The 57,671-nt window shown below is 59.5% G+C and carries 43 protein-coding genes (1 of these 43 running past the window's edge); 24 read left to right on the forward strand and 19 right to left on the reverse strand.

Annotated features, from left to right (window positions below; translation table 11 throughout):
• Positions 1-82: 82 nt before the first annotated feature.
• From VLA07_RS18240 to VLA07_RS18255, 4 genes are read right to left on the reverse strand one after another with little or no spacing between them, the layout of a single operon-like run.
• Positions 83-1,168, reverse strand: a complete 1,086-nt coding sequence (locus VLA07_RS18240) for a polyamine ABC transporter substrate-binding protein (protein WP_027612779.1) — start codon at positions 1,166-1,168, stop codon at positions 83-85.
• Positions 1,169-1,223: 55 nt separating this feature from the next.
• The gene (locus VLA07_RS18245; protein WP_097087442.1) at positions 1,224-1,568 is read right to left on the reverse strand and encodes a cupin domain-containing protein; all 345 of its coding nucleotides are present in this window, start codon (positions 1,566-1,568) and stop codon (positions 1,224-1,226) included.
• 31 nt (positions 1,569-1,599) lie between these two features.
• Positions 1,600-3,006: an NAD(P)/FAD-dependent oxidoreductase gene (locus tag VLA07_RS18250; RefSeq protein WP_333990235.1), complete on the reverse strand. Its 1,407-nt coding sequence runs from the start codon at positions 3,004-3,006 to the stop codon at positions 1,600-1,602.
• A 52-nt stretch (positions 3,007-3,058) separates the two neighbouring features.
• The gene (locus VLA07_RS18255) at positions 3,059-3,874 is read right to left on the reverse strand and encodes a helix-turn-helix domain-containing protein (RefSeq protein WP_027612776.1); all 816 of its coding nucleotides are present in this window, start codon (positions 3,872-3,874) and stop codon (positions 3,059-3,061) included.
• Positions 3,875-4,137: 263 nt separating this feature from the next.
• On the opposite strand from VLA07_RS18255, the gene VLA07_RS18260 reads away from it, so the two are divergent.
• A complete protein-coding gene (locus tag VLA07_RS18260) occupies positions 4,138-4,410 on the forward strand; it encodes a DUF1652 domain-containing protein (RefSeq protein ID WP_025109621.1) in 273 nt (90 codons plus the stop codon).
• 59 nt (positions 4,411-4,469) lie between these two features.
• Here VLA07_RS18260 and VLA07_RS18265 read toward each other — a convergent pair whose 3' ends face one another.
• Entirely contained in the window at positions 4,470-6,944 is a 2,475-nt protein-coding gene (locus tag VLA07_RS18265; protein ID WP_333990242.1) for a UvrD-helicase domain-containing protein, read from the reverse strand.
• 278 nt (positions 6,945-7,222) lie between these two features.
• On the opposite strand from VLA07_RS18265, the gene VLA07_RS18270 reads away from it, so the two are divergent.
• A complete protein-coding gene (locus VLA07_RS18270; protein WP_333990244.1) occupies positions 7,223-7,918 on the forward strand; it encodes a pirin family protein in 696 nt (231 codons plus the stop codon).
• 179 nt (positions 7,919-8,097) lie between these two features.
• On the opposite strand, the gene pgm is transcribed toward VLA07_RS18270, so the two are convergent.
• The 4 genes from pgm to VLA07_RS18290 form a co-directional block, all read right to left on the reverse strand.
• A complete protein-coding gene (gene pgm / locus VLA07_RS18275) occupies positions 8,098-9,744 on the reverse strand; it encodes a phosphoglucomutase (alpha-D-glucose-1,6-bisphosphate-dependent) (RefSeq protein ID WP_333990246.1) in 1,647 nt (548 codons plus the stop codon).
• 96 nt (positions 9,745-9,840) lie between these two features.
• On the reverse strand, positions 9,841-11,241 hold the full coding sequence (locus VLA07_RS18280; protein ID WP_247267429.1) for an aminotransferase-like domain-containing protein: 1,401 nt from the start codon (positions 11,239-11,241) through the stop codon (positions 9,841-9,843).
• Positions 11,242-11,289: 48 nt separating this feature from the next.
• On the reverse strand, positions 11,290-12,759 hold the full coding sequence (locus tag VLA07_RS18285) for a hypothetical protein (RefSeq protein WP_333990248.1): 1,470 nt from the start codon (positions 12,757-12,759) through the stop codon (positions 11,290-11,292).
• A gap of 549 nt (positions 12,760-13,308) precedes the next feature.
• A complete protein-coding gene (locus VLA07_RS18290; protein WP_333990251.1) occupies positions 13,309-14,331 on the reverse strand; it encodes a zinc-dependent alcohol dehydrogenase family protein in 1,023 nt (340 codons plus the stop codon).
• Positions 14,332-14,600: 269 nt separating this feature from the next.
• Here VLA07_RS18290 and VLA07_RS18295 point away from each other — a divergent pair, with 269 nt between their 5' ends.
• Positions 14,601-15,530 (forward strand): LysR family transcriptional regulator, encoded by a 930-nt coding sequence (locus VLA07_RS18295; protein ID WP_007963542.1) that lies wholly within the window; start codon positions 14,601-14,603, stop codon positions 15,528-15,530.
• Positions 15,531-15,546: 16 nt separating this feature from the next.
• Here the strand turns inward: VLA07_RS18295 and VLA07_RS18300 are convergent, their stop codons facing one another.
• Positions 15,547-16,725 carry a sugar transporter gene (locus tag VLA07_RS18300; RefSeq protein WP_333990254.1) on the reverse strand — a complete coding sequence of 393 codons (1,179 nt, stop codon included), beginning with the start codon at positions 16,723-16,725 and terminating at the stop codon, positions 15,547-15,549.
• 399 nt (positions 16,726-17,124) lie between these two features.
• On the opposite strand from VLA07_RS18300, the gene mexE reads away from it, so the two are divergent.
• From mexE to VLA07_RS18315, 3 genes are read left to right on the forward strand one after another with little or no spacing between them, the layout of a single operon-like run.
• A complete protein-coding gene (gene mexE, locus VLA07_RS18305) occupies positions 17,125-18,378 on the forward strand; it encodes a multidrug efflux RND transporter periplasmic adaptor subunit MexE (RefSeq protein ID WP_210557212.1) in 1,254 nt (417 codons plus the stop codon).
• 15 nt (positions 18,379-18,393) lie between these two features.
• The gene (locus tag VLA07_RS18310) at positions 18,394-21,582 is read left to right on the forward strand and encodes an efflux RND transporter permease subunit (RefSeq protein ID WP_333990257.1); all 3,189 of its coding nucleotides are present in this window, start codon (positions 18,394-18,396) and stop codon (positions 21,580-21,582) included.
• Positions 21,582-23,003 carry a TolC family protein gene (locus VLA07_RS18315; RefSeq protein ID WP_333990260.1) on the forward strand — a complete coding sequence of 474 codons (1,422 nt, stop codon included), beginning with the start codon at positions 21,582-21,584 and terminating at the stop codon, positions 23,001-23,003. Before VLA07_RS18310 ends, VLA07_RS18315 begins: the two co-directional genes overlap by 1 nt.
• Before the next feature lie 58 nt (positions 23,004-23,061).
• On the opposite strand, the gene VLA07_RS18320 is transcribed toward VLA07_RS18315, so the two are convergent.
• The 3 genes from VLA07_RS18320 to VLA07_RS18330 are packed head-to-tail and all read right to left on the reverse strand — an operon-like array spanning position 23,062 to position 26,372.
• Positions 23,062-24,042, reverse strand: a complete 981-nt coding sequence (locus tag VLA07_RS18320; protein WP_333990262.1) for an HlyD family secretion protein — start codon at positions 24,040-24,042, stop codon at positions 23,062-23,064.
• A 4-nt stretch (positions 24,043-24,046) separates the two neighbouring features.
• A complete protein-coding gene (locus VLA07_RS18325; RefSeq protein ID WP_027612752.1) occupies positions 24,047-24,247 on the reverse strand; it encodes a DUF1656 domain-containing protein in 201 nt (66 codons plus the stop codon).
• Complete coding sequence (locus VLA07_RS18330) at positions 24,237-26,372, reverse strand: FUSC family protein (RefSeq protein WP_442969553.1); 2,136 nt, start codon at positions 26,370-26,372, stop codon at positions 24,237-24,239. The genes VLA07_RS18325 and VLA07_RS18330 overlap by 11 nt, the downstream gene beginning before the upstream one ends.
• 172 nt (positions 26,373-26,544) lie before the next feature.
• Between VLA07_RS18330 and VLA07_RS18335 the strand changes: the two genes are divergently transcribed.
• The 3 genes from VLA07_RS18335 (at position 26,545) to VLA07_RS18345 (ending at position 30,910) form a co-directional block, all read left to right on the forward strand.
• Positions 26,545-27,600 carry a tetratricopeptide repeat protein gene (locus VLA07_RS18335; protein ID WP_027612750.1) on the forward strand — a complete coding sequence of 352 codons (1,056 nt, stop codon included), beginning with the start codon at positions 26,545-26,547 and terminating at the stop codon, positions 27,598-27,600.
• Between the two features lie 140 nt (positions 27,601-27,740).
• Positions 27,741-29,243 carry an ATPase domain-containing protein gene (locus VLA07_RS18340; RefSeq protein ID WP_247267422.1) on the forward strand — a complete coding sequence of 501 codons (1,503 nt, stop codon included), beginning with the start codon at positions 27,741-27,743 and terminating at the stop codon, positions 29,241-29,243.
• Positions 29,240-30,910, forward strand: coding sequence for an ATP-binding protein (locus VLA07_RS18345; protein ID WP_330206010.1), 1,671 nt, complete (start codon positions 29,240-29,242; stop codon positions 30,908-30,910). The genes VLA07_RS18340 and VLA07_RS18345 overlap by 4 nt, the downstream gene beginning before the upstream one ends.
• A 66-nt stretch (positions 30,911-30,976) precedes the next feature.
• On the opposite strand, the gene VLA07_RS18350 is transcribed toward VLA07_RS18345, so the two are convergent.
• From VLA07_RS18350 to VLA07_RS18370, 5 genes are read right to left on the reverse strand one after another with little or no spacing between them, the layout of a single operon-like run.
• Positions 30,977-31,354: a response regulator gene (locus VLA07_RS18350; RefSeq protein ID WP_003225116.1), complete on the reverse strand. Its 378-nt coding sequence runs from the start codon at positions 31,352-31,354 to the stop codon at positions 30,977-30,979.
• 44 nt (positions 31,355-31,398) lie between these two features.
• A complete protein-coding gene (locus VLA07_RS18355; protein ID WP_095136014.1) occupies positions 31,399-32,613 on the reverse strand; it encodes a hybrid sensor histidine kinase/response regulator in 1,215 nt (404 codons plus the stop codon).
• Entirely contained in the window at positions 32,607-33,200 is a 594-nt protein-coding gene (locus VLA07_RS18360) for a chemotaxis protein CheB (protein ID WP_115984758.1), read from the reverse strand. The genes VLA07_RS18355 and VLA07_RS18360 overlap by 7 nt, the downstream gene beginning before the upstream one ends.
• Entirely contained in the window at positions 33,197-34,030 is an 834-nt protein-coding gene (locus tag VLA07_RS18365) for a CheR family methyltransferase (protein WP_247267420.1), read from the reverse strand. Before VLA07_RS18365 ends, VLA07_RS18360 begins: the two co-directional genes overlap by 4 nt.
• Positions 34,030-37,530: a response regulator gene (locus VLA07_RS18370; protein WP_333990290.1), complete on the reverse strand. Its 3,501-nt coding sequence runs from the start codon at positions 37,528-37,530 to the stop codon at positions 34,030-34,032. The genes VLA07_RS18365 and VLA07_RS18370 overlap by 1 nt, the downstream gene beginning before the upstream one ends.
• A gap of 262 nt (positions 37,531-37,792) precedes the next feature.
• Between VLA07_RS18370 and VLA07_RS18375 the strand changes: the two genes are divergently transcribed.
• From VLA07_RS18375 to VLA07_RS18430, 12 genes are all read left to right on the forward strand, one after another.
• Entirely contained in the window at positions 37,793-38,155 is a 363-nt protein-coding gene (locus VLA07_RS18375) for a response regulator (RefSeq protein ID WP_330206013.1), read from the forward strand.
• A gap of 82 nt (positions 38,156-38,237) precedes the next feature.
• Positions 38,238-39,530 carry a glycosyltransferase gene (locus tag VLA07_RS18380; RefSeq protein ID WP_333990292.1) on the forward strand — a complete coding sequence of 431 codons (1,293 nt, stop codon included), beginning with the start codon at positions 38,238-38,240 and terminating at the stop codon, positions 39,528-39,530.
• 144 nt (positions 39,531-39,674) lie between these two features.
• The gene (locus VLA07_RS18385; RefSeq protein ID WP_330206015.1) at positions 39,675-40,544 is read left to right on the forward strand and encodes a phosphatidylinositol-specific phospholipase C domain-containing protein; all 870 of its coding nucleotides are present in this window, start codon (positions 39,675-39,677) and stop codon (positions 40,542-40,544) included.
• Between the two features lie 68 nt (positions 40,545-40,612).
• Entirely contained in the window at positions 40,613-41,518 is a 906-nt protein-coding gene (locus tag VLA07_RS18390) for an AraC family transcriptional regulator (protein WP_247267415.1), read from the forward strand.
• 341 nt (positions 41,519-41,859) lie between these two features.
• Entirely contained in the window at positions 41,860-43,170 is a 1,311-nt protein-coding gene (locus VLA07_RS18395) for an ABC transporter substrate-binding protein (RefSeq protein ID WP_103367022.1), read from the forward strand.
• Between the two features lie 153 nt (positions 43,171-43,323).
• Positions 43,324-44,250 carry a carbohydrate ABC transporter permease gene (locus VLA07_RS18400; protein WP_003225141.1) on the forward strand — a complete coding sequence of 309 codons (927 nt, stop codon included), beginning with the start codon at positions 43,324-43,326 and terminating at the stop codon, positions 44,248-44,250.
• Positions 44,251-44,258: 8 nt separating this feature from the next.
• The gene (locus VLA07_RS18405) at positions 44,259-45,089 is read left to right on the forward strand and encodes a carbohydrate ABC transporter permease (RefSeq protein WP_003225143.1); all 831 of its coding nucleotides are present in this window, start codon (positions 44,259-44,261) and stop codon (positions 45,087-45,089) included.
• A 164-nt stretch (positions 45,090-45,253) separates the two neighbouring features.
• On the forward strand, positions 45,254-46,357 hold the full coding sequence (locus VLA07_RS18410) for an ABC transporter ATP-binding protein (RefSeq protein WP_247267413.1): 1,104 nt from the start codon (positions 45,254-45,256) through the stop codon (positions 46,355-46,357).
• 17 nt (positions 46,358-46,374) lie between these two features.
• Entirely contained in the window at positions 46,375-47,850 is a 1,476-nt protein-coding gene (locus tag VLA07_RS18415; protein WP_333990299.1) for a mannitol dehydrogenase family protein, read from the forward strand.
• Between the two features lie 131 nt (positions 47,851-47,981).
• Positions 47,982-49,478, forward strand: a complete 1,497-nt coding sequence (gene xylB, locus VLA07_RS18420) for a xylulokinase (protein ID WP_333990302.1) — start codon at positions 47,982-47,984, stop codon at positions 49,476-49,478.
• 13 nt (positions 49,479-49,491) lie between these two features.
• Positions 49,492-50,430, forward strand: a complete 939-nt coding sequence (locus VLA07_RS18425) for a carbohydrate kinase family protein (protein WP_333990305.1) — start codon at positions 49,492-49,494, stop codon at positions 50,428-50,430.
• 46 nt (positions 50,431-50,476) lie between these two features.
• Complete coding sequence (locus tag VLA07_RS18430) at positions 50,477-51,094, forward strand: transglycosylase SLT domain-containing protein (protein ID WP_442969552.1); 618 nt, start codon at positions 50,477-50,479, stop codon at positions 51,092-51,094.
• Positions 51,095-51,236: 142 nt separating this feature from the next.
• Here VLA07_RS18430 and VLA07_RS18435 read toward each other — a convergent pair whose 3' ends face one another.
• On the reverse strand, positions 51,237-52,538 hold the full coding sequence (locus VLA07_RS18435; RefSeq protein ID WP_247267408.1) for an OprD family porin: 1,302 nt from the start codon (positions 52,536-52,538) through the stop codon (positions 51,237-51,239).
• Positions 52,539-52,912: 374 nt separating this feature from the next.
• On the opposite strand from VLA07_RS18435, the gene VLA07_RS18440 reads away from it, so the two are divergent.
• The 3 genes in view from VLA07_RS18440 to VLA07_RS18450 are tightly spaced (at most 33 nt apart) and all read left to right on the forward strand, a layout consistent with a single transcriptional unit that may run on beyond the window.
• On the forward strand, positions 52,913-54,967 hold the full coding sequence (locus tag VLA07_RS18440) for a type VI secretion system Vgr family protein (RefSeq protein ID WP_333990309.1): 2,055 nt from the start codon (positions 52,913-52,915) through the stop codon (positions 54,965-54,967).
• On the forward strand, positions 54,958-55,821 hold the full coding sequence (locus VLA07_RS18445) for a DUF4123 domain-containing protein (RefSeq protein ID WP_333990311.1): 864 nt from the start codon (positions 54,958-54,960) through the stop codon (positions 55,819-55,821). Before VLA07_RS18440 ends, VLA07_RS18445 begins: the two co-directional genes overlap by 10 nt.
• A 33-nt stretch (positions 55,822-55,854) precedes the next feature.
• Positions 55,855-57,671, forward strand: the 5' portion of a protein-coding gene (locus VLA07_RS18450; protein ID WP_333990313.1) for a hypothetical protein. Its footprint extends 1,480 nt past the window's final position; only the first 1,817 of its 3,297 coding nucleotides appear in the window; its start codon is at positions 55,855-55,857; its stop codon lies beyond the right edge, outside the window.

Below are 57,671 nucleotides of genomic sequence, written 5' to 3' on the forward strand. Positions count from 1 at the left end.
GAATGCGGCTTATCAATCAACATAATTGCTGACTGAACGGACGCATTCGCGAGCAAGCCCGCTCCCACAGGAATGAAGTGAATCAACTACCCGTTCGAATCTTGTTCCACACCCGTGTGCGGATCCGGTCAATGTTCAGCGGCATTGCCTCCAGCGCAAACAGCTTGCCCATCATCTCCGGGCTCGGATACACCTTGGTGTCACCCTTGATTGCCGGATCGATCAGGCTGTCGGCCTGCTGGTTGCCATTGGCGTAGTGCACGTAATTGCTGATGCCGGCCATCACATCCGGACGCAGCAAATAGTTCATGAACGCGTAACCGGCCTTCTCGTCCGGCGCATCGGCGGGCATGGCGACCATGTCGAACCAGATGGCGGCGCCTTCCTTGGGAATCGCGTAACCGATGTCGATGCCGTTCTTCGCTTCCTTGGCGCGGTTTTCCGCCTGCAGGATGTCACCGGAGAAACCGACCGCCACGCAGATATCGCCATTGGCCAGGTCGCTGGTGTACTTCGAGGAATGGAAGTAGCTGACATACGGCCGCACTTTCATCAGCAGTGCTTCGGCTTTCTTGTAGTCCTCGGGGTTCTTGCTGTGGGGCGGCAGGCCCAGGTAATTGAGCGCTGCCGGCAGCAGTTCCGGGCCGTTATCGAGGATCGCCACGCCGCACTTCTGCAGTTTTTCCATGTATTCGGGCTTGAAGATCAGATCCCAGGAATCCACTGGCGCGTTATCACCCAGCACCGCCTTGACTTTGGCGACGTTGTAGCCGATGCCGGTGCTGCCCCACAGATACGGAAAGCCGTGCTCGTTGTTCGGGTCGTTGACCTGCAAGGCCTTGAGCAACACCGGGTTGAGGTTCTTCCAGTTCGGCAACTGGCTCTTGTCGAGCTTCTTCAGCGCCCCGCCCTGGATCTGCCGCGCCATGAAGTGGTTGGACGGGAACACCACGTCATAACCGGATTTGCCGGTCATCAACTTGCCGTCGAGGGTTTCGTTGCTGTCGTAGACGTCATAGGTGACGCCGATGCCGGTGTCTTTCTGGAAATTTTTCGTGGTGTCCGGCGCGATGTAGTCCGACCAGTTGTAAATCTTCACCGTTTCGGCGGCATGGCTAATGGAGGCGGCCAGCAGCAGCGGCGCCAGAGCGAGGGTTTTCTGGATCATGAGGTGATTCCTGTAGTGGCTATTTTTGTTGGCAGGCAATCAAAGGATCAAACAATCAGAAAATAAGAACGTAGCTCTTGCGCACGGTCTCCTGGATATCCCAGATGCCGAGCGTGTTGGCCGGCAACATCAGTGCGTCGCCACCTTGTATGTGCAGGGTTTCGCCGCCGTCGTCCGGGGTGAACGTGCAACGGCCGGAGATGAAGTGGCAGAACTCCTGCGCGGTGATCTGCCGGCGCCAACGCCCCGGAGTACATTCCCAGACGCCGGTTTCAACGCCGTCGTCGCGCTCGACGCTGGTGGTCGAGGCAATGGCGACCGGCTCGCCGAGTGGCACGGCGACCGGGTTGGATTCATCCAGTTGCAGGCTGGCGGTGTTCTTGAACTGCGTAATGCTCATGGTGAGACCTGTCTTGTGAAGAAAACGGCGGTTAGTGCATGAAACCTTCCATGAACCCCGCGACCTGACTGGCCAGCTTGCGCCGCCAAGGTGCGCTGGCCGGGTTGGCCAGGGTCTGATCTTCGTGGACGAAACTTTTGATGATCGCGTTGTAGCCAAGCCAGCGGCACGGCTCCGGCTCCCAGGCGCGTAGCGCATGAATTCTGCCGTCCGGCAGCACCCACGGCTGATGCACCAGTTCGGTATCGCGCTCAAGAATCAGATCGGCCAGGGTGCGGCCGCCGAGATTGCTGGCACCCACACCCTCCCCGCCATAACCGCCGGACAGCGCAATGCCATTGGCGCGATCGCAGAGCATGTGCGGCTTGAAGTGCCGGGACATGCCGAGGTTGCCGCCCCAGGCGTGGGTGATCTGCACGTTTTTCAGCTGTGGGAACAGTTCGCCGAACAGATAGCGGCGCAGTTCGACTTCATCACGGGTCAGATCGAAGTTATGGCGCAGTTTGCCGGCGAACTGATAACCGCCGCGGGCGCCAAAGACCAGACGATTGTCGGCACTGCGCTGGCCATAGGTGACCTGACGGCTGAACTCACTGAAAGCCTGGCCACGGTTGAGGCCGATTTCATCCCAGGTCGCTGCCGACAACGGTTCAGTGGCGACAATCAAGCTTTGCACCGGCAACTGATAGCGGCCCAACGGTGGGAGCGTGACCGAATAACCTTCGACCGCCGGCACAATCCAGCGACTGCGCACACTGGCCCTGGCCGTGCGCAAACTGCCGGACTGCCAATGGGTGACTGGGCTGTTTTCATAGATCTTCACGCCCATGCTCTGCACGGTGCGCGCCAGACCGCGCACCAGTTTCGCCGGGTGAATGGTCGCCACGTGCGGCGCATAAATGCCGCCATAGGGTTTCGCCACACGAATCTGTTGCGCCAGTTGCTCGGGGTTCAGCCAGCGGTAATCGTTGTCGGTCAGGCCTTGGGCGTGCAGTTTGTCGAGGTATTCGCGCAGGCTGGCTTCCTGCTCCGGGTAACGGGCGGCGCAGTACAGCACCCCGCCTTTACGATAATCGCAGTGGATGCCCTCACGTTCGAGGACAATTTCCACTTCATCCGGAATGCTGTGCAGCAGATCAAACGATGCGCGACGTTGTTCTGGAGAGAGACCGGCGAGCAGTCGATCCTCGCCCAGCAGGTTACCCATCAGCCAGCCGCCATTGCGCCCGGACGCGCCGAAACCGGCGGTTTGCGCCTCGACGATGGCGATATCGAGACCGGGGGCGAGCTTTTTCAGGTAGTACGCGGTCCACAACCCGGTATAACCGGCGCCGATGATCGCCACGTCGACATCCAGATTCTGTTCCAACGCCGGCCGCGCAATCAACGGCTCGTCGAGTTGATCCATCCACAAACTGATAGTGCGCCACGCCGGCATGCAAGACTCCGCCACTGAAAACCTTCGATGGCGTCGATCCTAGTGCGTGACTTCAATCACTGTCTTGCGCGCGTGCCCGCAAAGAAATTTGTTTGGCGTAGGCCTTCGGCGACTGGCCGGTGTGCTGGCGAAAACAACTGTAAAACGCTGACAGCGAGTTGAAACCGGCAGCAAACGCCAACTCATCGATACGCAGCGGCGGCGTGGCCTGATCCAGCGTCTTGAGCAAGTGCTGCAGGCGGGCCTGGTTGACGTAGCGGTAGAAGCTTTGGCCGAGCACCTGATTGAGCAGGTAGGAAATCTGATTGCGGCTGTAGCCGCACTCCTTCGCCACCCGTTGCAGATCCAGTTCCGGATCGAGATACGGTTGCTGGCGTTCGAAATATTGCTGCAGATCCTCGGCCATGAAACTGATCTGGCGCGGTGACAGCCCCAAGCGACTGACCGCCGGGCGCTGACTGGGTGCGACAGCGCCGTTGGTTTGCGTGCGGACCAGCGAGGCGTATTCGTTGACCCGCCAGATCAGGCCGTCCTTGACCGTGATCGCTTCGCTGGATCGGAACGACACCAGCCCGTCGCCACCGCGCAAAGTCACTTCGTATTGAATGAACGCGGTGTTGCCATCCACGCGAATCCGGTCGCAATGCTCGAGCGCTTCGTCGGATTCTCGCGGCATGCTCACGCGCACGTACTCGCGCAATTCGTCGAGGCCGAGGACCCGGTTCTGAAAGAAATCGTTGTATTGGACGTCCGGGTGATACAGCGCCATGACGCTGTCCAGATCGCGGTGCTTCCAGCTCAGGTGGTAACGCATGACCGTGGCGGCCGTGGCCGGGGTCTGTTCGGGGCCGTCATCGTCGGCGTGCATAAAGGGCTCGGCGCAAAAGAACCGAGCTTGCCCAAGTTCGACAAAACGATCAACGAGCAAACGGTAGTGGCCATTTGGCGATGACTGATCCCGACGTGACTTACATCAAAAAACGCGCAGCAATCGCAAAATGAACTGAAAAATCTCACGGAAAATTCACATGCGGGTGCTACTTTTAACGTCACTGACCGGTTGAGCCAATGAAGGCTCTTCCCACCTAACATGAGCAAAAGGAAGCGCTCGATGAAGAAGGCGGGCAACACATGAATAAAGGCTCCAGTAAAGTCACGTTTCCCAATGCGTGCCAACTGATGCGTTGGCACTTTCATCCCATGGGTTTTGAGGCAACGATGGATGCGCCGGGCAGCATGATTGCCCGTCTGTTTGATCGTGCCAGCGGTGAAACCATGATCGCCATCGCCGGTATTCCTTGTGCGACGGTGATGAACGCGGCCGATGTCGAGCGCATCATTGAGGCTGTGGAAGACGAACTGGAGGCTTTCATTCCTCCGGAATCTCTCAAGAGTTACGCATAACCTATTGTTTTACATAAAAAAGCCCGCCAATTCAGGCGGGCTTTTTTTGTGCTTGCGTGCTACGCGTTTTGCGGCTGTTTTCGGTGATCGACGAAGAATGCCTTGCCTTGGGCAACCCGATCGGACGCCCTTGGCATGTTCACCGCCTGGGTATCCTGCGGCTCGACGTACCAGTAGCAATGGCTGACCGCCCGGGTGATACCAACGTAGGCCAGCCGCAGGATCTCGTCCTTCTGCGCCGTGTCATAAGGTTCACTGTCGCCAGCCTTGCCCAAGCCGGCCATGCGATACACCTGGTTCTTGTAGGGCGAACTGGTCAGGTGCTGGCAGTCACCCAGCAAAAACACCGCATCGGCTTGCAGGCCCTTGGCGCTGTGGTAGGTGAGCTGCTTAAGGCGCCGGGCCTCGTACGGCAAGCTCGAATCCACATTAACTACAGGATGAATATGCTGCTCAATCAATGACTTATCACTGCTTTTTCGATAAAGCATCAAGATTGAATCGCCGCGATTGTAATGTTCAGCCAGGCGCTGACCCAAAGCCTGATCATCGCGCTCCAGCACACTGACTGGCTGCAAGGCCTTGGGCGCACCGCTGGCCTTGGCCTTCTTGCCGGGGATTGCCGGCGCGGCACGAACGATGTGTTCGGCAGCATCGATGATGTGCTGATGGCTGCGATAGTTGTCGCTGAGCATCACCCGAGTAGTGCTCGGCGACGGGAATTCCTTGTTGAACTCCATGAAGTAACTCGGCGAACTGCCGCGCCAGCCGTAGATCGACTGCCAGTCGTCACCCACACAGAGCAACGACGAACGCTGCGCACCTCGCCCGACGTGCATGGCCGGGCCGCGACTGCGGATTTCCGCCAGGCTGGCGCGGATCCATGAAACGATTTGCGGCGATACGTCCTGAAACTCGTCGATCATCAGGTGCGACATCGGTCGCAGCAGCTCATCACTGAGCAGCTTCAGGTTCTCTGGGGAATGCTCGCTGAACAGCGCAAACATTCGGTTGTAGGTCATCACCGGAGGCTTCTGATCGAGCAGATGATCTTCCAGGGCGCGCCAGAACAGGCTCAGCGCCTCGAAGAAGAATCGATCCGGGTCGTCCTTGGCAAAGCTCATGCGGCCGACGGCATCCGGCACATCCAGCCCAAGGTTTTCGATAAAGCCGGCCGCCGCAACAAAACAGTCCAGTAACGGCGCCGAAACCAGTTCACCTTTGACCTTGTAATCGAACCCCGGACCCGCGCTCGCATCGCCAGCCAACGTCGACAGAACCCGCTTTGACATTTCATAGCTATCCAGCCAAATCAATGGCTTATGACAGAAAGCTTGAAACAGGGTGCGCTTCACAGCCCATTCAGCACGCACGCTAAGCTTGGCGTTGGGGCGGCAGATTTGCGGGTTTTCCCGGTGATCGAAGCCGAGCACTACCCAGGCATCGAGGCTGGGAATGTAGCCGTGGCAGTGAAAGGACGAACCGTTGATCTCGAACGTCTGCCGGCTGGGCTCAATGCCCTTGATCGGCCAGGCACCGGCGCGAAACCACAGGTCTTCGATGGCATCGCACAGTTCTTCGTCGCGTTTGGCTGCCAGTTCGGTCACCGCCATGCGCTTTTGCACGTCCGGGTGATCGCGCTCAAGCTCCTTGAGCTGCAAGGCAGCCTTGGCCAGTGGTTGAATCAACTGGCGGAAACGTTGGTCCTGATTGAATAACCGGTGGTAGCAGGCGTTGAGCTGCTGGCGCTGGGCATCATTGATTCGCAGATCGAACGGGTTGCTGTCGACCTCCTCGTCAGCGCCTTGTGGCCGATTGCTTAGATTTTCAAAAGCCTGCAAGCGTTCGAACCCCGGCAGGCTGCGTACCATCGGCAAAATGCGTGAGTGAAAGGTGCGCACCAGTTCCCGCGCCTGTTGCAGGCTCAATGGCTGGCCCCAGAGCGCGAACATCTCGATAAGCTTATTGATGAAGTCCTTGCGCGACTCACGGGTGAAGGTCACCACGGTCATTGAATCCAGCTCAAAGCCCAGATAATGCGTGAGCAGCAGAATACGCAGCACCAACGTGGTCGACTTGCCTGCCCCGGCTCCGGCGATCACCGAGGTCGAAGGAGTGTCACTGAAAATCATCTTCCATTGAGCGAGGCTTGGCTGGGCATGCGCGGGCAGCAGGCGCGCCACATCGGCTTTCATGCGCTTCTTCAGCTCGGCGCTGAGCGGCAGACGCCAGTCGTCGAACAGATGATTATCGACGCTCGGCGGACGATGCTCGGTGCTGCGACTGTCACGAATCAACAGCACCTGCCGGCCTTCTTCCAGGCCTTCGAGTTTCCCCTCCTTGAAGCCGTACTCCACGCCAGCGGTGTGTCCGCTGCGAAAACCGTCCGCCTGGCCGTGCAGCCACGACGCACGGTGTTGAGCGCGCAAGCGTGTCAGGCCATGGCCGAAGAAACGTGCGGCCAGACGCTTGAACCATGGCATCTCGGCCAGTGGGCGAAGTTCGGGAGGAAGATCGGGAGTGTGTTGCGCCACGCTGAGGGGCTCCAGTGTGTGAGGCTGTTGGGGGCTATGGTGGCTTTATTTGCTCATGAGTTCTAGCGAAATGCTTACAGCTCATTGGTTTAGGCGATGAACTGAAAGTTGCGTGAGATTATTTTGAGCCGGTTTCCCATCAACGGATTCGATGAGAATGCCGCACTTTTTACGCTTTTTCTCGATGGTTGACTGATGGATGATGCCCGTCATAACCGACGGTCTCGCTTCATGGCTCTGGCGTTACGCCCCATGACGAACCTTTTGAGGAGACGATCATGCTTGAACTCAGACCTTTCAACACGCTGGGCGGCGCTCACCACGGCTGGTTGGATGCCCATCACCATTTTTCGTTCGCCGAATACTACGACCCGCAACGCATGAACTGGGGCAATCTGCGGGTGTGGAACGATGACGTGATCGCCGCCGGCACCGGATTCCCGCTGCACCCGCACCGCGACATGGAAATCATCACTTACGTGCGTGAAGGTGCGATTACCCACCAGGACAACCTTGGCAACAAGGGCCGTACTGAAGCAGGCGACGTGCAGGTCATGAGCGCCGGTACCGGCATCGCACACAGCGAGTACAACCTGGAAGACAAGGAGACCCGAATCTTTCAGATCTGGATTCTGCCGACGGAAACTGGCGCGCCGCCATCGTGGGGTGCCAAACCGTTCCCCAAAGGCCAGCGCGAAGGCTTCGTGACCCTCGCCAGCGGCAAGGACGGCGACGATCAGAGCCTGCGCATTCGCGGTGATGCGCGGTTGGTCGCGGCCAACCTCAAGGCTGGCGAAACTGCTGAATATCAGCTGGATGCCGGACGTCGAGCGTATCTGGTACCCGCCACCGGTCTGATTGAAGTCAACGACTTGCGCGCACAAGCTCGAGACGGTGTTGCCGTCGAGCATGAGTCGGTGCTCACGGTAACGGCGCTGGAAGACAGCGAAATCGTGTTGGTGGATCTGGCTTAGATTGCGGGTATGAAAAAGGGTGACCAATTGGGTCACCCTTTTTACACAGGATTTAACGGCTGCCAACCTTGTGGCGAGGGAGCTTGCTCCCGCCGGGGCGCGAAGCGGCCCTGTTTTGCGACTGCTTTGCAGCCGAGCGGGAGCAAGCTCCCTCGCCACAGTTTTTTTGGTATTTACTACTATTTCGTAGAAATAGCACCATCCACCAGGGTTTGCGCTTCGGCCACCAGTTGCTTGAGGTGGTCGTCGCCAATGAAGCTTTCGGCGTAGATCTTGTAGATGTCTTCGGTGCCCGAAGGACGCGCGGCGAACCAGCCGTTCTCGGTCATCACCTTCAGACCACCAATGGCCTGATCATTGCCCGGCGCATGGCTGAGAATGCTCTGAATCTTCTCGCCTGCCAGCTCGGTCGACGTTACTTGCTCCGGCGACAGTTTGCTCAACAACGCTTTCTGCTCAGGGTTGGCCTTGGCGTCTACGCGCACCGAGAACGGCTCGCCCAGCTCATCGGTCAGTGCGCGATAAGCCTGGCTTGGATCACGCCCGGTACGAGCAGTCATTTCCGCCGCCAACAACGCCGGAATCAGACCGTCCTTGTCGGTGCTCCAGACGCCGCCATCCTTGCGCAGGAACGAAGCGCCAGCACTCTCCTCGCCACCAAAACCCAGCGAACCATCGAACAGGCCATCGGCAAACCATTTGAAACCGACCGGCACTTCGTACAGACGACGTCCCAGACGCTTGGCCACACGATCGATCAGGCCACTGCTGACCACGGTTTTACCTACGGCGGCGTCGGCGCGCCATTGCGGACGGTTCTGAAACAGGTAATCGATGGACACCGCCAGATAGTTGTTCGGTGCCAGCAGACCACCCGACGGGGTGACAATGCCATGGCGATCGTGATCCGGGTCGCAGGCGAAGGCCACGTCGTAACGCTCCTTGAGACCGATCAAACCTTGCATGGCATGGCTGGACGACGGGTCCATACGGATCTGTCCATCCCAGTCGACCGTCATGAAGCGGAAAGTCGGATCGACCTGCTTGTTCACCACATCCAGATCAAGACGGTAATGCTCGGCAATCGCCGACCAGTAGCGCACCCCTGCTCCGCCCAATGGGTCTACACCCAGACGCAGCTTGGCGTCACGGATGGCATCGAAGTCGATCACATTGATCAGGTCTGCGACGTAAGTGTTCAGAAAGTCATGACGGTGGGTGGTGCTGGCCTTGAGCGCCTGCTCGTAGCTGATGCGTTTGACGCCTGCCAGCTTGTTGGCCAGCAGTTCGTTGGCCTTGGCTTCGATCCACTTGGTGATGTGGGTGTCGGCCGGGCCGCCGTTGGTAGGGTTGTATTTGTAGCCCCCGCTTTGTGGCGGATTGTGCGACGGCGTAATCACGATGCCATCGGCCAAGCCCGAAGTGCGGCCACGGTTGTAGCAGAGGATTGCATGCGAAATCGCCGGTGTCGGCGTGTATTCGTCACCTTCGGCGATCATCACGGTCACGCCGTTGGCCGCCAGCACTTCCAGCGCACTGGCCCCGGCCGGGGTCGACAGCGCGTGAGTGTCGATACCGACGAACAACGGGCCGTCGATGCCCTGGGCTTCGCGGTACAGGCAGATCGCCTGGCTGATCGCCAGAACGTGCCACTCATTGAAACTCAGGTCGAAGGAGCTGCCGCGGTGCCCGGAAGTACCGAATGCAACACGCTGGGTGGCAATCGAAGCGTCCGGTTGGCCGGTGTAATAAGCCGTTACCAGTCGCGGGATGTCGACCAACAATTCTGCTGGTGCCGGTTTGCCCGCAAAAGGACTGATAGTCATGCAAAACCTCTGAAATAGAGTGGTTCAGGAAATACAGCGCAGTTTACTGACAGTTCGACCGCAGCGCGACGGGATCTATCCGACAGATTTCAACGTTCATTCCAGCGGCGCCAAGCGCAGCGCCTCTCCCAACCTCTCGAGTGCTCCGCCCAAGCCGCTCTCGCCGTGATCCAGCAGGTTCAGGCGCAGATGCCGACGGTGCAATCCCTGCAAGCTGAACAGTTCGCCCGGCGCAATCAACACCTGTTGCCTGAGCAGGCGCTGAAACACATCGCGCATGTCCACCGGCCGCCGTGCCCGCACCCAGACCGTCGCCCCACCTTGTGGCTCGACAACCTGCAGCGCTTCGCCCAGACGTTCGCGCAACAAGTCGATCATTGGCGTACGGCGTTCCTTTAGGCGCCGGCGAAGTACGTGCAGATGCTGATCGACCCGACCGTTTCCATACAGCCGGGCAATGGCTTTCTGGCGAACGGGCGACAACCGGAACGAGCGCATCAGAAAATGCCGCTGCATTTCGTGCTTCCATTGGCGCGTCAACACGTACCCATAAGGCGCTTCGATACCGATGAATTTCTCGAACGTGGAGAAGACCAGCAGTCGGTCAGGGTCCAGTTGATCACGCAGACGCTCGACGCCCATTGCCTCGCCCAGTTCACCGTAGCAGTCGTTTTCCAGCACCCAGGTGCCGTGCTCGCCAAGCAGGCCGGCGATCGCATTGCGGTTATCCGCTGGAACCTGTGTACCGCGCGGCATGCACAGGCCCGAGGACAGCAGAATCAACCGCACGTCTTCGGTCTTGAGCAGTGTTTCCAGCCGCTGCAGCTCCAGCCCGCCACAGGCCTGCAACGGCAGTTCGATTACACGCACCTCAGCCGCCTGCAGCAACCGCAGTATCACCCAGTCACAGGGCGACTCGACCAGAACGGTTGTGTGCCTGAGCTGCAGAACGGCCACCAGGATCTCCAGCACCCCGCGCATATCCGCGCCGATGTAAACATCCTCGGCGTGCCAGCACTGCTTTGGCGAGGTGGTATAGCGGGCCGCCAGGACGGCGCGTAATTCCAGTTCACCACAAGGCTGGTCGAGCAACGGCGGCTGGCGGGGATACTGGCGCAGCAGCTCACGCTCCAACAACAGCAATGGACTGTCCAGTGATTGCAGCGAAACCGGATCATCAGCATTCAACAAACGCATACCCGGGTGCCGCGCGTTGACATAGAGCGTTTCGAGCAGATCATTGCTCATGGCAGGTGGCGTCCCCCCCGAAACCGCCCTGGCGTAATACCCGGACTTGGCCACCGAATAGATCCGCCCTTCCTTTTCGAGCAACGAGTAAGCGTATTGAATGGTCGAGATCGACACGTTCAAGCGATCTGCCAACTGACGCAACGATGGCAGCCTTGAATTGCCATCGCAAGCCGACTCGGCCATCAAGCGCATCAGGTATCGATAGACTGCCTGGTAGGCGAAACCGGATTCCCGTACAGCCTTCATGAGACGGACACCATAACCGTTGGTGCGCCCAAGGATCGCTTGCTCACTTCATCGTTCCACTGACCGGTCACCCACGCCGGAGCCATCGAGGCCTGCCGCGTCGAGTGCGGTCTCCAGTGTTTGCCGGGCCGCACCGTGCGCAGGCAAGGGTTCCATGGCGTAGAGGTGGCCGATGAGCCGAACCGGTAAACCGCTGACGTCCATCATCCACTGCATTACCTGCTCCGGGCCGTGTAGCCCCTGCATGGCCCGATGCAAATCAGGCAGCGCCACCAACATGCCGGGATGACAGCTGCGCAGGAACCGCTCGAGCCCGGCTCCACGCTCGATGAACGGCGTGAACAGCAGGCAGACCCATTGTGCTTCGTTCAGACCGTAAGTCTGGTGCAGCCAGCTCGCCGCTGCTTCGCGCAGTTCTTCCGTGGTCTGCCGTTGCCCCAATCTTGCGATCATCTGCTCGCAGACCGGTTCCGGCACCCGCTGCAGCTGCATGTTCGCCAGCATGCGCTGGACATGTTCAGAGAACCCCGCTTCATAGCTGCGATCGCTGAGGAACTCGGCTTCCAGGCCGCGTAAATGGGCCTCGATCAAAGGGTCGGCGTATTCGCCCTCACCCTGGTGAAACACCCATTCCTCTGCCTCGAACCCCAGAAACTCGCTCAGTAGCGGCCAGCGTTCTTCAAGATTGCCGACCGCCATGTCATGAATGTCGACAAATGTCGTGCGACGACATGACTCGAAGCCACCCTCGGGACGCCAGCATTGCCGCTCCGATTCGGAGTAAAAACCGCGATACAAATCCCCTCCCAATCCGTCCAGCAAAGCGAACAGCTCATCGAACGTCCCGGAATTCGGCTTCAGCGCCCCGATACCGGCCTTCTGCACGGCCCGGTCCAGGTCTTCGACAAACTGCTTCTGACGACGCGGCGATTCGCTGGCCAGCCAGGCATCCACGCCGTTACTCCAGCGAGCAATCTGGCCGTAAAATTCGGCCCAGTCCAGGCAGGCGTCGTCCCGACACTCAAGCTTCTCGCCCCTGGCACGTCGATGCCCCATCATCAGCAGATTGGTGCGATGGGCGTCCGCGCTGTCCATTCCGAGTGGCGCCAGATGGTTGAACGGCAACACTTGTCGATGTTCCACCATGAGCAACTCGACACGGGGGTCGTCATACAGAAACAAGGCAGCGAAGCTGCGGTGCATGTTGTTCAGCGCCGCCGTCCCCGATTCGCTGCGGCGCAAGGTGGCCACACGTAACTGGAACGTGGCGGGGGCGCGGCCGGCAATACTCAACTGGGCGGCGCGCAGCAGCGCCAGCATGTAGCAACTGTCACGGGTACCGGATGGCGTCACCATGACCTTGTATTCACCCATGCGCTCCATTCCGCCGGCGGCGACCACCAGACGCTGGATCAGCAACTGCAGCGCTGTGCGCTCGGCTCTGGAAAAGAAACTCAGCAGGCGTTGCAATACTTGCTGGTAGACATAGTTCATTGCCTGATCATGGATCGTGCTCATCAGTACTTTACCCGGCATAAAAAATTCATATCGCGCATCAGCGATGACGCTGGCGCAATAAATTCATCAATAAGTAATAGACGATCAAATACTAACACTTATGATTTTGAAGTTATTTGAAACACTTGACGCAATGAAGTCAGCAACCCCACCGCCTCAGACAACGTAAACCACTGTCAGCATTGAATTTTTTCTGATCAGAAAATATCTGAGGAAACTTCTTACAGCGTCCCACGAACATTGAGTACAACAAAAGCAGAACAACAATAGGAAATGCCCTACAGTCATTAAACAAAAACCGCTATATCGCCCACGAGGGGAAACGTTAAACGCGAAATGAAAAACAGAATGCACAGACATGGCTCATTCCTTGAGATGAAAGTAATCATTCAATTATCAGGGCTTATATGGCGAATAGAAGATACAGATGGCAGACAAAAACCGGTTCAGATGCACAACCGGCCACGCGCCATGCTTGGTCTGTCTGATTATTTGCGAGAGGTAAAAAGCGCAAGAGTCCGTGGGGCCACGGACTCTGTTCGGAGGGAGTTACGCGGGTTCGACCTGCAGGGCGACCCGTTCGCGGCATGGGCATTCGTCCATGTAGCGATGTGCTTCGACGAACTCGTTGAACGGGAAGACCCGGGTCTTGAGCGGCAGCAGCACACGGTCGGCCGTCAACTGATTGATATCACGCAGGGCACGTTGCAAGGCGACTTGATCCTGAACAATGCCCAACTCGGGTTTACCGGTGAAATTACCGATGCAGTGCACAAAGAACTGGATGTTCTTCTGGAACGCCGCACAGGCCGGAAATGGTGTCTGGTTGCCACCCTGCAGACCATACAAGACCAGGCTGCCACGCGGTGCGAGGACATCGCCGAGCAACGACATCTGCGGGCCACCAAGACCGTCGAACACCACATCGACGCCACGGTTGTCGGTGATCTTGTTGATTCGCATCAACAGATCTTCTTCCTCGGTGACGATGACTTTCTCGGCACCCAGCGACAGCAGGTATTCACGCTCATCAGCGGTTTTTGTCGCGGCAATCACCCGCACGCCCATGGCCTTGCCCAACTGGACAAAGGACGGACCGGCGCAATGGCTGGCGTCAGTGACCAGAGCAAACTGCCCTGGTTTGACCCGCGCCAGATCCGCATAGGCAAAATAGGCGATCAACAACGGCGTGTAATGCACGCTGGCCTCAACCGGGCTGAGCACATCCGGATAACGGGTCAGCGCGGTGCGTGGCAGCACGATCTGCTCACCATATACCGGGTAGTCGTTCGGGCTTTCGGCCGGGAAACTGGCCACCTTGTCGCCAACCGACAGATCGTCCACATCGTCACCAACCGCAGTGACCACCCCGGCCATTTCATGGCCGAGACCGGACGGCAGGCGTGCCTGGGACGAGGCCAGGTTCTGACGCCAGAGAATGTCGTACCAGCTGATGCCGATCGCCTCGACACGCACCTGCACTTCGCCAGGACCTGGCTGAGCGGCCGCATGCTCTTCGCATTTGAGCACCTCGGCCGGACCAAACTTGTGAAAACGGATCGTGCGGGACATCGCAAACCTCGTCAAAGTAACCTCTAATGCCCTGAACTCTATCTGGGCTTTTGACCCAAGACTATCAGTGGCTATTAATAGTCGACATGCCTGTCATTGATTCCGCAGTATGAACGGCATTGGCAAAATCGATGAAAAAATGCCGCAATCGGCCCGGTAAAGCTGAATTTAGCGGTGCAGAGTACCAGCCTTTCCCCGTAATATTCATGCCGGCCATTGTTCTCATATGGTCGCTCTCGTCAAGCTTGATGACTCTGCCAGGACTCCAGATGAATCGTAATGACCTGCGTCGTGTCGACCTGAACCTGTTGATCGTATTCGAAACACTGATGCACGAACGCAGCGTGACCCGCGCCGCCGAGAAGCTGTTTCTCGGCCAGCCGGCGATCAGTGCGGCGCTTTCGCGCCTGCGCAGCCTGTTCGATGACCCGTTGTTCGTGCGCACCGGACGCAGCATGGAACCGTCCGCCCGCGCGGTGGAAATCTTCGCCCTGCTCTCCCCGGCGCTCGACTCGATTTCAACGGCTGTCAGCCGCGCGGCGGAATTCGACCCCGCCACCAGCACTTCGGTATTTCGCATCGGCCTGTCCGACGACGTCGAATTCGCCCTGCTGCCGATGCTGCTCAAACGCCTGCGCGCCGAAGCACCGGGCATCGTCCTCGTCGTGCGCCGAGTCAACTACATATTGATGCCGGGCCTGCTGGCCTCCGGCGAAATCTCCATCGGCGTCAGCTACACCACCGACCTGCCGGCCAACGCCAAGCGCAAAGTGCTGCGGCGCAGCCAGCCGAAACTGCTGCGCGCCGACACCGTCCCAGGGCCGCTGAGTCTGGATGATTATTGCGCACGTCCGCATGCGCTGGTGTCGTTCGCCGGTGACCTCAGTGGCTTTATTGATGAAGAGCTGGAGAAACTCGGGCGCAAGCGCCACGTGGTGCTGGCCGTGCCGCAGTTCAATGGCTTGAGTACGTTGCTCGCCGGCACTGACATTGTTGCGACCGTGCCGGACTACACCGCGGATGCGCTGACGGCTGCCGGCGGCGTGCGGGCGGAGGATCCACCGTTGCCGACGCGTACGTTTGAGCTACATATGGCTTGGCGTGGATCGCAGGATAACGATCCGGGGGAGCGTTGGTTGCGGTCGCGGATTCAGATGTTCTTTGGCGATCCGGACAGTCTCGAGCTGCCTGCGCATTAACCAGGCAGCCAGCGACTCAAGCCCCAGCCCGGCTGTTGCGATTAATCGACAGGCAGTAAAACGCCAACGCCGAAGCCGCCAGCATCCCGCCCACCACCCCGATGTAAGCAAAACCAAACTGACTGCCCACCCAACTCCCCACCAGTGCCCCGCCGCCGATACCGATGTTGTAGATCCCGGAAAACAGCGCCATCGCCACGTCGGTGGCGTCCGGCGCCAGTACCAGGACTTTCGACTGCAACGCCAGCCCGAAGCCCATGATCGCCATGCCCCAGAACACACTCAGCACGCCGAGGTATGAGACGTTGCCGCTCAACGGCAACAGCAAAGCCAGGCACAAGGCGAGCACCGATACGCAGATGATCAGAAAGCGCTGCGGGTTATAGCTGTGCAGGTAACTGAACAGCAGCGAGCCGAAAATACCGGCGCCACCGAATAACAACAGCAGCAGCGTCACCACATCACCGCTCATGTTGGCCACGGTCAGTACGAACGGCTCGATGTAGCTGTAGGCGGTGAACTGTGCCGTTACCACCAGAGCCGTCAGGACATAGACGGCCACCAGCGCCGGTCGCTTGAGCAATATCGGCAGACTCTTGAGCGAGCCCGAGTTCTGGCTGGGCAGCAGCGGCAGCACCTTCGCCAGACAGAACACCAGCGCTGCCGCAAAGCCTGCAATCACGAGAAAGGTCGTGCGCCAGCCCATGGCCTCGCCCAGCAAGCGACCGAGGGGAATCCCCAGCACCATCGCCAGCGAAGTACCCGTTGCCAGCAAGCCCAAGGCTTGAACCTGCTTGCCCGCAGGCGCCAGACGCACCGCCAGCGACGCGGTGATCGACCAGAACAACGCATGCGACAGCGCCACACCGATCCGGCTCACCAGCAGTACACCGAAGCTGGTCGCCAGACTCGACAAAATGTGACTGGCGATAAACATTCCGAACAGCACAATCAGCAATTTCCGCCGCTCGACGTTGCGCGTCAGCAGCATGATCGGCAGCGACGTCAAAGACACCACCCACGCATAGATGGTCAACATGAGGCCGACCTGCGCGGTCGACATGTCGAAGCTGCTGCCGATCGAACTCAACAGACCGACCGGGACAAATTCGGTGGTGTTGAACACGAACGCAGCCAGTGCCAAGGCAATGACTGCGTACCAGTTGCCGTTGTTTGTCGCCGTAGAATCACTCATTAAAAGTCGCTTTACTCGTTGATGATCGTGCGTGTTTGTACGCGGCGATCTGCGCCCATTTGTCGGTTTCTGGTCCACCGATTGCCGAATGTGTCGACGCTCAGAGGGACGCTGGATCAGATGGACAAGCCACATGATCCTGTCCCGTGCTACCAGTTATCGGCCCGTTGAACGCGTTTTGCACTCCCGCTGATTCAATGCCTGCGGATTCTTGCCCGCTCCGCAACACACATTTGTCATCAACCCAATTGATAGCCCCCTAACGAAAGGTGCATGCTAGAGGGCTCGAATCGGTCTTATATCATTCCGAATGATAGTTATCTTTGCTTCATTCGATTCGTGCCATCACAGCCTGCCGAGCATCATCCGCCCATCTTCAATACATTGGCGGATGATTCCATGGAACAGTCACTCAAACATTTGCGCTTCCCCTTGGCCATGCTGGCCGTGCTGGTGATGAGCGCTTGCGGCAAGACTCCGGAGACTGCCGCCACCCTGCCCGCTGCCAAAGTCAGCGTGGCCAAGGTGCTGGAACAACCGGTCAACGAGTGGGACGAATTCACCGGGCGCCTCGAAGCGCCGGAAACTGTTGAGATTCGTCCTCGGGTCTCTGGCCAGATCGACGAGGTGGCGTTCACCGAAGGTGCGCTGGTCAAGAAAGGTGACCTGCTGTTCCAGATCGATCCGCGTCCTTTCCAGGCTGAGGTGCGCCGCCTCGAAGCCTTGGTAGCCCAGGCCCGCGCCAATGCCACTCGCAGTGAAAACGAAGCCGGGCGTGGCGAACGTCTGCGTGCGAGCAACGCGATTTCCGCTGAGCTGGCCGACTCGCGCACCAGCGCCGCCCAGGAAGCCCGCGCCGCCGTCGGCGCCCTGCAGGCGCAACTGGACCTGGCCAAGCTGAACCTGAGCTTCACCCGCGTCACCGCGCCCATCAGCGGTCGCGTCAGCCGTGCCGAGATCACCGCCGGTAACCTGGTGACTGCCGACACCACCCCGCTGACTAGCGTGGTCTCCACCGACAAGGTCTACGCCTACTTCGACGCCGACGAGCGTGTGTTCCTCAAATACACCCAGCTCGCCCGCAACGGCCAACGTGGCGCCACCACCCCGGTGTACATGGGCCTGTCCAACGAGGACGGCAATCCGCACCTCGGTCAGATGAACTTCGTCGACAACCAGGTCAACCCGAAAACCGGCACCATCCGTGGTCGTGCGGTGTTCGACAACAGCGACGGCACCTACACCCCGGGCCTGTACGCGCGGCTGAAACTGGTCGGCAGCGGCACCTACAACGCCATGCTGATCAACGACGAAGCGGTCGGTACCGATCTGGGCAAGAAGTTCGTGCTGGTGATGGATGCGGACAACAAGACCGCTTACCGCGCCGTCGAACTGGGACCGAAGATCGAAGGCCTGCGCATTGTGCGCAGCGGTCTGAACAAGGACGACACGATCATCGTCAAGGGTCTGCAACGGGTGCGTCCGGGTTCGCCGGTGACGCCTGAAGTGATCCCGATGGCCAGCGAGCAGACCATTGCCGCTCTGGCTCAACAACGTCAAGCGCTGGAAGCCAGCAACCTGCCCAAAGTCGCACCCGCCAAAGGTGCACAGGGTACGGCTGTGAAGCTGGCCGCTACGACCCCACGCGGTTAAGGGACGACAACTCCGATGAATTTTTCCCAATTCTTCATTTCACGGCCGATCTTCGCAGCGGTGCTCTCGCTGTTGATCCTGATCGCCGGTGCGATCTCGCTGTTCCAGCTGCCGATCAGCGAATACCCGGAAGTCGTGCCACCGACCGTGGTGGTGCGTGCCAACTTCCCGGGCGCCAACCCCAAAGTCATCGGTGAAACCGTGGCCGCTCCGCTGGAGCAAGCCATCACCGGCGTCGAGAACATGCTGTACATGTCCTCGCAGTCCACCGCTGACGGCAAGATCACCCTGACCATCACCTTCGCCCTGGGCACCGACTTGGACAACGCGCAGGTGCAGGTGCAGAACCGGGTGACCCGGACCGAGCCGAAACTTCCCGAAGAAGTGACGCGCATCGGTATCACCGTCGACAAGGCCTCGCCCGACCTGACCATGGTTGTGCACTTGACCTCGCCGGACAAACGTTACGACATGCTCTACCTGTCCAACTACGCGATCCTCAACATCAAGGATGAGCTGGCGCGTCTGGGCGGCGTCGGTGACGTGCAGCTGTTCGGTATGGGCGACTACTCGCTGCGGGTCTGGCTCGATCCGAACAAGACTGCTTCGCGCAACCTGACCGCCACCGACGTGGTGACGGCGATTCGTGAACAGAACCGTCAGGTCGCTGCCGGTCAGCTCGGTGCGCCTCCTGCGCCGAATGCCCAGAGCTTCCAGCTGTCGGTCAACACTCAGGGCCGTCTGGTCACTGAAGAAGAGTTCGAGAACATCATCATTCGCGCAGGCGATAACGGTGAAATCACTCGTCTGAAGGACATCGCGCGCGTCGAGCTGGGTTCCAGCCAGTACGCCCTGCGTTCGCTGCTGAACAACCAGCCCGCTGTAGCGATCCCGATCTTCCAGCGTCCAGGCTCCAACGCCATCGATATCTCGAACGAAGTTCGCGGCAAGATGGAAGAGCTGAAGAAAGGCTTCCCGCAAGGCATGGACTACAGCATCGTCTATGACCCGACGATCTTCGTACGCGGCTCGATCGAGGCGGTGGTTCACACCCTCTTCGAAGCGCTGATCCTCGTGGTGCTGGTGGTGATCCTGTTCCTGCAGACCTGGCGAGCCTCGATCATTCCATTGGTGGCGGTGCCGGTATCGTTGATCGGTACGTTTGCAGTCATGCACCTGTTCGGCTTCTCGCTCAACGCCCTTTCTCTGTTCGGCCTGGTACTGGCGATCGGTATCGTAGTCGACGACGCCATCGTGGTGGTGGAGAACGTCGAGCGTAATATTGAACTGGGGCTCAACCCGTTCGATGCGACCAAAAAGGCCATGGGTGAAGTGACCGGCCCGATCATCGCGACGGCACTGGTGCTGTGTGCGGTGTTCGTTCCGGCGGCGTTCATCTCCGGCCTCACCGGGCAGTTCTACAAGCAGTTTGCGTTGACCATTGCGATCTCGACCGTGATCTCCGCGTTCAACTCGCTGACCCTGTCGCCAGCGCTGGCCGCTGTGTTGCTGAAAAGTCATGACGCGCCGAAAGACCGCTTCTCCAAAGTGCTCGACAAGATCTTTGGTGGCTGGTTGTTCCGTCCGTTCAACCGCTTCTTTGAAAAGGCCAGTCACGGTTACGTCGGTACTGTGCGCCGGGTCATCCGTGGCAGCGGCATCGCCCTGCTGCTGTATGCGGGTCTGATGGTGCTGACGTTCTTCGGTTTCTCCAGCACACCGACCGGTTTCGTACCTGGCCAGGACAAGCAATACCTGGTGGCCTTCGCGCAACTGCCGGACGCCGCGAGCCTGGATCGCACCGAAGACGTGATCAAGCGCATGTCCGACCTGGCGCTGAAACAGCCGGGCGTGGAAAGCGCCGTAGCGTTCCCGGGCCTGTCGATCAACGGCTTCACCAACAGCCCGAACGCCGGCATCGTGTTCGTGACCCTGAAACCATTCGACGAACGTAAGGACCCGAGCATGTCCGCCGGTGCAATCGCCGGAGCCTTGAACGGTCAGTACGCGAACATTCAGGAAGCGTACATGGCGATCTTCCCGCCGCCGCCGGTACAAGGTCTGGGCACAATTGGCGGTTTCCGCCTGCAAATCGAAGACCGGGGCAACCTGGGCTACGACGAGCTGTACAAGGAAACCATGAACATCATCGCCAAGAGCCACAATGTGCCTGAGCTTGCGGGGCTGTTCACCAGCTACACCGTGAACGTGCCGCAAGTCGATGCTGCCATCGACCGCGAAAAGGCCAAGACCCACGGCGTGGCCGTCAGCGACATCTTCGACACCCTGCAGATTTACCTGGGTTCGCTGTATGCCAACGACTTCAACCGTTTCGGACGCACCTATCAGGTCAACGTTCAGGCTGAGCAACAGTTCCGCCTCGAATCCGACCAGATCGGTCAACTGAAAGTGCGCAACAACAAGGGCGAAATGATCCCGCTGGCGACCTTCATCAAGGTCAGCGACACCTCGGGTCCGGATCGCGTGATGCACTACAACGGTTTCATCACCGCAGAAATCAACGGTGCGGCAGCCCCCGGCTACAGCTCCGGCCAGGCCGAAAAAGCCATCGAGAAACTGCTCAAGGATGAACTGCCGAACGGCATGACCTACGAGTGGACCGACCTGACTTACCAGCAGATTCTGTCCGGTAACACCGCGCTGTTCGTGTTCCCGCTCTGCGTATTGCTGGCGTTCCTGGTGCTCGCGGCGCAGTACGAAAGCTGGAGCCTGCCACTGGCGGTGATCCTGATCGTACCGATGACCCTGCTGTCGGCCATCACCGGGGTGATTGTCTCCGGCGGCGACAACAACATCTTCACCCAGATCGGCCTGATCGTACTGGTGGGCCTGGCGTGCAAGAACGCGATTCTGATCGTCGAATTCGCCAAGGATAAACAGCTGGAAGGTCTCGATCCGCTGGCTGCGGTACTGGAAGCCTGCCGTCTGCGTCTGCGGCCGATCCTGATGACCTCCTTCGCGTTCATCATGGGTGTGGTGCCACTGGTGTTCTCCAGCGGTGCCGGTGCCGAGATGCGTCACGCGATGGGTGTGGCGGTGTTCTCCGGGATGCTCGGGGTAACCTTCTTCGGTCTGTTGCTGACGCCAGTGTTCTACGTGTTGATCCGTAATTTCGTCGAGCGTGGCGAAGCCCGCAAAGCGGCCAAGGCGCAAGCTCTTCAAAAGCCACTGGAGGCGCAATAATGAGTCTGAAAGTCTTCCTGCCGAGTCTGCTGGTGCTGGCATTGAGCGCCTGCGCCGTCGGCCCTGACTACAAGACCCCGGCGACGGAGGCGGCCAACATCACGACCGCCACCGACGGCGCTGCCGGTCAGAAGAACTTTGACCGTTCGAAATTCGAAGGCATCTGGTGGCAGCAATTCGACGACCCGACCCTCAACCAGTTGGTGACGCAATCGCTGCAAGGCAACCGTGAACTGCGCGTGGCGTTCGCCCGCTGGAAAGCCGCCCGGGCGATCCGCGACGACGTCAGCAACGATGCGATGCCGACCATCACCAGCCGTGCGAGCAGTGATCTGGCCAAGGGGCAAATCCCCGGCCAGACCACCAAACGGGTCAACAGCGAACGCTACGATCTGGGCCTGGACATGGCCTGGGAACTCGATCTGTTCGGGCGGATCCAGCGCAATCTGGAAGCCAGCGACGCAGACCAGCAGGCGGCCGAAGCCGATCTGTATCAACTGCAAGTCACCATGATTGCCGAACTGGTGGACGCCTACGGTCAACTGCGCGGTGCGCAATTGCGCGAGAAGATCGCCTTGGCCAACCTGGAAAACCAGCAGGAGTCGCGCAAGATCACCATCAGCCTGCGTGACGCCGGCGTGGGCGATCAGCTCGACGTCGAACGTGCCGATGCGCGTCTGGCCTCGGTCGAAGCCAGCGTGCCGCAATTGCAGGCGGAACAGGTTCGGCAGAAAAACCGCATCGCCACTCTGTTGGGTGAACGTCCCGACAAACTGACCGTGGATCTGAGCCCGAAAGACTTGCCGGCGATTGCCAAGGCCCTGCCGATCGGCGATCCGGGTGAACTGCTGCAACGCCGGCCGGACATCCTCGGCGCCGAACGCAAACTGGCCTCGGCCACCGCGCGAATCGGTGTGGCGAAGGCTGATCTGTTTCCACGGGTCAGCCTCAGCGGGTTCCTCGGCTGGACGGCCGGGCGTGGTTCGCAGATCGGCTCCTCGGCTGCCAACGCCTGGGCACTCGGCCCGAGCATCACCTGGGCGGCGTTCGATCTGGGCAGCGTGCGCGCGCGTCTGCGCGGCGCCGATGCCGACGCCGAAGGCGCACTCGCCACCTACGAGCAACAGGTGTTGCTGGCGCTGGAAGAATCGGAAAACGCCTTCAGCGATTACGGCAAGCGTCAGCAACGGCTGATCTCGCTGATTCGTCAGAGTGAATCGAGCCGCAAGGCTGCCGATCTGGCGGAAATCCGCTACCGCGAAGGCACCACCGACTTCCTCGTGCTGCTCGATGCTCAGCGCGAACGCCTGAATGCCGAAGACAGCCAGGCACAGGCCGAAGTTGATCTGTATCGCGGCATCGTCGCGATCTACAAGGCCTTGGGTGGTGGCTGGCAGCCGGAAACCGTCGCCAGTAAGTAATAGTTGTTAAAGAGCTCCTTTGGTTGGCCGCAACCAACCAATTTTTTTGCCCCGCGTATCATTCGGTCGCGGGGCTTTTTTTCGCCTGATGGTTTTGCGCTTCCAGAACAGTGACAGTGGCTGTCGTACCAGCCCTTAATCGATTCTTGCCGGCATAGTCACCATCAATGCCGATGCGCACCGGCACCCGCTGCGCCAGCTTCACCCAGGTGTAACTCGGATTGATATTGGCCAGCAGTCGGCCACCCGTGGCGTTTTCCCGGTCGGCGATGGCAAAGGCGATGCTCTGGACCGTGCCACCAAAGGTTTCTCCGCTCATCAACTGCACGCGCACGCGGTCCCCCTCCTCGATTCGCGGCAATTTGGTCTCTTCAAAGTAACCGCTGACGTAGAACGAATCGCTGTCGACCAGTGCCAGCAGTGCACCACCCGCAACCGCGTAATCACCCTGTCGGGTCAGCAGATTAGTGACGTAACCGCTGACCGACGATTCGACACGAGTACGCTGCAAGTCCAGTTCCGCCTGAGTCAGTGCAGCAATCGCCAATTGCACATTGGCCTCGGCCAGCCCGAGATTGGCCTGATTGCGCAACAGATCAGCCTGAGCCACCGCCACATCGGTATTGGACTTCTCCCATTCTTCCCCGGAAATAGCAAAACCCTGCTTGAGCGTACGCCGGCGCCGCTCTTCGCTCTGGCGTTGTTTGAGCAGCGCTTCACTGGCGACGATGGATGCCTGTGATTGCCCCAGCGTCGCCTTCGCCACCTCGACCGAACGCCGCGCATGCTCGACTGCCAGGCTGTAGCGCGCCGGATCGATCTCCATGAGCAATTGCCCCTTGTCGACATGCTGGTTGTCCTGCACCACGAGGCTGACGATACGCCCGGAAACATCGGCTGATAGCGTCACCACATCCGCCCTCACCCGCGCATCCCGCGTCCAAGGCGCACGGGTGTAATGCTCCCAGGCAAACCAGCCAAGCACGATGGCCAGCAACACCACCGCTAATGTCGTTGTTCGAGCGAGTAACACTTTCAAGGCATCAGGCTCCCATCAGCAAAATCAGCGAGGCACAAACGCATGCATACAAGGCGCCCTCAAACAGCGCCTCGTGCCAGACCAGTCGCAACACACCCAGACGTCGCAAACACCAGTCCAGGAGCATAAATATCGGTATCGCCAGCAATAGGGCCTGGGCAATGGGTGGCAGATAAACGCCACCCATTTCGAAATCAATGGGCAAGGGCCGGTTCTCCTTCCGAGACTTTACGTTGCAGGTATTCGCCGTGGCGTTTCAGGAAAGACACGACGATCAACAGCGCCACGCGCATGCGAAACACCGACCACAAATGTTCGTGGCTGGCGACGTGCAACTCGTCCAGCTCATCACCCAATAGCTGGAGCGAGGTCAACAACGCTTGCAATTGCACGTCCTGGCGCCCGGCCACAAAACGGCCGGTCTTGCGCAGCGCCGAAGCCAATTGCTGGCTGAACGCGTCCGTCAGCAGTGCATTGTTCTGTGCCTGCTGCCGGAGTTGATGCATTGCTACGCCCAATGCGACGCACGCCAGACTGATTTCATAGAGCTGCTGCATGGCGCGCTCGCTCACGGCCGGCAGCAAGCCAAGCATGCTGGTCAGTCGGTCGACCATACGGCTTTCGAAAGCGAATTGCTGTTCATCGGTGGCCGGTTTTTTGGTCAGTTCATAAACCTGCTCACGCGCCTCGTTATAAAAGCGGCGGAGACGCAATGCCGGACGGAACGGGAAAATCCATGCGTAGACCATCAAAGCGAGCATCGCCGCGCTGACATAGGCGCCGGCGAATTCGAACCATTGAATTGCAGTGTTCTGCCCGGTGCCGACATTCTGTGGGCCGAGCAGGAGGAAACTCGACAACCCCAGGCCCATACCAATGCCCGCGGTCGTCGGGCTCGCCAAACCGACAGCGATCACGTACAGCAGCGGTGCCAGCATCAACGCCAATGGCTCGAAATCACTGATGGTCGGCACCAGCATGAATTGATAGAACGCCGAGACCACCAGTGCCAGTCCCAACCCACGCGCGTAACTCTGCGCGGCCATCAGCGGCCGCGGGAATGTCGCCATCAGCGAACAGAGAATCCCCACCAGAATCATCCCGCCCCGCGCGCCATCCCAGGCGGTTTCGATCCAGATCAACCCGGCTACCAGTAATGCGGTAAAGGCGCGGATGGCGTTCATTGAAGCCAGTGTGAAATCCAGATGCAGCGGGCTGGCCTGACCGCGATACAGACAACTGGCTTCGCGCCCTTCCTGAATGGCATCACTCAACTCCAGAATCTGCTCCAGTTGCTGCAACAGCCGCGCCTGCTCCCAGCGTAACGCCCACGCCAGCGAGCGCAGGATAGCGCTCATGTCTTCGGTCAGTTGTTCGGCCTCATACGCCAAGGCTTCAAACTGCTGCTGCAGCGTGATGAATTGATGCCGCCGCTCGGCGGGCAGCGCTCGGCCCAACTGCGCCAACTGGTCGAGAAGTGCGAGCTCTTCTGCACGCAAGCGCTGTACGTCCAGAGGAAGATCGCCCTCCCATCGTTCGGTGAGCAATTCGCGCTGATGACGTAATGCAGTCAAACGCGAGGTCAGCAACATCAGTTGATTACCCAACAGCAGCACCAGATTGTCGGCACCGCGCAACCGTGGGGCATCGAAATACAGATGGCGGCGCAACCCTTCGAGCGCGCTGATTTCACCGAGCAACTGCATCTGACGGCGCTGAAAGTCGGCTTCACTTTCTTCTGTTCGAATCACCGCAGCGGAGTGACTGGCAGCCAGTTTGATCACCTGATCGACCTTGGCGAAGTAACCTTTGGCAACTGCTTCCGGACGCGCAGTGAGCAGGCTGACCACGCAGACGCACGCTACGGCCAGCAAGGTTTCGGTAACGCGGGTGACAGCCAGCAGAAAGGTGCCATCCTGGTCGGGAATGGCCAGCAATGCCACCACCACGGCGGTATAACCACTGAGCACAAACGCCTGAGAACTGGTATAGCGCAGCAACGTGCCGCCCGCGGTGCAGAGCGCCAGCCACAGTGCCAGCGTTGTGATGAACGGAAGCGGCGCCTGCGGGAATATCGCCATGATCAACACCGCCACCGCAGCACCCAGCGTTGTGCCAATCACTTGACCGAAACTACGCGCCAGCGCCATGCCGGCCAACGGCTGGCTGACAATCACGACGGCCATGATCGACCACTTGGGTTGGTCGAGATCGAACAAAAACGCCAGATACAGCGTCAACAGCCCGGCGGCAATGGTGCGCAGGGCGAACAGCAGGACAGCCTGACCGGGATGGATCACGACCTGGAAATAATTGCGCAGGGCTTGCATGGGGGCTCTCATCGAAGCGACTCCTGCAAGCGTAGACTCTGCATCGAATGCCTGATGGGTAACTGAATCGACAGATGTTGTAGGGCGATTCGCATGCACGGGGTTTGACTCACGGCCCTCGCTGGTCGAAGCTTGCCGTTCTGCTATAGAACGCCAGTTCACGGAAATCTGCATGCCTCAGTCCCGCCGCTACCTGCTTATCAGCCTTGGCCTTGTGCTGCTCGTCGTCATCGCCTGGTTATCCCTGCGCTCCACCGCCCCGGTGGTGCCGGAAGCGATCAAGCGCGGCTACAGCGAAGCCCTGACGGCCGCCCGTTCCGGTCAGCCGGGAGCCGCGCGGCAGTTATATCAGCAATTGGGTCGCCCGGACCTGTCGGTCAAGCGCAGTGTCTGGCTGCTGGCCGAGCTGCCCAACTATCCGAGCCCGCAAGCGCTGAAACTGGCCGACGCCCATCTGCAGAACGAAGCCCCCGAAGTACGGCTGGCAGCGATTCAAAGTGTGGTCGGACTGGTGCCCGGCGGGCAACGCAGTCTGCTGCTCGGGCCGATGCTCGACGATGAGGACCAAAACGTACGGTTCGCCGCGATCAACGCCCTGCTCGGTCTGACGCCGGATGAACTGGGGCTGTATTTCGCCCCCCTGCAGCAAGCCATCGATGGCTGGGAACAAGCGCTCAAGGGACAGCCGGAAAGCGCCGCCACCTATGCGCAACTGGCACGCCTGTATCTGCACAACGCCGAACTCAAACAGGCCCAACAAGCGCTGGACAACACCCTGCGGCTGGAGCCGGGCAACCTGCCGGCACTGGTGATGCAGATCGATGTCCTCGACCGCCAGGGTCAGAGCGACGCCGCCCGCCAGTTGCTCGCCAAACAGTTGCAGGCGCAACCGGATTCCGCCTACCTGCAACACGCGCTCGGGCTGTGGCTATTGCACCACGGCCAGCGTGAATTCGCCCTGCTCGGCTTGTCCAAAGCGGTGGAACTGGAGCCGGACAACAAGGATTACCGCTACGACCTCGCCACCACCCTGCACGCTGCCGAAGAGCTGGAAGCGGCGCAAAAGCAGTTGCAGGAAGTCGTCCAGCGTCACCCAGCCGACCGCAAGGCGCGAGTGCTGCTGATCAATTACTGGAAGGAAAGCGGCCAGTTGCAGAACGTGCAGATTCTGCTCGCGCAACTGGAGCAGATGAACCCTGATGACCCGGCGTTACAGCAGGGACTCTGAGCCTTTACCCGCTGATTCAATGACATTTTGATATCGAAACATCGGAACCGTCATGACTGGCAGCGGTCAAGTAATCAGGTAGAGCACAACGGCTGATACAGCCTGCTGCCTCGATTCCCCTAGTCATGAGAGGGCATTCTTTGTCTACGTCCAACGAGTTGATCAGTGCAAAAGCCGCCACCGGCATCATTGGCCTGGATGACATCCTCGCCGGTGGTCTGTCCCGAGGGCATGTGTTTTTGCTCGAAGGTGAACCCGGTACAGGCAAAACCACCGTCGCGTTGCATTTCCTGATGGCGGGCGCCCGTGCCGGCGAACGCTGTCTGTACATCACACTGTCGGAAACCGAGCGTGAACTGCGTCAAGGCGCGGCCTCCCACGGCTGGGAGCTGAACGAGAACATTGAAATCTTCGAGCTGACGCCACCCGAAAGCCTGCTCAACGCTGAGCATCAGCAAAGCCTGCTGTATTCCTCCGACCTGGAACTAGGCGAAGCCACCAAGCAGATTTTCGAAGTGGTCGAGCGCTTCAAGCCCACCCGCGTGGTGCTCGACAGCCTGTCGGAGATCCGCCTGCTGGCGCAGAGTTCGCTGCGCTACCGCCGGCAGATTCTGGCGATCAAACATTACTTCGTGCGTTACGACGCCACCGTCCTGCTGCTTGACGACCTGACCACCGAGTCTCTCGACAAGACCGTGCACAGCGTCGCCCACGGGGTGATCCGCCTCGAAGAACTGACGCCCAATTACGGTGCCGAGCGCCGCCGCGTGCGCATCGTCAAGTATCGCGGCCAGAAATACCGTGGCGGTTACCACGACTTCACCATCATGGGCGACGGCGTCCATGTGTTCCCACGACTGGTCGCCGCCGAACACCGCAGCGACTACCCGCGCCTGCAATTGAGCAGCGGCATCAAGGAAATGGACGCCCTGCTCGGCGGCGGCATCGAGACCGGTTCCAGCACGCTGATTCTCGGCCCGGCCGGTACCGGCAAATCGCTGATTTCGATGATCTTCGCCGCCGCTGCCGTAGCACGCGGCGAAAAAGCGGCGCTGTTCATCTTTGATGAAGAACTGGGCTTGCTGTTCGAACGCATGAAAAACATCGGCATCGACCTCAAGGCCTTGCAAGCCACCGGCAGCCTGCTGATCGATCAAGTGGATGCCGCCGAGCTGTCCCCCGGCGAGTTCTCGCATCGGGTGCGTCGCTGCGTAGACGAAGGCAATATCAAGACCGTGGTAATCGACAGCATCAACGGCTATCAGGCCGCGATGCCGGAAGAAAACGCGCTGGTGCTGCACATGCATGAGCTGCTGCTGTATCTGAACCGAAAAGGTGCGGCGACTTTCATGACGGTTGCCCAGCATGGCCTGGTCGGCGACATGCAGGCGCCGGTCGACATCACTTACCTGGCCGACACGGTGATCCTGCTGCGCTACTTCGAAGCCATCGGCAAGGTTCGCCGAGCCATTTCCATCATCAAGAAACGCACCGGCAGCCACGAATCTACCATCCGTGAATACCGCATTTCCGGCCAGGGCATGACCATCGGCGAACCGCTGGAAGCGTTCCAGGGCGTGCTGCGTGGCGTGCCGACTTACCTCGGCGCGAGCAATCCGCTGTTGCGGGAAGAAACCTTGTGACAGCCTCCGTATCACTGCCGGAACGGGCGCTGATTCTGGCGCCCATGGGTCGGGACAGCCAAGTGGCGCTGATGATCCTCAATGAGGCCGGTTATGGCGGCGTCATCACCCCGGATCTGGGTGCACTGTGCGCAGAACTGGAGCCTGGCGCCGGACTCTTGTTGATCGCCACCGAAGCCCTGCGCGGCCCCGAGCTGGAAACGCTCCTGCACTTTCTGGAACAGCAACCGGCCTGGTCGGATCTGCCGATCGTCTTGCTGACCCACCATGGCGGCCCGGAACCGGGCCCCTCCTCGCGCCTGAGCAAACTGCTGGGCAACGTCACGTTCCTTGAGCGCCCGTTTCATCCGGCGACCCTGGTCAGTCTGGTCTCCACCGCCCTGCGCGGGCGACGACGACAGTACGAAGCCCGCGACCGCCTGATCGATTTGAGTGAAAGCGAACGCCGACTGCAATCGACCCTGGAAACCCTTGAGCAACAGGTCGAGGAACGCACCGCGCAACTGCGCCACAACGAAGAAGCCCTGCGCCAGTCACAGAAAATGGAAGCGGTCGGTCAGTTGACCGGCGGCATCGCTCACGACTTCAACAACATGCTCACCGGGATTATCGGCAGCCTTGAACTGCTGCGCCGGCGGCTGGCTCGCGGACGCCTTGATGACCTCGACAGCCTGATCGATCTCGGTGTCACTTCAGCCAACCGCGCAGCCGGCCTGACCCACCGTTTGCTGGCGTTTTCCCGCCGGCAATCGCTGGACTCCAAAGCCGTGCAGATGAACACACTGGTGCTGTCGATGGGCGAGCTGCTGCAGCGCAGCCTCAACGAAAGTATCCAGCTGGAGATGCGCCTCAACGACCAGTTGTGGATCGCCGAAGCGGATCCCAATCAACTGGAAAGCGCCCTGCTCAACCTGGTACTCAACGCCCGCGATGCAATGCCCGAGGGCGGCAAACTGGTGGTCGAAACCAGCAATCAGGTGCTTAAGCCGGAATTCACCGAGGCCTACCCGAATCTCGAACCCGGCGACTACGTGATGCTCAGCGTCACCGATAACGGCAGTGGCATGGCGCAGAGCGTGGTCAGCCGCGCGTTCGATCCGTTCTTCACCACCAAGCCGATCGGCCAGGGCACCGGGCTGGGTCTGTCGATGATTTACGGCTTCAGCAAGCAGTCCCGTGGTCACGTCTCGATCGACAGCGAAATCGATCAGGGCACCACGGTCAAACTGTACCTGCCGCGCTTTCGCGGCGAAGAGCTGGAGCATCCGGTGTCCGATGTTCAGCAGGCCCCGGAAGCAATGGATGGCGAAACCGTGTTGATCGTCGAGGACGACCCTGCCGTACGCGTACTGGTCAGCGCGGTGCTCAGTGAGTTGGGTTATGCGTTTGTCGAAGCCGGTGATGCCGACGGTGCCGTGCCGATCCTCAACTCGACGCAGCGCATCGACCTGCTGATCAGTGACGTCGGCCTGCCAGGCATGAACGGCCGGCAACTGGCGGAGATCGGCCGGCAGTATCGGCCGGGGCTGAAGGTGCTGTTCATCACTGGATATGCCGAGCACGCGGCAGTGCGCGGTGGTTTCCTCGACCCGGGCATGCAGATGATCACCAAACCGTTCACTTTCGATCTGCTGACCGCCAAAGTCCGCGAGATGATCAAGAACTGATCCCCCAAAACGACTGTAGGAGCTGCCGCAGGCAGCTCCTACATGGGGAGCATCAGCCGCTACGGATCAGGCCAGCAATTCCTGAATCTTTTCCTGCAATACATCCAGATCGAAGGGTTTTTCCAGGATCGGCGCCTTACGCGTGATCGGGCTGCCGGTCTCGCGGATTTCCTGCGGATAACCGCTGATGAAGATCACCTTCAGATCCGGGCGCAGTTTTACTGCAGGCTCCGCGATCTGCACGCCGGAGATCCCGCCCGGCAGGCGGAAGTCAGTGATCAGCATGTCCAGATGCGGCTTGCTCGCGAGGATCTCGAACGCCTGCTCGCCGTTTTCGGCCTGCAACACGCGGTACCCCTGCCCCGACAGGTAATCTGTCAGCACCATCAAGATAACCGGTTCGTCCTCGACGACGAGTACTACATCTTGTGCATCTACGCTCATGGGAAGCCTTTGTTCGGTCAATAGCTGCTGATACGACCGTGCGGTCACTCAGAGGTTGCGTCGGATATGCCGTTTTCCTGGATTGGCAGACAAACGCGAAACAGGGCGCCTTCGTTGATTTGACTCTCGACGACGATGGAACCGCCATGGGCGGCGACGATCTGCTCGGAAATGAACAGACCCAGCCCGAGACCAGCCACTACCGTCTTGGCGGAAACCCGTTCGAACTGTTGGAAAATGCGCTTCTGGTTCTCTTCGCTGATGCCGATGCCACGGTCCTGAACCTCGACCCGCGCCTCGTCGCCCTCACGGTACACGCGCACCTGAATCGGGCTGCGGCCACCGTAGCGCAAGGCATTGGTCAGCAGGTTGGAGACCACCTGCTCGATACGGAATTCGTCCCAATGACCTTCTACCGGGCCGGACGCGGTGAACGACACTTCGGTCTCTGCCGCCTCTATCTGCTGGGCGAAGTTCTGCAGCAGGTTGCTCACCAGTTGCGTCAGATCGAAACGATTCGGCCGGATCGACAACTTGCCGGTACGAATCCGCGAGACGTCGAGCATGTCTTCGATCAGGCGGATCAGGCTTTTGATCTGGCGCTCGTCGCGATCGACCATCGCGTGCATCTTGTCGAGGGTGAACGCCGCGGCGTTGTCCCGCGCCAGGTGCATCTTGCGCAACTGGGTTTCGAGTATCAGGCCGTTGAGCGGCGTGCGCACTTCGTGGGCGACGATCGACATGAAGTCGTCGCGCATGCGCACCGCCTGCTCCAGCTCCGACTGCGTGCTTTGCAGTTGCTGTAGCAGCGCTTCCTGCTCGCGACGGGCCTGCTCCAAGGCTTCGACCTGTTGCTTCATGGCCTTGCTCTGACGGTACAGGTCGACGAACACGTTGACCTTGCTCTTCACCGCGTGGATATCCAGCGGCTTGTGCAGGAAGTCCACCGCCCCGCTCTCGTAGCCCTTGAACGCGTAGTTCAGTTCACGGCCGGCGGCGCTGACGAAAATGATCGGGATGTTTTTGGTTTTCTCGGTGCCGCGCATCAACTCGGCGAGCTCGAAGCCGTTCATCCCCGGCATCTGCACGTCGAGGATGGCCATGGCGAACTCGTGTTGCAGCAGCAGCGAAAGTGCCTCGTCCGCCGACAGCGCCTTGTACACCGTGCGGTCCTCGCGCTTGATCAGCGCTTCGAGGGCCAGCAGGTTCTCCGGCAGATCGTCGACGATCAGCAATTTGGCCTGGATATTACTCAGCATGCGATTCGTTCCAGCTCGACAAGCAGACGGCCGATGCCGTGAATGGGTAGGACATGGTCAGGCTGCTGAATTTTCAGCGCAGCCAGAGGCATGGTGGCGACCTGCGCGTCCTGCGGGTCTTGAACAATGGTCAGTCCGCCGCGCTGCTTGACTTGCGCCAGACCGCGAGCGCCATCGTGATTGGCGCCGGTCAGCAACACGGCAGCCAGGGTTTCGCCGTAAACATCAGCGGCGGATTCAAACAAGTAATCAATGGCCGGACGGGAATGGTGCACGCGGTCTTCAAGACTCAGCGACAGACTGCGATCCTGTTCCACCGAAAGGTGATACCCGGGCGTGGCGAAATAAACCGTGCCGGGCATGATGTCCTGCTTGTCGGTCGCCTCTGCCACCGGCAGCATCAGCCGTCGGGCGAATACTTCGGCCAATTGGCTGCGGCGCTCCTCCGGCAGGTGCAACACAACAATGATCGGCAACACGTAACCCTGGCGCAACGGCGCGAGCAGGGTCAGCAGGGCCTCGACCCCACCGGCCGAAGCACCGACCACGATGGCCTCGACACGAGGCAAATCCACGGCATCGTTCATAATTTGCGGTAGATCCGTTCTTGTTTGACCAACGGTTCGAACTGATTCGAGTAACCGGAAAAATCCAGCGTTTCCTTGCTGCCCAGCACCAGAAAGCCGCGGTGGCACAGCGATTCGTGAAACAGACCGAAGGCACGGTCCTGAAGTTTCTTGTTGAAGTAAATCAGTACGTTGCGACAGGAAATCAACTGCGTTTCGGAGAACACGCTGTCCGTCGCCAGGCTGTGATCGGCGAAGGTCACGTTCTCACACAGGCTCTTGTCGAAGATCGCGTAGCCATAGGCTGCGGTGTAGTAATCGGCAAAGGAACGCTGACCGCCGGCCTGCTGGTAATTGGCGGTGTAGGCGCGCACGTTCTCCATCGAGAAAATGCCCTGTTTGGCCTTGTCCAGCGAGCGCGGGTTGATGTCGGTGGCGTAGATGATCGTACGGTCGAGCAGGCCTTCTTCGCGCAGCAGAATCGCCATCGAGTAAACCTCCTCGCCAGTGCTGCACCCGGCGATCCAGATCTTCAGCGACGGATAGGTGCGCAGCAGCGGCACCACTTCCTTGCGGATTGCCAGGAAGTGCGACGGGTCGCGGAACATCTCGCTGACCGGGATCGTCAGCAACTGCAGCAACTGCATGAACGCCGTGGGATCGTGCAGGACTTTCTCTTGTAACGCCGAAATGGTTGCGCACTCGAACTGGCTCAAGGCGTGCTGCACCCGGCGCTTGATCGAAGCGCCCGAGTAATCACGAAAATCGTAGCTGTACTTGAGGTAGATCGCCTCAATCAACAAGCGTAATTCGATTTCGCTGTTGCGCTCCACGGAGTGACTGCTGTCCACTAAATGCGTTCCATCTTCGGTAACCACACGCGAATCAACGAGAACAGGCGATCCAGATCGATCGGCTTGGCCAGATAATCGTTGGCGCCCGCCTGCAGGCAGCGCTCCTGATCGTCTTTCATGGCCTTGGCCGTCACTGCGATGATCGGCAGTTTGCGCCAGCGCGGATCCTTGCGGATTTCAATGGTGGCTTCAAAACCATCCATCTCCGGCATCATCACGTCCATCAGCACCAGGTCGATGTCCTCGATTTCATTCAACTTATCAATCGCTTCGCGACCATTACGGCCGATCACCACGACTGCGCCCTTGTGCTCCAGCGCACTGGTCAGGGCGAAGATGTTGCGCACATCGTCGTCCACCAGCAGCACCTTGCGGCCTTCGAAGACCTTGTCGCGGCTGCGGGCGGTCTTGAGCATCTTCTGCCGTTCATGGGACAACTGCGATTCGACTTTGTGCAGAAAGAGTGTCACCTCATCCAACAGGCGTTCCGGCGAGCGCGCGCCCTTGATGATGATCGAGCGCGAATACTTGCGCAGCTCGGCCTCTTCATCGCGGGTCAGGTTGCGGCCGGTGTAGACGATCACCGGCGGGAACGAGCAGATGTCCTCGGTCGACATGCGCTTGAGCAGATCGTTGCCGAGCATGTCCGGCAATTTCAGGTCGATCACCATGCAGTCGTAAATCGTCGTGCGCAGCTTTTCCAGCGCGTCTTGCGCCAGACCGACGGCGGTGATCTCGATGTCCTCGTCGCCGATCAGGCGGGCAATGCTTTCGCGTTGCAGATCGTCATCTTCGACCAGCAGCACGCGCTTGACCTTCTGAGTCAGCTTGGCTTCGAGACGGGCAAACACGTCCTTGAGCTCTTCGCGGGTGGTCGGTTTGACTGCGTAACCGATCGCCCCCATGTGCATCGCCGCTTCAACGCGGTCTTCGACCGAGATCACGTGCACCGGGATGTGCCGGGTTTCGGCGTGTTCTTTCAGGCGTTGCAGCACGGTCAGACCGGAGTGATCCGGCAGACGCATGTCGAGCAGGATCGCGTCCGGCACGAACTCGCGGGCCAGGTCATAACCTTCATCCGCTCCGTGCGCCACCAGACACTGATAACCCAGTTCGTGGGCCAGGTCGTAAAGGATGTGGGCGAAATTCGGCTCGTCTTCCACCACCAGAATGCAGCGCGTGGCGAACGGCGCCTTGCCACGGTCATCGGCAAAACGCGGGATGTGCACCGGCGCCAGCGGCGACACCGCGATCGATGGCGGCTGCACCACCGGGGCCGGGGCCGATACCGGCGGCGTGAAGGTCAGCGGGATCGCAGGGCTGTCACCCGGCTCGCTGTATTGCTGCGGCAGCACCAGGGTAAACACACTGCCCTGCCCCGGCGCGCTGCTGACGCTGATCGAGCCACCGAGCAAGGCCGCCAGATCACGCGAGATCGACAGGCCCAGACCGGTGCCACCGTATTTGCGGTTGGTGGTGCCGTCAGCCTGACGGAACGCTTCGAAGATGCTTTCCTGCTGATCTGCGGCGATACCGATCCCCGAATCGCGCACGATGAACGCAATGCGCTCGTTCGGCTGGCCGGCGATGGTCAGGCTGACCGCGCCGTGTTCAGTGAACTTCACGGCGTTGGACAGCAGGTTCTTGATCACCTGCTCCAGACGCTGGCGGTCGGTGTACAACATGATCGGTGCATCCGGCTGCAACTCGACACTGAACGTCAGTTGCTTGTCCGCCGCCAGCGGTTCGAACACGCTGCGCAGGCCGTCGGCCAGACGCGCGACGCTGGTGTTTTCCGGGATCACTTCCAGCTTGCCGGCCTCGACCTTGGAAATGTCGAGAATGTCGTTGATCAGGTTCAGCAGATCGTTGCCCGCCGAATAGATCGACTCGGCGAACTTGACCTGCTCGGCCGTCAGATTGTCCTGCGGGTTCTCGGCCAGCAACTTGGCGAGGATCAGCGAACTATTCAGCGGCGTGCGCAGTTCGTGGGACATGTTGGCGAGGAATTCGGACTTGTACTTGCTCGAACGCTGCAGTTCTTCGGCGCGTTCTTCGAGCTGCACCTGTGCCTGATTGAGTTCGGTGTTCTTCTGGTCCATGGCGTCACGCTGCTCGGCCAGAGTCTGCGCCTGTTCGGCCAACTGCTCGTTGGTCTGTTCCAGCTCTACTTGCTGGGTTTCCAGATGCGCCTGGGATTCCTTGAGAATCCGCGACTGTTCTTCCAACTCCTCGTTGGCGGTTTTCAGCTCTTCCTGCTGCACCTGCAACTCTTCGTTGAGCTGCTGGGTTTCGGCCAGCACTTCCTGCAGACGCTGGCGATAACGCGCCGCTTCGATCGAGGTGCCGATGTTGCCGGCAATCAGTTCCAGCAAATCGATATCGCGGTCGGTGAGCGGGCGCAGGAAGCCCAGTTCGATCACCCCGTTGACCCGGTCATCATCACTGGTCGGCACCACCAGCACACTGTGCGGCAGACCTGCGCCCAGGCCGGAGCTGACTTTGAAGTAGTCGGCCGGAACCGAATCCAGGCGAATCAGTTGCCCCTGCTGGGCAACCTGGCCGACGATGCCTTCGCCGCTGTAGATCTGCTGATCTTTTTCTTCCTGTTCGCGGGAGAACCCATAGGACGCCACGCGCTTGAGGCCGCCGTGCTCTTCGCGTACGTACAGCGCCGCCACCGCCGTGCCGAGGTATTGCGCGCAGAACTGCAGAATATTGCGCCCCAGCAGGTTAAGCGTCAGTTGCCCCAGCACTTGTTCCGCCAGTTCGGTCTGGCCGCTACGCATCCACGCCTGGCGCTCCAGACGCTCGGCGCTGGCTTGCTGCGCCGCAAGGTTGGCGCTGTAGCTGTCCGACAGGCTGACCAGATCGCGGCGACCGACATAGGCCAGCAAACCGCTGATCCCGGCTATAAACAGCAGATAAAGAGTGATGCTCCAGATCGTGGTGCGGCGCACCTCTTCGTTGCGCGTGGTGCGCAACTGCTGCTCCATGTCGATCACGTCTTCGAACTGCTTGCGGATCTCATCGGTCAGGCGCTTGCCACGCCCGGCCTTGACCGCGCCCCGGTAGTCACCGGTGGAGCGCTGCAGATCGATCATCGATTGCGCGTAGTTGCTCCACTCAGTCTGCAAGGCCTGCAGACGCCGCAGACGATCGGTCTGCACCGGGTTGTCGGCAGTGAGTTCGAGCAAGGTATTGAGCGCCACGTTGATCCGCGGCTTCGCGGTCTCGTACGGGTCGAGGAAGTGCTCGTCGCCGCTGAGCAGGAAGCCGCGCATGCCGGTTTCCAGATCAACGGTGAGTTTCACCGCTTCGTTGGCGTTATTGATCACCCGGTCGGTGTGTTCCACCCACTGGATCACCGAGAGCAAGTAGGTGATCAGCGAAATGAAAAACACTGCACTGATCGCGCCGACGCCCAGGGGCAGACTGATGTTGCGCGTCAGGAGTTTACGGAACCGTGTTTCGTCAACTGTAGACCGAGTGGACATGGGGCAGCCTTGTCGAACTGTCGAAACCCGGGAGTTTGCCCCAAAACGGTACTATGGATCCATTTTTCTCACCGTCATGATGGCAATTTCCTACATTTGCTGCACTTCCCGATCAGGCAACGGGTATCCTTGCCGCCCCGATTTGCAGCTAATCTTTTTCGTATCCGCTCGGGAACTTGTGGCCATGCGCCACTTACTCATGCAAGAGCCCGGCATTTTCGACCGGTCGCCGTTCCGATTTCATTTCTTGAGAGCTATCCCTATGTCCACCCCAGCGTCCACCATCCTTGTAGTAGAAGACGACGACATCGTACGCATGCTCATCGTCGATGTGCTCGAGGAGCTGGAATTCAGTGTGTTGGAGGCCGATGACGGCGAGTCTGCGCTGGAGATTCTCGGGGATCAGAGCAAGGCTATCGACTTGATGATGACTGACTACGGCCTGCCGGGCATGACAGGCAGTGAACTGGCCGGCAAGGCACGTGAACTGCGCTCCACCCTGCCCGTTCTGTTCGCCAGCGGTTACGCCGAAAACATCGACGTGCCTGCGGGCATGCATGTGATCGGCAAACCGTTCTCCATCGATCAATTGCGTGACAAGGTCAAGGGCATTCTGACCAAGTGATTGGCCTTGATCCGGCAGCGGCTGCAGATGTGCTCTAATTGCGCGCCATTTTTAGCCGCCTGCTTGCAAGGAACCCCCGTCAATGACTGCATCACCCGCCACCAAAGTTCTGGTCATCGGTTACGTCTGGCCCGAACCGCGCTCTTCGGCAGCCAGCGGGCATGTGATGCAGATCCTCGAGACGTTTTTGCAGCAAGGCTGGGACATCACCTTCAGCAGCCCGGCCGGCCCGGGCGAGCACAAGGCTGACCTGACCGCGCTGGGCATCCGCGAAGTGCCGATCGAACTGAACAACAGCAGCTTCGATAGTTTCATCAGCGAACTGGCCCCGGATATCGTGCTGTTCGACCAGTTCATGATGGAAGAGCAGTTCGGCTGGCGCGTCGAAAAGCAATGCCCGAATGCCTTGCGCGTACTGGAGACGTCCGACCTGCAGAGCCTGCGCCACGCCCGCCACCAACGGCTCAAGGAACGTTTGAAAGACGACCCGGACAATCAGGACTTCAGCGCACTGTTCGCGCCGGCGCTGCGCGAAGAGTTCGAGTTGATGGCCGATACGGACCTGGCCAAACGGGAAATCGCCGCGTTGTATCGCTGCGATCTGAATCTGATGATTTCCGAAGTTGAAATTCAGTTGCTGGTCGAACAGTTTCAAGTCCCTGGCGACCTGCTGCACTGGTGCCCGCTGATGCTCGAACCGCCGCGCGATTCGTTCGTCCCCTTTGAAGAGCGGGCGCACTTTCTGAGTATTGGCAACTTCCGTCACGCGCCCAACTGGGACGCCGTGCTGTGGATGAAGACCGCCATCTGGCCGCTGATCCGCCAGCAATTGCCCGGCGCCCAACTGCATATCTACGGTGCCTATACGCCGCCCAAGGCCACAGCCCTGCACAACGCGGCGCAGGGGTTTCATGTGATGAACTGGGCAGAAGATGCGCTGCAAGTGATGTCGCAAGCCCGGGTTTGCCTGGCGCCTTTGCGTTTCGGCGCTGGGATCAAGGGCAAGATCGTCGATGCAATGCTCTGCGGCACGCCCAACGTCACGACGCCCATCGGCGCCGAAGGCATGGGCGGCGCATTGCCCTGGCCCGGTGCGGTGGCTCAGTCGGCCCAGGCCCTGGCCGACGCCGCTGTGGCGCTGCACGAAGACAGATTGCGCTGGACTGATGCACAGCAGGCCGGCGTCGCGTTGTTGAATGCGCGCTATCGGCAGAATGATCACGGCCCGGCGCTGATCGCTCGCCTGCAACATTGCCGCGACAACTTGTCAGCATTACGTCGCGCCAACTTTACTGGCAGCATGTTGCGTCACCACTTGCATAAAAGCACCCAATACATGGCGCAGTGGATCGAAGCAAAGAACCAGAAAAGTTGATAATTAAAGTGCAAAATCACATTGCCAATACTTTGCAAAGAGTGCTGGCTTGTACTTTTTCCGTTTGCACCAAAGAATAACTTCCGAACTGACCAAACAAGTTGACTGGTCGGAAATTAAACTTTATCTGCAACGGAATGCACCATGAGTAATTACCCTTTCAAAAACTGGATGGCGGCTACACCGGATATGGACCGACTGACCCTTGGCGAAGTGGTCTGGCCCGGCGCGCATAATTCCGGGCTGGATTTTGATTTTCCGTACCCGGCTTATCTCCAACCCGCCCAGAACTGGTTTGTCTGTCAGGACGGTCCGTTCATTCAGCAACTTAATGAAGGCGTGCGCGCCTTCGACTTGCGTCTGCATGCCGATGAACACTGGCTGGGCATCAGGAAGTTTCATACCTTTCATGGCGTGAAACTGCTCCAGGGACGCTCCTTGAGCGAGTTGGTAAAAAGTCTCAATTTTTTCCTCAATGAAAATCCGAACGAATTCATCGTATTGGACTTACATGAACTCAAGGGCACCAACGATCAGCCATTCGATTACAAAGGTTTCCATGAAGTCATCACTACGGAACTGGCTTCGCGGCTTATCCCCCGAAACAACAGTCATCTGACCCTTGAACAACTTAAAAGGGCCAGTTCGCTACAACGCGTGGTGTTGGCAAGCGACTCGCACCCGGATTTCAATTCGCCCCTGTACTGGCCGAAAATCCGCCATGAATGGAGCGGGTCGGACATCACCTCGCCAGAGCAACTCAAGCAACACATCACCCGAACCCTGGCCAACCCGCCGGCATACGGCAGCCTCTGGTCGTTGTCGGCCACCAGCTACGGCGAACTGGCCGGAGTCAAGCGGATCACCAACGAACTCGATCATTGGTTCGCCCCAGACTCGGAATGGGCGCCGAAGTGCAGCATTATCAATGCCGACTTCATCGGTGGCACTCCACTGATCAGCCATTGCCAGCAGGTCAACCAGTCCAAGGGTCTACGCAAGGCCCGGGGCTGAGGCGCTGGAACTGTCCGTGACGCGCGTGCATGATGGGCACCTGAACACCACAACAAGACGCATCGGACATGACTCGGGCAACCAGAATCACTGATCCCTCCTACGAACTGATGGACGACCATAACGGGTTGTCCATCATCTACCGTCAGCATGGTTTTCCTTGCCCGTTAGTGCGCTGGCATTTTCACAAGGAATACGAACTGCACCTGATCGTCGCCAGTTCCGGCAAGGTCTTCATCGGCGACTACATCGGCAACTTTTATCCGCAAACACTATTCCTCACCGGGCCCAATCTGCCGCACAACTGGATCAGCCAGGTGGCCGAAGACGAAGTGGTGGAAAAGCGCGACATGCTGGTGAACTTCACCGATGAGTTGTTCGACAGCGGGCACCAGGTGTTCGCCGAACTCAAGACTTTGGCGCCGCTACTGGAGCGTGCGCAATATGGCATCGAATTTCGCGACAAGGATACGATCCGTCAGGCCATGACGTTGATGCAGCGAATTGCCGACACGCGCGGCGTTACCCGTCTCGGACACTTTTTCATTTTGATGGAGCTGCTGGCGGCGACTGACGATTATCAATTGCTCTCCGGCGCCACTAACACGCAACTGGCCGACGAGCACAACATCGACCGCACCAACCGCGCGGTCGACTTCATCTTCGACCACTACGCCCGCGAATTGACTCTGGAAGAAGTCGCCGAGCATCTGGGGATGAAGCCGACCTATTTCAGCCGCGTGTTCAAACAGGCCACCGGGCGCAACTTCATCGAGTTCGTCAATCGCCTGCGCATCAGTAAATCCTGCGAACTGCTCGCTGACGGCGACAAACCGGTGACCGAGGTGTGTTTCGAGTCGGGCTTCAACAACATTTCCAACTTCAATCGGCGCTTCCAGCAACTCAAGGGCATGACGCCGTCGCACTATCGACGCCTCGCTGTACAGCGCCTGACCGAACAAAACCTCGGCTGATACCACCGCCCCCTGTAGGAGTGAGCCTGCTCGCGAAAGCGGGGTATCAGTCAACTGATCGGCAAACTGACACAGCGCTTTCGCGAGCAAGCCCGCTCCCACAAAAAGCATCTTATGCGATGAAACCTGTACTGATTCAATAGCCCCTCCCCACTGAAAAGCCCTTCCCTGCGTCTACCGCAACAAACACCAGTGCAAAAAAGTATTGATTTGAGTGCGACGGATGATTTGTCAGTCCGTCGATTGAGGGCTGTAATCAGCGCACATTCTTCCTGCACCGGAAGACACAAAAACAATAACTGTCCTTCTGCCTCCCAACGGACGCAGAAAAGGAGTGCACGATGCAACCCACTGCAAAAGCTCTGCTAGCCCTCACCTGCATGACCCTCAGCAGCGTCAGCCTTGGCGCCCAGACCCTGACCATCGCCACCGTCAACAACAGCGACATGATCCGCATGCAGAAGCTCTCGAAAACTTTCGAGTCCGAGCATCCGGAGATCAAGCTCAACTGGGTGGTGCTGGAAGAGAACGTCCTGCGTCAGCGCCTGACTACCGACATCGCCACTCAGGGCGGACAGTTCGATGTGTTGACCATCGGCATGTACGAAGCGGCACTCTGGGGCGCCAAGGGCTGGCTCGAACCGATGAAGGATCTGCCGGCTTCTTACGCCCTCGACGATGTGTTCCCGTCGGTGCGCGAAGGCCTGTCGGTCAAGGGTTCGCTGTATGCCCTGCCGTTCTACGCCGAAAGCTCGATCACCTATTACCGCACCGACCTGTTCAAGGACGCCGGCCTGAGCATGCCCGAGCGCCCGACCTGGGAACAGATCGCCGGTTTCGCAGAAAAACTCACTAATAAAGACAAAGAACAGTACGGCATCTGCCTGCGCGGCAAGGCCGGCTGGGGAGAGAACATGGCGTTGATCACCACCGTCGCCAATGCTTACGGCGCGCGCTGGTTCGATGAGAAATGGCAGCCGGAATTCACCGGCCCGGAATGGAAAAACGCGCTGAATTTCTACGTCGACACCATGAAGAAATCCGGCCCGCCGGGCGCCTCCAGTAACGGTTTCAACGAAAACCTCGCGCTGTTCAACAGCGGCAAATGCGCGATCTGGGTTGACGCTTCCGTCGCCGGCTCGTTCGTCACCGACAAGACCCAGAGCAAGGTCGCCGATCACGTCGGCTTCACCTTCGCCCCGCATCAGGTCACCGATAAAGGATCGGCGTGGCTGTATTCGTGGGCACTGGCGATTCCGACCAGTTCCAAGGCCAAGGACGCCGCCAAAGCGTTCAGCGCCTGGGCCACCTCCAAAGAATATGGGGAACTGGTGGCCAAGACCGACGGCATCGCCAACGTGCCGCCGGGCACCCGCGCCTCAACCTACAGCGATGCTTACATGAGCGCCGCGCCGTTCGCCAAGGTCACGCTGGAATCGCTGAAAGCGGCGGATCCGAGCAAACCGACGCTGAAACCGGTGCCTTACATCGGCATTCAGCTGGTGACCATTCCTGAATTCCAGGGCGTGGGCACCCAGGTCGGCAAGCTGTTCTCGGCAGCGCTGATCGGCCAGACCACGGTGGATCAGGCCCTGACCGCCGCACAGCAAACCACCGAACGCGAGATGAAGCGCGCCGGTTATCCCAAGTAACCACACTGCTCGCTCCTGCCTTTTGTAGGAGTGAGCCTGCTCGCGATGGCGGTTTTCCATCAAACCCCATTGGTGGCTGACACACCGCTATCGCGAGCAGGCTCACTCCTACATTAGATCTCCATAGGTCTGTATGACTCGGTTGTGATCACCATGAATACTTCAACTGCCAAAGCCCACCTCGACTTGTCGCAACCCCAGCGCAAAGTCCGCGTACGCAATCCCGGCTGGTTTCTGGTCAGCCCTTCGGTGGCCCTGTTGCTGCTGTGGATGATCGTGCCGTTGGGCATGACCATTTACTTCTCGATGATTCGCTACAACCTGCTCGATCCGGGCGTCAACGAATTCGTCGGGCTGGAGAACTTCACTTACTTTCTGACCGACTCCGGGTTCCTGCCCGGTGCCACCAACACCCTGTTGCTGGTGGGCAGCGTGCTGTTGATCAGCGTGGTGTTCGGGGTGTTGATCAGCGCGTTGCTTGAGGCCAGCGAATTTCTCGGCCGCGGCATCGTGCGGGTGATGCTGATCTCGCCGTTCTTCATCATGCCCACCGTCGGTGCGCTGATCTGGAAGAACCTGATTTTCCATCCGGTGTCGGGGATTCTCGCCTACGTCTGGCGGCTGTTCGGTGCCGAGCCGGTGGACTGGCTGGCGCACTACCCGCTGCTGTCGATCATCATCATTGTTTCGTGGCAATGGCTACCCTTCGCGATCCTGATCCTGATGACCGCCATGCAGTCCCTCGACCAGGAACAGAAGGAAGCCGCGCGTCTCGATGGTGCCGGCCCCGTCGCGATCTTCTGGCACCTGACCCTGCCGCACCTGGCGCGGCCGATTGCCGTGGTGGTGATGATCGAAACGATCTTCCTGCTGTCGGTGTTCGCCGAGATTTTCACCACCACCAACGGCGGCCCCGGCTACGCCTCGACCAACCTAGCCTACCTGATCTACAACCAGGCGCTGGTGCAGTTCGACGTCGGCATGGCCTCGGCGGGCGGCTTGATTGCCGTGGTCATCGCCAACATCGCCGCGATCATTCTGGTGCGGATGATCGGCAAAAACCTGACTGACAAAGCCTGAGGCCTGCCATGACTCTTCAACAATCCCGCCGGCTGCAAAGCCTGCTGCTCGGCACCCTGGCCTGGGCCATCGCGATCGTGATTTTCTTCCCGATCTTCTGGATGGTGATGACCAGTTTCAAGACCGAAATCGACGCCTTCGCCACGCCGCCGCAGTTCATCTTCACGCCAACGCTGGAGAACTACCTGCACATCAACGAACGCAGCGACTACTTCAGTTTTGCCTGGAACTCGGTGGTGATTTCCTTCAGTGCCACGGCCCTGTGCCTGCTGATCGCGGTGCCCGCCGCTTACTCGATGGCGTTCTACGAAACTCAGCGCACCAAGGGCACGCTGCTGTGGATGCTCTCGACCAAGATGCTGCCGCCGGTGGGCGTGCTGATGCCGATATACCTGCTGGCCAAGAGTTTCGGCCTGCTCGACACGCGCATCGCGTTGATCGTGATCTACACCCTGATCAACCTGCCGATCGTGGTCTGGATGATTTACACCTACTTCAAGGACATCCCCAAAGACATCCTCGAAGCCGCCCGCCTGGATGGCGCCACCTTGTGGCAGGAAATGGTTCGCGTGCTGCTACCGATTGCCAAGGGTGGCCTCGCCTCAACCGTGTTGCTGTCGCTGATTCTGTGCTGGAACGAGGCGTTCTGGTCGCTGAACCTGACCTCGTCGAAAGCCGCGCCGCTGACCGCGCTGATCGCCTCCTACTCGAGTCCCGAAGGCTTGTTCTGGGCCAAGTTGTCGGCGGTCTCGACCCTGGCCTGCGCGCCGATCCTGATCTTCGGCTGGATCAGCCAGAAACAACTGGTGCGCGGCCTGTCGTTCGGTGCCGTGAAATGAAGTGCTCCAACCGTACCCAATCCCCTGTGGGAGCGAGCCTGCTCGCGAAGGGGCCGTGTCAGTCGGCATTAATGCTGAATGACACACCGCTTTCGCGAGCAAGCCCGCTCCCACCAAAAGCATGCCCGGCGCCATTGAATTAACTTAAGTGGAGGCCCATCAAAATGGCCAACCTGAAAATCAAGAATCTGCAAAAAGGCTTCGAAGGTTTCTCCATCATCAAGGGCATCGACCTTGAGGTGAATGACAAGGAGTTCGTGGTCTTCGTCGGCCCGTCCGGCTGCGGCAAATCCACCCTGCTGCGGCTGATCGCCGGGCTGGAAGAAGTCAGCGGCGGCACCATCGAGCTCGATGGCCGCGACATCACCGAAGTCAGCCCGGCCAAGCGTGATCTGGCGATGGTGTTCCAGACCTACGCGCTGTACCCGCACATGACCGTGAAGAAAAACATGTCGTTCGCCCTCGATCTGGCCGGTGTACCGAAAGCCGAAGTCGAGAAAAAGGTCGGCGAAGCGGCGCGCATTCTCGAACTCGGGCCGATGCTCGAACGCAAGCCGAAACAGCTGTCCGGCGGCCAACGGCAACGGGTCGCCATCGGCCGCGCTATCGTGCGCAATCCGAAAATTTTCCTGTTCGACGAACCGCTGTCCAACCTCGACGCCGCGCTGCGCGTGCAGATGCGTCTGGAGCTGCTGCGTCTGCACAAGGACCTGCAAGCCACGATGATCTACGTGACCCACGATCAGGTCGAAGCCATGACCATGGCCGACAAAGTCGTGGTGCTCAACGGCGGCAAAATCGAGCAGGTCGGCTCGCCGCTGGACCTCTATCACAACCCGGCCAACCTGTTTGTCGCCGGGTTCCTCGGCACGCCGAAAATGGGTTTCCTCAAGGGCAAGATCGCCCGCATCGACGGCCAGAGCTGCGAAGTCTCGCTGGACGCCGGTACGCGCATCACATTGCCGTTCAACGCCGCCAACCTGAGCGTCGGAAGCGCGGTGACCCTGGGCATTCGCCCGGAACATCTGGAGCTGGCACAACCGGGCGACTGCACCCTGCAAGTCACCGCCGACGTCAGCGAACGCCTGGGCAGCGACACCTTCTGCCACGTCACCACCAGCGCCGGCGAAGCCCTGACCATGCGCGTGCGCGGTGACCTGGCGAGCCGCTACGGCGAGCAACTGAACCTGCACCTGGACGCCAGCCATTGCCACCTGTTCGACGCCGATGGCGTGGCGCTGACCCGCCCGCTGCGCGCCGCGGCCTGAATTTCGAGACCTGCCCGATGAAACTGAATGAACAAAACCTGCACCGCCTCGCGCCCGAGGTGCAACTGCCGGCCTACAGCCTCGGCGACACCCGTCACGGCATCGCGCACATTGGCGTCGGCGGTTTCCATCGTGCGCATCAGGCGTATTACACCGATGCGCTGATGAACACCGGCCAGGCGCTGGACTGGGCGATCTGTGGGGTCGGCTTGCGCGCGGAAGACCGCCGCGCCCGTGACGACCTCAAGGAGCAGGATTACCTGTTTACCCTGTTCGAACTCGGCGATAACGACGACACCGAAGTGCGGGTGATCGGCGCGATCCGCGACATGCTCCTGGCCGAGGATGGCGCGCAGGCGCTGATCGACAAACTTGCCGATCCGCAGATCCGCATTGTCTCGCTGACCATCACCGAAGGCGGCTACTGCATCGACGACAGCAACGGCGAATTCATGGCGCACCTGCCGCAGATTCAACACGATCTGGCACACCCGCAAACGCCGAAAACCGTGTTCGGTTTCCTCTGCGCGGCGCTGGAAAAACGCCGTGGCGCGGGCATACCGGCGTTTACGATCATGTCCTGCGACAACCTGCCGCATAACGGCGCGGTGACCCGCAAGGCGCTACTGGCCTTCGCCACCCTGCGTGACCCGGGGCTGCGCGACTGGATCGAGCAGAACGTCAGTTTCCCCAACGCCATGGTCGACCGCATCACGCCGATGACCAGCACCGCGCATCGCCTGCAACTGGCCGACAAACACGCGGTCGACGATGCCTGGCCGGTGGTCTGTGAGCCGTTTGTACAATGGGTGCTGGAAGATAAATTCGTCAACGGTCGCCCGGCCTGGGAACAGGTCGGCGTGCAGTTCACCGATGACGTTTCGCCCTACGAAGAAATGAAGATCAAACTGCTCAACGGCAGCCATCTGGCGCTGACGTATTTGGGCTTTTTGAAGGGCTATCGCTTCGTTCACGAAACCATGAACGACCCGCTGTTCGTGCGTTACATGCGCGCCTACATGGACCTCGACGTCACCCCGCAACTGGCGCCGGTGCCGGGCATCGATCTGACCGACTACAAGAACACGCTGGTGGCGCGCTTTTCCAATCAGGCGATTGCCGACCAGCTGGAACGGGTGTGCTCGGATGGCTCGTCGAAGTTTCCCAAGTTCACCATTCCGACGATCAATCGCTTGATTGCCGATGGTAAGGAAACCAAGCGCGCAGCATTGGTGGTGGCGGCCTGGGCGTTGTATTTGAAGGGCGTGGATGAGAATGGCGACACCTATTCGATTCCTGATCCACGGGCGGAATTCTGTCAGGGGCTGGTGACCGATGATGCGTTGATCACCCAGCGGTTGTTGGCGGTCGAGGAGATCTTCGGCACGGCGATTCCACGCTCGGCGGCGTTTGTGGCGGCGTTCGAGTGGTGCTGCAACAGCTTGCGTGAGGTGGGTGTGACGCGCACTTTGGAGCGGGTGCTGGCTGAGTGATGCGGTGACTCTACTGACGCCTTCGCGAGCAAGCCCGCTCCCACAGGGGAACGCGTTTCAAAATGTGGGAGCGGGCTTGCTCGCGAATGGCAGCCTCACCCTGGCAAACCTGACACCCTGAGGACCTCACTATGACCACCCGACAACTCTTCCTCGGCATCGACTGCGGCACCCAGGGCACCAAAGCGATCATCCTCGATGCCGCCAGCGGTCAGGTGCTCGGCGAAGGCGCGGCCACGCACACGATGATCAGCGGCGCCAATGGCCGGCGCGAGCAGGACACCCAACAGTGGCTCGACGCCTTCGCCCTCGCCACCCGCCGCGCCTTGCTCGCAGCCAATGTCGACGGTCAGGCGATCCTCGGCATCGGCGTTTCCGGCCAGCAACACGGTCTGGTGCTGCTCGACGATCAGGGCCAGGTGCTGCGCCCGGCCAAGCTGTGGTGCGACACCGAAACCACTGACGAAAACGACCGTCTGCTCAAACACCTTGGCGGTGAAAAAGGCTCTCTGGAACGCCTCGGTGTGGTCATCGCGCCGGGCTACACCGTGTCCAAACTGCTGTGGACCAAGGAACAGCACCCGGAGGTGTTCTCGCGCATCGCACGCATCCTGCTGCCCCACGACTACCTGAATTTCTGGCTCACCGGCCGCGCCTGCAGCGAGTATGGCGACGCTTCCGGCACCGGTTATTTCAACGTGCGCAGCCGCCAGTGGGACTTGCAACTGCTGCGTGACATCGACGCCACGGGTCGCCTGCAAGCGGCATTACCGGAGCTGATCGACGCGCATCAAGCGGTCGGCACCCTGCTGCCGACGATTGCCGAACAACTCGGCCTCAACCCGAATGCGCTGGTTTCCAGCGGTGGTGGCGACAACATGATGGGCGCCATCGGCACCGGCAACATTCAGCCGGGAGCGATCACCATGAGCCTCGGCTCCTCCGGCACGGTGTACGCCTACGCCGAGGCGCCAAAAGTCAGCGCGGACGCTTCGGTCGCGACCTTCTGCTCGTCCAGCGGCGGCTGGCTGCCGCTGATCTGCACCATGAACCTGACCAACGCCACCGGCGCGATCCGCGAACTGTTCGACCTTGATCTCGAACAATTCAACGACCTCGTGGCCAAGGCGCCGATCGGCGCCGAAGGCGTGAGCATGCTGCCATTTCTCAACGGAGAGCGCGTCCCCGCCCTGCCCCATGCCACCGGCAGCCTGCACGGCCTGACCCTGAGCAACCTGACCCAGGCCAACCTGTGTCGCGCCGTGGTCGAAGGCACCACCTTCGGTTTGCGTTATGGACTGGATCTGTTGCGCCACAATGGTTTACAAAGCCGCAGCATTTGCCTGATCGGCGGCGGTTCGAAAAGCGCGGTGTGGCGGCAGATCGTCGCTGACATCATGAACACCCCGGTGATCTGCACCGAACACAGCGAAGCCGCAGCCCTTGGCGCGGCGATTCAGGCGGCGTGGTGCAAGTCATGGTCAAACGGCCACGAAGACACTTTGGCCGATCTGTGCCAGCGCTGCGTGAAGCTCGATCTGCACAGTGAAACCCTGCCGGTCGCCGCCCATGTCGCGGCGTTCCAGCAGGCCTATGAACGCTATCAACAGCATGTCGCAACCCTATAAAGAGCAAACAATTATGTATTTGGTGTGTGGCGAAGCCCTGTTCGATTTCTTCAGCGAAGACGATGCCAGCGGTCTGGCTTCGAAAGTCAATTTCAAGGCGATTGCCGGCGGCTCGCCGTTCAACGTCGCGGTCGGCTTGCGCCGTTTGGGTGTGGATTCGGCGCTGTTTGCCGGGTTGTCCACCGACTATCTGGGCCGACGTCTGCAGCAGGTGCTGCAGGATGAAGGTGTGCGTGCGGACTACCTGATCGACTTCGCCGCGCCAACCACGCTGGCGATGGTCGCGGTCGGCGCCAACGGTTCGCCGCATTACAGCTTTCGCGGCGAGGGCTGCGCTGATCGCCAATTAAGCCTCACCCACCTGCCCCAGCTCGGCCCTGAAGTGCGTGGTCTGCACATCGGCTCGTTCTCGCTGGTGGTGCAACCGATCGCCGACACCCTGCTGACCCTGGTGCAGCGCGAAAGCGGCAAGCGCCTGATCACCCTCGACCCCAACGTGCGCCTCAACCCGGAACCGAACATCGACCTGTGGCGCGAGCGCGTGGCGACCCTGGTGCAACTGGCCGACATGATCAAGGTCAGCGACGAAGACCTCAGCCTGTTGTATCCCGAGCAGGACCCAAAACGCGTGATCGAAGGCTGGCTGCAGCATCGCTGCCAGTTGGTGTTCCTCACCCGTGGCGGCGAAGGCGCCACCGTATTCAGCCGCGCCCACGGTTCGTGGTCGGTGCCAGCGTGCTCGGTGAAGATCGCGGATACCGTCGGCGCCGGCGATACCTTTCAAGCGGCGCTGATTACCTGGTTGACCGAGCAGGAACTGGATTCGGTCGAAGGGGTTCAACAACTCAGCCGCGAGCAGATCGAGGCGATGCTCAGGTTTGCCGTACAGGCGGCCGCCCTTACGTGCAGCAAGACCGGTCCGGATTTGCCCTATCGTCACCAGTTGAGCTGAGCGCGTAGACTGTCGGCCTTTTTGCGCGCATGGGGATGACGGTTTGATGTCGGGGCGGACGGCGGGACTTTTGATACTGGCGGGATTAGTCAGCGGCTGCGGCACCTCGCCGCCGCGTTCGCCGGAAGACATCTGCGCGATCTTCCGCGAGAAAAGCGACTGGTACGATGCGGCGCAAGTCACGCAGAAACGCTGGGGCGTACCGATCCAGGTGCCCTTCGCGATCATGTATCAGGAGTCCGGCTACCGCTACGACGCCAAGACGCCGCGTAAATACCTGTTGTGGGTGATTCCGTGGGGCCGGGTGTCGACGGCCTCCGGCTATGCCCAGGCCAAGGATGAAGTCTGGGCCGATTACCAGAAAAGTACCGGGCGCAACTGGGCCGACCGCGAAGACTTCGATGACGCCATCGACTTCGTCGGCTGGTACATGGACAAGACCACCTCGATCAACGGCGTGTACAAATACGACGCCTATAACCAGTACCTGAACTACCACGAAGGCTGGGGCGGTTTCCGCAACAAGACCTACGCCAGCAAGGCCTGGCTGATGCCGACTGCGCGCAAAGTGCAGACGCGTTCCGATGTGTATGCGCGGCAGTATGCCGGGTGCAAGGAAGATCTGAATCGCGGCTTCTGGAGCCGGTTCTGGCATTGGTTGTAGGGATGACTATCAGGCCCAATCGCGAGCAGGCTCACTCCTACAAGGGATCGATGGCGAACACGCTATCGCCGTCTACCTAAATCCCTTTGTAGGAGTGAGCCTGCTCGCGATAGCGGTCATCCAGGCGCCATAGTTCTCAGGGTTACAACACCGAAAAGTTGTAACTCACAATCAACCGGGTCTCATCCACATCCCGGGCAAACTTTTCATAGTTGGTGCGGTAAGTCGCATTGCGCAGGCGCAGGCTGACATCCTTGAACGTGCCTGTCTGGATCACGTACTTCAACTCGCTGTCGCGTTCCCACTCTTTGCCTTCCTGATCGCTGCCCGGGACCTTGATGTGATCACCGTTGACATAGCGGGTCAGGAAGCTCAAACCGTTGATGCCGATGGCCTTGAAGTCATAGTCGTAACGCAACTGCCAGGAACGCTCCTGCGCCGCGGCGAAGTCGTTGACCTGCACGTAGTTGACCAGATACGGATTGCTGCCATCGAGGTACGGCATCGAGTTGTCGCCGTTCATGCGCTGCCAGCCGGCACTGAAGGTGTGGCCGCTGATGCCGTACGAGAGCATGCCGCTCAAGGCGCGGTTGTCGATGGAGCCGGCTTTGGCATCACCGCTGTCGGCACTTTTCAGCAAACGCAGATCGGCCTTCAGCACACCGTCACCCAGCGGTTGGTTGCCGAGCAAGCCAATGAAGTGCTGGCGGTAGATGTCTTCCAGCTCGGCGTAGTAATACTGCGCGGTCAGGCGATCGTTGATCTTGTAATCGATGCCGTACATGTCGAAATGATCGGCGGTGGTGTTGCAGGCGTAGCGCTTGTTCTTACAGTGCACGCGGATGTCTTGCGAATCGGTGGAATCACGCGCGGTGTACTTGTCCAGACGCGCGGCCATGAAGGTCAGATCCTTCACTTCTTTGGAGGTCAGCATCGCACCGTTGAACATGGTCGGCAGCAAGCGGCCGTCGTTGTACTTGAGCAGTGGCAGATCCGGCAGCAGTGCGCCGTACTTCAACACCGTGTCCGAGACCTTGACCTTGGCGGTCAGGCCCATTTTTGCGTACTGACCCTTCGAGCCGCGCGGGTTCTCGCCACTGGACGGCAGCAAGCCGCTGTTGCTGCGATCGGGGCTGGAGTCGAGCTGAAACCCGAGCATGCCCAGCGCATCGATACCGAAGCCGACCGTGCCCTCGGTGTAACCCGATTGCAGATTGAGAATAAAACCTTGCGCCGACTCTTCACGCTTGGAAGCGCCCTGATCGCTGGAGGTATGCCCATCACGGAAGTCGCGGTTGAAGTACACCGTGCGCGATTCGATTTTCGCCGTGGTGTCTTCGAGAAAACCGCTGGCCTGAACCTGCGCGACAAAACCGGCGCACAGCACAACGGCTCCGAAGCCAAACGACTGGCGCGGGGTGATGAGAGGGAATGGGGGACGCATGAAAAACTCCAACAGTACAGCGTTTGCGCCGGGGCGCAGTCAGCCAGAAAAATAGCTCCCGTCCCGGGTCAAAAACAGCCGGGAAGAAGTGGACACGCAGGGGTGAGTTGCAATGATGGCAGATGGCTTTTACGGGTTGAAGGCGACTTTAGTCTGAAACTGACTGGCGATTCTTCGGCCTGCGATTGGCTCAAATCATGCGCTGACCAAGGGCTCACGACTGCGAAGCCCCCGGTTTCATTGGGTTTAAACGCCGTCATAGGGGTTTTCCCTATACCCCGCGGGACCCCTCTCTACGGCATTTGCGCCTTGAACGAGGCGGTTTAATCCTCCATCATCCGTCACCTGCTTATTCAATGGACGGAATTCAAGGCATGCTGGACGCCAACGCTACCCACATTACCCTTACCCTCGAAGGCGCCTCCGCCGACCTGCAAGTGCTCAGCTTCACCGGTCGCGAAGCCCTCAACGAGCCTTTCCGTTTCGACCTCGAACTGGTCAGCGCCCGCCCCGACCTCAAACTCGAAGAGCTGCTGCACAAGCCCGGCGTCCTGACCTTCGGCGCCACCGGCGAAGGCAAGATTCATGGCCTGGTGTATCGCATCGAACAAGGCGATTCCGGCAAGACCCTGACCCGTTACAGCATCAGCCTGGTGCCGCAGCTGGCCTATCTACGGCACAACCATGACCAGCAGATTTTCCAGAACCTCACGGTGCCGAAGATCATCGCCCAGGTGCTGGAAGATCGCGGCATTCTGGCCGACGCCTACAGCTTCCAGCTCAACGCCGAGTATCCGCAGCGCGATTACTGCGTGCAGTACGACGAGTCCGACCTGCATTTCATCCAGCGCCTGTGCGAAGAGGAAGGCATTCACTTCCACTTCCAGCACAGCAGCAGCGGGCACAAACTGGTGTTCGGCGACGATCAGACGGTGTTCCGCAAACTCAAGGCCGTGAGCTACCAGCAAGACTCCGGCATGAGCGCCGATAAACCGGTGATCAAGCGCTTCAACCTGCGCCTGGAAACCCGCACCACGCGCGTCAGCCGCCGCGATTACGACTTCGAAAAACCGAAGATCCTGCCCGAAGGCGCGGTAAAATCCGAGTTCGCCCCGGATCTTGAGGACTACGATTACCCCGGTCGTTTCACCACCCGCGAGCGCGGCAAATTCCTCTCGACCCGCGCCCTCGAACGCCATCGCAGCGACTACAAACTCGCCGAAGGCAAAGGTGACGAACCGACCCTGACCAGCGGCCACTTCCTGACCTTGGCCGAACACCCGCGCGCTGAATGGAACGACCTGTGGCTGCTGCTGGAAGTCTTCCACGAAGGCAAACAACCGCAAGTGCTCGGTGAAAACGTCACCAGCGACGTCACCGACAACAAAAGCGATTTCCACCAGGGCTACCGCAACAGCTTCCTCGCCACCCCGTGGGACGCGCACTACCGCCCTGCCCTCGAACACCCGAAACCCAAAGTCCTCGGCAGCCAGACCGCGGTCGTCACCGGCCCGGCCGGCGAAGAGATCCACTGCGACCAGTACGGCCGCATCAAAGTCCAGTTCCACTGGGACCGCGACGGCCAGTCCGACGACAAAACCACCTGCTGGCTGCGCGTCGCCAGCGGCTGGGCCGGCGCCGCCTACGGCGGCATTGCCATCCCGCGCATCGGCATGGAAGTCCTCGTCACCTTCCTCGAAGGCGACCCCGACCAGCCACTCGTCACCGGCTGCCTGTACCACAAGGAAAACGTCGTCCCCTACGACCTGCCGGTAAACAAGACCCGCAGCACCTTCAAAACCCTCAGTTCCCCGGGCGGTAAGGGCTACAACGAGTTTCGGATTGAAGACAAAAAGGGTGCCGAGCAAATCTACATCCATGCCCAGCGCGATTGGGATGAAAACATCGAGCACGACCAGAAAATCCGCGTGGGCAATGAGCGGCATGACACGGTTGAGGCCAACACCTACAGCGAATTCAAAGTCGAAGAGCACCGCATCACCCATTTGAATCGCGTCAGTGAAATGCGCGCAGATGATCACCTCACCGTCGCAGTCACCCAGCACCTCAAAGTAGGCACAGCGCAATTCGTCGAAGCTGGCAGCGAAATCCATTACTACGCCGGCCAGAAAGTCGTCGTCGAAGGCGCCATGGAACTGACCGCCAAAGCCGGCGGCAGCTTCGTCAAGGTCGACGCCGGTGGCGTGACCATCAGCGGCGCCGAGGTGAAGGTCAATACCGGCGGTGCGCCGGGCGTAGGTACGCCGGCCGCCCCGTTGCTGCCAGGGCCGATGAAAGTGGCGGATGTGGATAAGGCGGGCAAAGTGCTCATCCCGCTGCCCAAACGCCTCAACGAGTCCGGTATCACGCCGTTGTGCGGCAAACAAAGCAACGGCGCTTGCAGCCGTAAGGATTGCACATGCATGTAAAAGCACTGAGCGCCCTCCTCGAAGCGCCGCGCTACGCCTTCGAGGGTTTGCCGAAAGAAAGCTCCGACCTGAGCCTGTGTTTCATCATTGATCGCGTCCGTCAGCCAGAAGCCATGAGCCGCCTCTACCGTGTCGGCGAACCCGTCGACACTCAAGGCCTGTTCCTCAACACCGACTTCGCCGAAATCGCCGCAGACGGCCCTCTCTGGCTGGTCGCCCCGTGGGGCAGTCGCCTCGCTGCAGAAGCGGCAGGTCTCTGCGAAGAGAACTTTGCCGGCATCGCCCTCACCACAGCAGATCCAGTCAAAGCACTTGCACACGCCCGCTGGCTCCTGCGTGCCAACGATGGCTCCGGCGGTCAAAGCCTGTTGAGTTATCACAAGCCAAGCCTGTGGGCCGCACTGGCCTACACCACCGCTGAACATTCACATCAGCTCTTCGGCCCTTGGCAACACGTATACAGCCCCGCACCGCTCCACTTCGGGCGCAATCGCGGTCGCTGGCTCAGTTGGCGTGCCCTTTCGGAACTTGAATGGCTGGGCGACGTTTCAGCGTTCAACCTGCCACCCTCAGCGCCAAAGGTTCAGGAGCATTTGGGATGGGTTTATTGGGCAGACGAGCAATACGCTGCCTACGGTGAACCTACCGACGAACAACTGCCCAACCTCGTGGAAAACCTCAGCGTGCTGGTTGCCCACAACATTTACGAAGGTCGTCATTTACTGAAACTGGGCCACGTCACTAACGGCCCGCTGCTCGAAACGCAGCCACAGGCAATGGCCATCCTGCAATCCAGGGAAGAGTCGTTCATCAAAGTGCAGCAGTTGCAGCAACTCGCTAACAGCGCAGCTTGATGACCCCGTCCGTAAAGAATGAATGGAAGCGAAATGGAAACTGAAATTTCAGAAGCCCCCAAGGTAGATCTCAACGGACCAAGTGCGAACGTATCGACTTCAGCGGTACCGGTAGAAAGCAAGCCAGCTTTGGAACTTGATCCCCAGCCTGAGGCGCCTGACAGTTGCTCTAACGCGTTCGACGAAGTGAAGGCGGCCTGCTCGACGGAATATGGCGAAGTGATTTACGCCACCAAGGAAAAAATGTTCTACCTGTTGCCTAAGCGAGCGGCCAGCTCGATCAAAGAGGCGATGAATGAACTCGAGCAACACATCAGCGCCAGCAAGTCTCCGGAAGAACGACTCAAGGGAATGAACACCGCAGGGCTTCTAGAGTACTTTCTGGAGCCCAAACTGAGTAATTTCCTGCAAGGCGAGCAAAAAAGCCGAATGCTCGAAATCGAGGCTCAGGAACCCGATATCGCGCAGCCCACCATGGCTATGCGATTGAAGGCTGTCAGCCGAGAGGCCCGGAACTCCGCTGCTTTGGACAAACTGCCAGACCAAAGCGAATACGCTCGCAATCGGGAGCTTGCCAATCAACAGCAAGCGAGCCTGCTTGAAGCCAACTCTGACGGCCAGAAACTGCAGCGCCTCTACAACGAATGGAAGAAGCTGAAAGCGATTGCAGTTGCACAGGCAAAAATTGCTGGCTACACCTACGAGAGCGGCAACCTGTTTTCCCCGGGGGCGATCGAAGCAAGAAATCGCGTGCAGACTTACTTGAAAGCCCGCGCTGCGCTCACGAAGAGTGGCAAGTTGACGACTCTGAAGGAGGCAGACTTTCAGAAAGACAAAAAGGCTTATCTGGACGCCACAAACTGCGTAATCGATGGCAAAGCCCGGATGTGTGGTTATTTAAAGGAAGTCGCTAACGAGCGCAAAAAAGTCGAAAAAGACTTCTCTGCTTATATCGATGCGATTTTGAAAGTTGCCGACTACGGATTGGCCCTACCGGAGTTTGCGCTCATTCCTGAGACGGGTGACATCAGCGCAGGTGTCGAGAAGTTCAAAGCATATCTCGAGATGGAGCAGCAACAGATCAAGCTCACCGAGCAGATCCGCACGAAATATAAAGCCTGGATTGACGCCAGCGGCCAAAACGTCGCGCCCCCCACAGGAATCGTGGAAGCGGAGCAAGCAGAGTGGCAGCGCATCCAACAAGATCGCCTTAAACTCCGCGAAGACGCTGAAGCGGCGGTTGCTGCAGCCCTGCCATTACGACATCTCCTGTGGGAACCAGAGCAGTTTCAACCAAAACCGGAAGAGCGCTTGGTCAAAGCAGAATTTCCTTTGCGCGAAGTTGCACTTTTCAATAGTCCCAACAGTCCCGTTAAACACCTGAGTCTGCTCAATCTGGAGGGCATCACAAAGGTACTGAAAAAGGACGCGAGTGAAATCGGCGCCAAAGCAAGCAAGGACTTGAAGAAACTTCCGGGAAACAGCAACGGAAAAGCAACATCGGACACTGACGACAATCCTTTCCATGAGTGGCTGCGAGCGGAAGGTGCACTAGCCATCAAAGATCAGCAGAGTGACTGGTTTGATGAGAAAGGCTGGTTTGATGTAGAGCTGTTCCATTCTTACCTGAAGTCGAAAAACTACAAGGTCGAAACCTTTGAGGATGCAGGAGCCCGCAAGGACTGGGGACTTCGTCTTCGTCAGTTGCTCTTCAAAGAAGAAGTCAGAAGCTCGTTGCGCCTGTTCGACAATAGCCCCCAAGCGCAACTCGTGCGTTGCCTCACACCGCCGCAGTCATCAATCCACACTGGCGCTAAAATAAAAGGCCCGACATTCAGTGTCGCGGATAA

It is taken from the genome of Pseudomonas sp. S3(2024) (assembly GCF_036861315.1).
GTDB lineage: Bacteria > Pseudomonadota > Gammaproteobacteria > Pseudomonadales > Pseudomonadaceae > Aquipseudomonas > Aquipseudomonas putida_A.

Excerpts from the sequence above, each read along its gene's own strand:
- VLA07_RS18240 (WP_027612779.1), bottom strand. The coding sequence starts at position 1,168 with ATGATCCAGAAAACCCTCGCTCTGGCGCCGCTGCTGCTGGCCGCCTCC.
- VLA07_RS18245 (WP_097087442.1), bottom strand. The coding sequence starts at position 1,568 with ATGAGCATTACGCAGTTCAAGAACACCGCCAGCCTGCAACTGGATGAA.
- VLA07_RS18250 (WP_333990235.1), bottom strand. The coding sequence starts at position 3,006 with ATGCCGGCGTGGCGCACTATCAGTTTGTGGATGGATCAACTCGACGAG.
- VLA07_RS18255 (WP_027612776.1), bottom strand. The coding sequence starts at position 3,874 with ATGCACGCCGACGATGACGGCCCCGAACAGACCCCGGCCACGGCCGCC.
- VLA07_RS18260 (WP_025109621.1), top strand. The coding sequence starts at position 4,138 with ATGAATAAAGGCTCCAGTAAAGTCACGTTTCCCAATGCGTGCCAACTG.
- VLA07_RS18270 (WP_333990244.1), top strand. The coding sequence starts at position 7,223 with ATGCTTGAACTCAGACCTTTCAACACGCTGGGCGGCGCTCACCACGGC.
- pgm (WP_333990246.1), bottom strand. The coding sequence starts at position 9,744 with ATGACTATCAGTCCTTTTGCGGGCAAACCGGCACCAGCAGAATTGTTG.
- VLA07_RS18280 (WP_247267429.1), bottom strand. The coding sequence starts at position 11,241 with ATGAAGGCTGTACGGGAATCCGGTTTCGCCTACCAGGCAGTCTATCGA.
- VLA07_RS18285 (WP_333990248.1), bottom strand. The coding sequence starts at position 12,759 with ATGAGCACGATCCATGATCAGGCAATGAACTATGTCTACCAGCAAGTA.
- VLA07_RS18290 (WP_333990251.1), bottom strand. The coding sequence starts at position 14,331 with ATGTCCCGCACGATCCGTTTTCACAAGTTTGGTCCGGCCGAGGTGCTC.
- VLA07_RS18295 (WP_007963542.1), top strand. The coding sequence starts at position 14,601 with ATGAATCGTAATGACCTGCGTCGTGTCGACCTGAACCTGTTGATCGTA.
- VLA07_RS18300 (WP_333990254.1), bottom strand. The coding sequence starts at position 16,725 with ATGAGTGATTCTACGGCGACAAACAACGGCAACTGGTACGCAGTCATT.
- mexE (WP_210557212.1), top strand. The coding sequence starts at position 17,125 with ATGGAACAGTCACTCAAACATTTGCGCTTCCCCTTGGCCATGCTGGCC.
- VLA07_RS18310 (WP_333990257.1), top strand. The coding sequence starts at position 18,394 with ATGAATTTTTCCCAATTCTTCATTTCACGGCCGATCTTCGCAGCGGTG.
- VLA07_RS18315 (WP_333990260.1), top strand. The coding sequence starts at position 21,582 with ATGAGTCTGAAAGTCTTCCTGCCGAGTCTGCTGGTGCTGGCATTGAGC.
- VLA07_RS18330 (WP_442969553.1), bottom strand. The coding sequence starts at position 26,372 with ATGCAAGCCCTGCGCAATTATTTCCAGGTCGTGATCCATCCCGGTCAG.
- VLA07_RS18335 (WP_027612750.1), top strand. The coding sequence starts at position 26,545 with ATGCCTCAGTCCCGCCGCTACCTGCTTATCAGCCTTGGCCTTGTGCTG.
- VLA07_RS18350 (WP_003225116.1), bottom strand. The coding sequence starts at position 31,354 with ATGAGCGTAGATGCACAAGATGTAGTACTCGTCGTCGAGGACGAACCG.
- VLA07_RS18355 (WP_095136014.1), bottom strand. The coding sequence starts at position 32,613 with ATGCTGAGTAATATCCAGGCCAAATTGCTGATCGTCGACGATCTGCCG.
- VLA07_RS18360 (WP_115984758.1), bottom strand. The coding sequence starts at position 33,200 with ATGAACGATGCCGTGGATTTGCCTCGTGTCGAGGCCATCGTGGTCGGT.
- VLA07_RS18370 (WP_333990290.1), bottom strand. The coding sequence starts at position 37,530 with ATGTCCACTCGGTCTACAGTTGACGAAACACGGTTCCGTAAACTCCTG.
- VLA07_RS18375 (WP_330206013.1), top strand. The coding sequence starts at position 37,793 with ATGTCCACCCCAGCGTCCACCATCCTTGTAGTAGAAGACGACGACATC.
- VLA07_RS18380 (WP_333990292.1), top strand. The coding sequence starts at position 38,238 with ATGACTGCATCACCCGCCACCAAAGTTCTGGTCATCGGTTACGTCTGG.
- VLA07_RS18385 (WP_330206015.1), top strand. The coding sequence starts at position 39,675 with ATGAGTAATTACCCTTTCAAAAACTGGATGGCGGCTACACCGGATATG.
- VLA07_RS18390 (WP_247267415.1), top strand. The coding sequence starts at position 40,613 with ATGACTCGGGCAACCAGAATCACTGATCCCTCCTACGAACTGATGGAC.
- VLA07_RS18395 (WP_103367022.1), top strand. The coding sequence starts at position 41,860 with ATGCAACCCACTGCAAAAGCTCTGCTAGCCCTCACCTGCATGACCCTC.
- VLA07_RS18400 (WP_003225141.1), top strand. The coding sequence starts at position 43,324 with ATGAATACTTCAACTGCCAAAGCCCACCTCGACTTGTCGCAACCCCAG.
- VLA07_RS18405 (WP_003225143.1), top strand. The coding sequence starts at position 44,259 with ATGACTCTTCAACAATCCCGCCGGCTGCAAAGCCTGCTGCTCGGCACC.
- VLA07_RS18410 (WP_247267413.1), top strand. The coding sequence starts at position 45,254 with ATGGCCAACCTGAAAATCAAGAATCTGCAAAAAGGCTTCGAAGGTTTC.
- VLA07_RS18415 (WP_333990299.1), top strand. The coding sequence starts at position 46,375 with ATGAAACTGAATGAACAAAACCTGCACCGCCTCGCGCCCGAGGTGCAA.
- xylB (WP_333990302.1), top strand. The coding sequence starts at position 47,982 with ATGACCACCCGACAACTCTTCCTCGGCATCGACTGCGGCACCCAGGGC.
- VLA07_RS18425 (WP_333990305.1), top strand. The coding sequence starts at position 49,492 with ATGTATTTGGTGTGTGGCGAAGCCCTGTTCGATTTCTTCAGCGAAGAC.
- VLA07_RS18430 (WP_442969552.1), top strand. The coding sequence starts at position 50,477 with ATGTCGGGGCGGACGGCGGGACTTTTGATACTGGCGGGATTAGTCAGC.
- VLA07_RS18435 (WP_247267408.1), bottom strand. The coding sequence starts at position 52,538 with ATGCGTCCCCCATTCCCTCTCATCACCCCGCGCCAGTCGTTTGGCTTC.
- VLA07_RS18440 (WP_333990309.1), top strand. The coding sequence starts at position 52,913 with ATGCTGGACGCCAACGCTACCCACATTACCCTTACCCTCGAAGGCGCC.
- VLA07_RS18445 (WP_333990311.1), top strand. The coding sequence starts at position 54,958 with ATGCATGTAAAAGCACTGAGCGCCCTCCTCGAAGCGCCGCGCTACGCC.